The 56,430-nt window shown below is 67.1% G+C and carries 52 protein-coding genes (2 of these 52 cut by a window edge); 28 read left to right on the top strand and 24 right to left on the bottom strand.

Annotation, left to right across the window (positions count from 1 at the left end; all coding sequences use genetic code 11):
• The 6 genes from HMJ39_RS16460 to HMJ39_RS16435 form a co-directional block, all read left to right on the top strand.
• Positions 1–3,638, top strand: partial view of an Hpt domain-containing protein gene (locus tag HMJ39_RS16460; protein WP_194298118.1) — the 3' portion only. It extends 2,992 nt beyond the left edge of the window; 3,638 of the gene's 6,630 nt are visible here — the last part of the coding sequence; its start codon lies off the left edge, out of view; it ends in the stop codon at positions 3,636–3,638.
• Complete coding sequence (locus HMJ39_RS16455) at positions 3,638–4,663, top strand: chemotaxis protein CheB (RefSeq protein ID WP_194298117.1); 1,026 nt, start codon at positions 3,638–3,640, stop codon at positions 4,661–4,663. The genes HMJ39_RS16460 and HMJ39_RS16455 overlap by 1 nt, the downstream gene beginning before the upstream one ends.
• Positions 4,664–4,696: 33 nt before the next feature.
• Positions 4,697–5,152: a chemotaxis protein CheW gene (locus tag HMJ39_RS16450; protein WP_194298116.1), complete on the top strand. Its 456-nt coding sequence runs from the start codon at positions 4,697–4,699 to the stop codon at positions 5,150–5,152.
• The gene (locus tag HMJ39_RS16445) at positions 5,149–6,162 is read left to right on the top strand and encodes an MBL fold metallo-hydrolase (RefSeq protein ID WP_194298115.1); all 1,014 of its coding nucleotides are present in this window, start codon (positions 5,149–5,151) and stop codon (positions 6,160–6,162) included. The genes HMJ39_RS16450 and HMJ39_RS16445 overlap by 4 nt, the downstream gene beginning before the upstream one ends.
• Positions 6,159–7,148: a lysophospholipid acyltransferase family protein gene (locus HMJ39_RS16440; RefSeq protein WP_161382689.1), complete on the top strand. Its 990-nt coding sequence runs from the start codon at positions 6,159–6,161 to the stop codon at positions 7,146–7,148. Before HMJ39_RS16445 ends, HMJ39_RS16440 begins: the two co-directional genes overlap by 4 nt.
• Positions 7,149–7,216: 68 nt before the next feature.
• Positions 7,217–7,762 carry a cytochrome b gene (locus tag HMJ39_RS16435; protein ID WP_194298114.1) on the top strand — a complete coding sequence of 182 codons (546 nt, stop codon included), beginning with the start codon at positions 7,217–7,219 and terminating at the stop codon, positions 7,760–7,762.
• A 9-nt stretch (positions 7,763–7,771) separates the two neighbouring features.
• On the opposite strand, the gene HMJ39_RS16430 is transcribed toward HMJ39_RS16435, so the two are convergent.
• Positions 7,772–8,677, bottom strand: coding sequence for a cation diffusion facilitator family transporter (locus HMJ39_RS16430; protein WP_194298113.1), 906 nt, complete (start codon positions 8,675–8,677; stop codon positions 7,772–7,774).
• 108 nt (positions 8,678–8,785) lie between these two features.
• Between HMJ39_RS16430 and HMJ39_RS16425 the strand changes: the two genes are divergently transcribed.
• From HMJ39_RS16425 to gloA, 4 genes are all read left to right on the top strand, one after another.
• Complete coding sequence (locus tag HMJ39_RS16425) at positions 8,786–9,271, top strand: FKBP-type peptidyl-prolyl cis-trans isomerase (protein ID WP_194298112.1); 486 nt, start codon at positions 8,786–8,788, stop codon at positions 9,269–9,271.
• 77 nt (positions 9,272–9,348) lie between these two features.
• Positions 9,349–9,795 (top strand): NfeD family protein, encoded by a 447-nt coding sequence (locus HMJ39_RS16420; protein WP_194298111.1) that lies wholly within the window; start codon positions 9,349–9,351, stop codon positions 9,793–9,795.
• A gap of 20 nt (positions 9,796–9,815) precedes the next feature.
• Positions 9,816–10,775 carry an SPFH domain-containing protein gene (locus HMJ39_RS16415; RefSeq protein ID WP_194298110.1) on the top strand — a complete coding sequence of 320 codons (960 nt, stop codon included), beginning with the start codon at positions 9,816–9,818 and terminating at the stop codon, positions 10,773–10,775.
• 72 nt (positions 10,776–10,847) lie between these two features.
• Positions 10,848–11,396 (top strand): lactoylglutathione lyase, encoded by a 549-nt coding sequence (gene gloA, locus HMJ39_RS16410; protein WP_194298109.1) that lies wholly within the window; start codon positions 10,848–10,850, stop codon positions 11,394–11,396.
• A gap of 36 nt (positions 11,397–11,432) precedes the next feature.
• Here the strand turns inward: gloA and HMJ39_RS16405 are convergent, their stop codons facing one another.
• Together HMJ39_RS16405 and HMJ39_RS16400 are read right to left on the bottom strand one after the other, a co-directional pair.
• Entirely contained in the window at positions 11,433–13,142 is a 1,710-nt protein-coding gene (locus HMJ39_RS16405) for an amidase (protein ID WP_228462414.1), read from the bottom strand.
• A gap of 188 nt (positions 13,143–13,330) precedes the next feature.
• Positions 13,331–14,053, bottom strand: coding sequence for a 16S rRNA (uracil(1498)-N(3))-methyltransferase (locus tag HMJ39_RS16400; protein ID WP_194298108.1), 723 nt, complete (start codon positions 14,051–14,053; stop codon positions 13,331–13,333).
• A gap of 87 nt (positions 14,054–14,140) precedes the next feature.
• Here HMJ39_RS16400 and HMJ39_RS16395 point away from each other — a divergent pair, with 87 nt between their 5' ends.
• Entirely contained in the window at positions 14,141–15,154 is a 1,014-nt protein-coding gene (locus HMJ39_RS16395; RefSeq protein WP_194298107.1) for a YheT family hydrolase, read from the top strand.
• Here the strand turns inward: HMJ39_RS16395 and HMJ39_RS16390 are convergent.
• Both HMJ39_RS16390 and HMJ39_RS16385 read right to left on the bottom strand, forming a co-directional pair.
• On the bottom strand, positions 15,135–16,466 hold the full coding sequence (locus tag HMJ39_RS16390) for a hypothetical protein (RefSeq protein WP_228462413.1): 1,332 nt from the start codon (positions 16,464–16,466) through the stop codon (positions 15,135–15,137). The genes HMJ39_RS16395 and HMJ39_RS16390 overlap by 20 nt on opposite strands.
• A 5-nt stretch (positions 16,467–16,471) precedes the next feature.
• Positions 16,472–17,164: a TetR/AcrR family transcriptional regulator gene (locus HMJ39_RS16385; RefSeq protein ID WP_194298106.1), complete on the bottom strand. Its 693-nt coding sequence runs from the start codon at positions 17,162–17,164 to the stop codon at positions 16,472–16,474.
• A 121-nt stretch (positions 17,165–17,285) separates the two neighbouring features.
• Here HMJ39_RS16385 and HMJ39_RS16380 point away from each other — a divergent pair, with 121 nt between their 5' ends.
• The 6 genes from HMJ39_RS16380 (at position 17,286) to HMJ39_RS16355 (ending at position 23,816) form a co-directional block, all read left to right on the top strand.
• Positions 17,286–18,728, top strand: a complete 1,443-nt coding sequence (locus tag HMJ39_RS16380; protein WP_194298105.1) for a coniferyl aldehyde dehydrogenase — start codon at positions 17,286–17,288, stop codon at positions 18,726–18,728.
• Between the two features lie 11 nt (positions 18,729–18,739).
• Positions 18,740–19,309 carry a Tat pathway signal protein gene (locus HMJ39_RS16375; protein ID WP_161382701.1) on the top strand — a complete coding sequence of 190 codons (570 nt, stop codon included), beginning with the start codon at positions 18,740–18,742 and terminating at the stop codon, positions 19,307–19,309.
• Between the two features lie 27 nt (positions 19,310–19,336).
• The gene (locus tag HMJ39_RS16370) at positions 19,337–20,944 is read left to right on the top strand and encodes a GMC family oxidoreductase (RefSeq protein ID WP_194298104.1); all 1,608 of its coding nucleotides are present in this window, start codon (positions 19,337–19,339) and stop codon (positions 20,942–20,944) included.
• Between the two features lie 141 nt (positions 20,945–21,085).
• A complete protein-coding gene (gene coaD, locus HMJ39_RS16365) occupies positions 21,086–21,577 on the top strand; it encodes a pantetheine-phosphate adenylyltransferase (RefSeq protein ID WP_161382703.1) in 492 nt (163 codons plus the stop codon).
• Positions 21,578–21,616: 39 nt separating this feature from the next.
• A complete protein-coding gene (gene ggt / locus HMJ39_RS16360) occupies positions 21,617–23,299 on the top strand; it encodes a gamma-glutamyltransferase (RefSeq protein ID WP_323370924.1) in 1,683 nt (560 codons plus the stop codon).
• A 91-nt stretch (positions 23,300–23,390) separates the two neighbouring features.
• Positions 23,391–23,816, top strand: a complete 426-nt coding sequence (locus HMJ39_RS16355; RefSeq protein WP_161382704.1) for an SRPBCC family protein — start codon at positions 23,391–23,393, stop codon at positions 23,814–23,816.
• 95 nt (positions 23,817–23,911) lie between these two features.
• Here the strand turns inward: HMJ39_RS16355 and HMJ39_RS16350 are convergent, their stop codons facing one another.
• From HMJ39_RS16350 to serA, 6 genes are all read right to left on the bottom strand, one after another.
• Positions 23,912–25,690 (bottom strand): monovalent cation:proton antiporter-2 (CPA2) family protein, encoded by a 1,779-nt coding sequence (locus HMJ39_RS16350; RefSeq protein ID WP_161382705.1) that lies wholly within the window; start codon positions 25,688–25,690, stop codon positions 23,912–23,914.
• Positions 25,690–26,982 carry a CsgG/HfaB family protein gene (locus HMJ39_RS16345; RefSeq protein ID WP_194298103.1) on the bottom strand — a complete coding sequence of 431 codons (1,293 nt, stop codon included), beginning with the start codon at positions 26,980–26,982 and terminating at the stop codon, positions 25,690–25,692. The genes HMJ39_RS16350 and HMJ39_RS16345 overlap by 1 nt, the downstream gene beginning before the upstream one ends.
• Positions 26,983–27,012: 30 nt before the next feature.
• A complete protein-coding gene (gene lpoB / locus HMJ39_RS16340) occupies positions 27,013–27,606 on the bottom strand; it encodes a penicillin-binding protein activator LpoB (RefSeq protein WP_161382707.1) in 594 nt (197 codons plus the stop codon).
• 31 nt (positions 27,607–27,637) lie between these two features.
• A complete protein-coding gene (locus HMJ39_RS16335) occupies positions 27,638–28,027 on the bottom strand; it encodes a YcfL family protein (protein ID WP_161382708.1) in 390 nt (129 codons plus the stop codon).
• On the bottom strand, positions 28,024–29,388 hold the full coding sequence (locus tag HMJ39_RS16330) for a COG3014 family protein (RefSeq protein WP_228462412.1): 1,365 nt from the start codon (positions 29,386–29,388) through the stop codon (positions 28,024–28,026). The genes HMJ39_RS16335 and HMJ39_RS16330 overlap by 4 nt, the downstream gene beginning before the upstream one ends.
• 101 nt (positions 29,389–29,489) lie before the next feature.
• Complete coding sequence (serA, locus tag HMJ39_RS16325) at positions 29,490–30,719, bottom strand: phosphoglycerate dehydrogenase (protein ID WP_161382709.1); 1,230 nt, start codon at positions 30,717–30,719, stop codon at positions 29,490–29,492.
• A gap of 115 nt (positions 30,720–30,834) precedes the next feature.
• Between serA and HMJ39_RS16320 the strand changes: the two genes are divergently transcribed.
• Together HMJ39_RS16320 and HMJ39_RS16315 are read left to right on the top strand one after the other, a co-directional pair.
• Entirely contained in the window at positions 30,835–32,229 is a 1,395-nt protein-coding gene (locus tag HMJ39_RS16320) for an FAD-binding oxidoreductase (protein WP_194298102.1), read from the top strand.
• Positions 32,222–32,902, top strand: coding sequence for a fumarylacetoacetate hydrolase family protein (locus HMJ39_RS16315; protein WP_194298101.1), 681 nt, complete (start codon positions 32,222–32,224; stop codon positions 32,900–32,902). The genes HMJ39_RS16320 and HMJ39_RS16315 overlap by 8 nt, the downstream gene beginning before the upstream one ends.
• 44 nt (positions 32,903–32,946) lie before the next feature.
• Here HMJ39_RS16315 and rloA3 read toward each other — a convergent pair whose 3' ends face one another.
• From rloA3 to HMJ39_RS16285, 6 genes are all read right to left on the bottom strand, one after another.
• Positions 32,947–33,501 (bottom strand): retropepsin-like aspartic peptidase RloA3, encoded by a 555-nt coding sequence (rloA3, locus tag HMJ39_RS16310; protein ID WP_194298100.1) that lies wholly within the window; start codon positions 33,499–33,501, stop codon positions 32,947–32,949.
• 45 nt (positions 33,502–33,546) lie between these two features.
• Complete coding sequence (locus tag HMJ39_RS16305) at positions 33,547–35,418, bottom strand: MFS transporter (RefSeq protein ID WP_194298099.1); 1,872 nt, start codon at positions 35,416–35,418, stop codon at positions 33,547–33,549.
• Positions 35,415–36,059, bottom strand: coding sequence for a TetR/AcrR family transcriptional regulator (locus HMJ39_RS16300; RefSeq protein WP_194298098.1), 645 nt, complete (start codon positions 36,057–36,059; stop codon positions 35,415–35,417). The genes HMJ39_RS16305 and HMJ39_RS16300 overlap by 4 nt, the downstream gene beginning before the upstream one ends.
• A gap of 88 nt (positions 36,060–36,147) precedes the next feature.
• On the bottom strand, positions 36,148–36,765 hold the full coding sequence (locus HMJ39_RS16295; protein WP_194298097.1) for an acyltransferase: 618 nt from the start codon (positions 36,763–36,765) through the stop codon (positions 36,148–36,150).
• Positions 36,766–36,815: 50 nt separating this feature from the next.
• Positions 36,816–37,538 carry a glutamine amidotransferase gene (locus tag HMJ39_RS16290; protein WP_194298096.1) on the bottom strand — a complete coding sequence of 241 codons (723 nt, stop codon included), beginning with the start codon at positions 37,536–37,538 and terminating at the stop codon, positions 36,816–36,818.
• A gap of 82 nt (positions 37,539–37,620) precedes the next feature.
• Positions 37,621–38,181 (bottom strand): DNA-3-methyladenine glycosylase I, encoded by a 561-nt coding sequence (locus HMJ39_RS16285; protein ID WP_161382983.1) that lies wholly within the window; start codon positions 38,179–38,181, stop codon positions 37,621–37,623.
• A gap of 93 nt (positions 38,182–38,274) precedes the next feature.
• On the opposite strand from HMJ39_RS16285, the gene glyQ reads away from it, so the two are divergent.
• Both glyQ and glyS read left to right on the top strand, forming a co-directional pair.
• Positions 38,275–39,258, top strand: a complete 984-nt coding sequence (gene glyQ, locus HMJ39_RS16280; protein ID WP_194298095.1) for a glycine--tRNA ligase subunit alpha — start codon at positions 38,275–38,277, stop codon at positions 39,256–39,258.
• Complete coding sequence (gene glyS / locus HMJ39_RS16275) at positions 39,255–41,333, top strand: glycine--tRNA ligase subunit beta (protein ID WP_194298094.1); 2,079 nt, start codon at positions 39,255–39,257, stop codon at positions 41,331–41,333. The genes glyQ and glyS overlap by 4 nt, the downstream gene beginning before the upstream one ends.
• Before the next feature lie 23 nt (positions 41,334–41,356).
• Here the strand turns inward: glyS and HMJ39_RS16270 are convergent, their stop codons facing one another.
• Genes HMJ39_RS16270 through HMJ39_RS16260 form a run of 3 tightly spaced genes read right to left on the bottom strand, consistent with a single transcriptional unit; the run spans position 41,357 to position 45,921 of the window.
• Entirely contained in the window at positions 41,357–43,825 is a 2,469-nt protein-coding gene (locus tag HMJ39_RS16270; protein WP_194298093.1) for a branched-chain amino acid ABC transporter ATP-binding protein/permease, read from the bottom strand.
• Positions 43,822–44,706, bottom strand: coding sequence for a branched-chain amino acid ABC transporter permease (locus tag HMJ39_RS16265; RefSeq protein ID WP_194298092.1), 885 nt, complete (start codon positions 44,704–44,706; stop codon positions 43,822–43,824). The genes HMJ39_RS16270 and HMJ39_RS16265 overlap by 4 nt, the downstream gene beginning before the upstream one ends.
• Before the next feature lie 15 nt (positions 44,707–44,721).
• Complete coding sequence (locus HMJ39_RS16260; RefSeq protein ID WP_194298091.1) at positions 44,722–45,921, bottom strand: ABC transporter substrate-binding protein; 1,200 nt, start codon at positions 45,919–45,921, stop codon at positions 44,722–44,724.
• 262 nt (positions 45,922–46,183) lie between these two features.
• Between HMJ39_RS16260 and HMJ39_RS16255 the strand changes: the two genes are divergently transcribed.
• The 7 genes from HMJ39_RS16255 (at position 46,184) to HMJ39_RS16225 (ending at position 50,893) form a co-directional block, all read left to right on the top strand.
• Positions 46,184–46,618: a nuclear transport factor 2-like protein gene (locus HMJ39_RS16255; RefSeq protein ID WP_194298090.1), complete on the top strand. Its 435-nt coding sequence runs from the start codon at positions 46,184–46,186 to the stop codon at positions 46,616–46,618.
• The gene (locus HMJ39_RS16250; RefSeq protein WP_194298089.1) at positions 46,615–47,508 is read left to right on the top strand and encodes a polysaccharide deacetylase family protein; all 894 of its coding nucleotides are present in this window, start codon (positions 46,615–46,617) and stop codon (positions 47,506–47,508) included. Before HMJ39_RS16255 ends, HMJ39_RS16250 begins: the two co-directional genes overlap by 4 nt.
• Positions 47,505–48,275 (top strand): GntR family transcriptional regulator, encoded by a 771-nt coding sequence (locus HMJ39_RS16245; protein WP_194298088.1) that lies wholly within the window; start codon positions 47,505–47,507, stop codon positions 48,273–48,275. The genes HMJ39_RS16250 and HMJ39_RS16245 overlap by 4 nt, the downstream gene beginning before the upstream one ends.
• A 62-nt stretch (positions 48,276–48,337) precedes the next feature.
• Positions 48,338–49,132: an SDR family NAD(P)-dependent oxidoreductase gene (locus HMJ39_RS16240; RefSeq protein ID WP_194298087.1), complete on the top strand. Its 795-nt coding sequence runs from the start codon at positions 48,338–48,340 to the stop codon at positions 49,130–49,132.
• 13 nt (positions 49,133–49,145) lie between these two features.
• Complete coding sequence (gene gmhB / locus HMJ39_RS16235) at positions 49,146–49,700, top strand: D-glycero-beta-D-manno-heptose 1,7-bisphosphate 7-phosphatase (RefSeq protein ID WP_194298086.1); 555 nt, start codon at positions 49,146–49,148, stop codon at positions 49,698–49,700.
• On the top strand, positions 49,697–50,458 hold the full coding sequence (locus tag HMJ39_RS16230) for a lysophospholipid acyltransferase family protein (protein WP_194298085.1): 762 nt from the start codon (positions 49,697–49,699) through the stop codon (positions 50,456–50,458). The genes gmhB and HMJ39_RS16230 overlap by 4 nt, the downstream gene beginning before the upstream one ends.
• A 72-nt stretch (positions 50,459–50,530) precedes the next feature.
• Entirely contained in the window at positions 50,531–50,893 is a 363-nt protein-coding gene (locus HMJ39_RS16225) for an H-NS histone family protein (protein WP_161382728.1), read from the top strand.
• Positions 50,894–50,959: 66 nt separating this feature from the next.
• On the opposite strand, the gene gyrB is transcribed toward HMJ39_RS16225, so the two are convergent.
• The 4 genes in view from gyrB to dnaA are tightly spaced (at most 60 nt apart) and all read right to left on the bottom strand, a layout consistent with a single transcriptional unit that may run on beyond the window.
• A complete protein-coding gene (gyrB, locus tag HMJ39_RS16220) occupies positions 50,960–53,374 on the bottom strand; it encodes a DNA topoisomerase (ATP-hydrolyzing) subunit B (RefSeq protein ID WP_194298084.1) in 2,415 nt (804 codons plus the stop codon).
• Between the two features lie 9 nt (positions 53,375–53,383).
• The gene (gene recF, locus HMJ39_RS16215; RefSeq protein ID WP_194298083.1) at positions 53,384–54,484 is read right to left on the bottom strand and encodes a DNA replication/repair protein RecF; all 1,101 of its coding nucleotides are present in this window, start codon (positions 54,482–54,484) and stop codon (positions 53,384–53,386) included.
• Between the two features lie 60 nt (positions 54,485–54,544).
• The gene (dnaN, locus tag HMJ39_RS16210; RefSeq protein ID WP_194298082.1) at positions 54,545–55,645 is read right to left on the bottom strand and encodes a DNA polymerase III subunit beta; all 1,101 of its coding nucleotides are present in this window, start codon (positions 55,643–55,645) and stop codon (positions 54,545–54,547) included.
• Positions 55,646–55,674: 29 nt separating this feature from the next.
• Positions 55,675–56,430, bottom strand: the 3' portion of a protein-coding gene (gene dnaA / locus HMJ39_RS16205; protein ID WP_194298081.1) for a chromosomal replication initiator protein DnaA. 639 nt of this gene lie beyond the right edge of the window; the window shows 756 of its 1,395 coding nt (coding positions 640–1,395); its start codon lies off the right edge, out of view — the gene reads right to left on this strand; it ends in the stop codon at positions 55,675–55,677.

Raw genomic sequence — 56,430 nt, 5'->3', positions numbered from 1 at the left:
CCGCGGACCCGGGCCACACCGCCGAGCTGGCCCGCCTGCGCGACGAACTGGAATTGCTCGCCAACAGCGCCAGCACCGCCGGCCTGGACGAAATCCACGGTCTGGCGCGGGCCCTGGCCACGGTCTATTCCGCGGTCAACCAGGGCCGCCTGGGCTTCAGCGACCGGCTCCTGGAGCTGGCCCGGGAAGGCCACGAAGCGCTGATGAACATGATGGACTGCCTGGCCGCCGGCCAGACCGTGCGCGCCGAACTGGGCCTGGTGGACGCCCTCCGCGACCTGGCGGAAACCCCCGGCCCGGGCGGGCCCGGTGGCGGCCCGGCGGCGGCGGACACCTGGCCGGCGAACGGCGAAGGCGACGGCGACGCCCCGGCCCCGCCGTCCGACGGCCCCCGCGCCGACCTGGACCCGGAGCTCACCGCCCTGTTCCTGGAAGAGGCCGAGGACCTGCTGCTGGCCGCCAGCGAGCATCTGGCCGCCTGGGAACAGGGCGAGGCGGACAGCCGCCTGGCCCTGCAGCGGGATCTGCACACCCTCAAGGGCGGCGCCCGCATGGCCGCCGTCACCCCGGTGGCCGATCTCGCCCACGAGCTGGAAAACCTCTACGAAGTGGCCGGCGGACCGGACCGGCCGGCTCCGGCGCCGTCCCTGTTCGACGTACTGCACCGAGGCCACGACCGGCTCGCGGACATGATCGACGCCCTGCGCCAGGGCCGCGCCCCGGCACCGGCGCCGGACGTGGTCGAGGCCCTGTCCCGGGCCGCCCGGAACCCGGCCGCGCCGGCGGCCCCGGAATCGCCGGCGGCGGTCCCGGAAGCGGACTTCGCGGCGGAACCGGCCCCGGAGCGCGACCCGGAGTTGGTGGCGATCTTCCTGGAAGAAGCCAACGACATCCTGGAATCCGCCGGCCAGAGCCTGGAAACCTGGATCGCGGAACCGGGCAACACCCTGGAACTGCAGGCCCTGCAGCGTGACCTGCACACCCTCAAGGGCGGCGCCCGCATGGCCGAGGTCACCGAGCTGGGGGACCTGGGCCATGAGCTGGAAACCCTCTACGAAGCCCTGGGCCTGGAGCGGGTGGCGACGCGGCCGGCGCTGTTCGATCTGCTGCACCGCTGCCACGACCGGCTGGCGGAGATGGTGGAGGCAGTCACCGCCGAGCGGCCGCTGACCCCGGCGGATCACCTGATCCAGGCGGTACACGACTATCTGAACGACCCGGACGGCTTCCAGCTGCCACCGGCGGCGGCCCCCGCCCCGGAGACCGCCGAACCGGCGGCGCCGGAGCCCGTCCCCGCGCCGGCGACGGAGCCGGCCGAGGACGCCCTGCCGGACGAGGTGGACGCCGAGATTCTGGACGTCTTCCTGGAGGAATCCGAGGAGCTGGCGGAGATCATCGACGGCTGCCTCACCGCCTGGCGCGACCATCCGGAAAGCCGCGACTTCAGCGACGACCTCAAACGCGCCCTGCACACTCTCAAGGGCGGCGCGCGCCTGGCCGGTCTCAATGACCTGGGCGAGGAAAGCCACCGCCTGGAAAGCCTGATCACGCGCCTGGAAAGCCAGCGCCGGGATCCGGAGGAAAGCGATTTCGAGGCCATGCTGGCCCACTTCGACGCCATCAACCAGCGCCTGGCCGCCCTGCGCGACGCCATCGCCCGGCGTCCGGCGCCGGCGGGCCCGCCGGCCACCGTGGAAGCGGAGCACCCGGCCGGTGGCCAGCCGCGCCGCGAGGAGCGCCGCCCCCAGGCCCAGCCCCAGGAAATGGTGCGGGTGGGCGCCGACGTGCTCGAAGCCCTGGTGAACCTGGCCGGCGAAACGTCCATCAACCGCAGCCGGGTGGAACAGAGCATCAGTGAGTTCGGCTTCAACGTGGCGGAAATGGGCGCCACCGTGACCCGGCTCTATGAGCAGCTGCGCCGCCTGGACGTGGAAACCGAAGCGCAGATTCTGTCCAACTATCAGAAAGGCGTGGACCGGGGCGAATTCGACGACAAGTTCGACCCCCTGGAAATGGACCAGTACTCCGAGCTGCATCAGATCACCAAGCAGCTGTCGGAATCCGCCTCGGACCTGCTGGACCTGAAGAACACCCTGCTCGACCGCACCCGGGACACGGAAACGCTGCTGCTGCAGCAACAGCGGGTCAACACCGACCTGCAGGAAAAACTGATGCGCACCCGCATGGTGCCGTTCTCCCGGCTGGTGCCGCGCCTGCGCCGCATCGTGCGGCAGATTTCCGGCGAGCTGGGCAAGCGCGTCACCTTCGACGTGCTCAACCCGGAAGGCGAGCTGGACCGCACCCTGATGGAGCGGGTGGTGGCGCCCCTGGAGCACATGCTGCGCAACGCCGTGGACCACGGCATCGAGCTGCCGGAACGGCGCCGCGAAGCGGGCAAGGAAGAGGGCGGCCACATCAGCCTGGAACTGGCCCGGGAGGGCGGCGAGGTGGTGCTCACCCTGGCCGACGACGGTCGCGGCATCGACACCGAGGCGGTGCGCCGCAAGGCCATCGAGCGCGGCCTGATGACCGAGGACGCCCAGCTCCCCGACCACGAAATCCAGCAGTTCATCTTCCACGCCGGTTTCTCCACCGCCAGCCAGGTCACCCAGGTGTCCGGCCGGGGCGTGGGCATGGACGTGGTGGCCAGCGAGATCAAGCAGCTGGGCGGTTCGGTGATCATCGACTCCCAGCCCGGCAAGGGCACCCGCTTCCTGGTGCGTCTGCCGTTCACCCTGGCCATGAACCGGGCCTTGATGGTGCGCGTCGGCGAGGACGCCTACGCCATCCCGCTCAGCCAGATCGAGGGCATCGTGCGCGCCAGCCCCTACGAGCTGAGCGATTATCTGGAACACGCCGGCGACGGCGAGGCACCGGCCTACCACTACGCCGGCCAGGCCTACGATCTGAGCTACCTGGGCCGCTTCGTTCACGACACCCGCGCCCCCAACCTGGAAAACCAGACCCAGCCCCTGCCGGTGCTGCTGATCCGCAGCGCCGACCACAGCGTGGCCCTGGTGGTGGACACCCTGATCGGTTCCCGGGAAGTGGTGGTGAAATCCGTGGGCCCGCAGCTGGCCAGCGTGGCCGGCATCAGTGGCGCCACCATTCTCGGCGACGGCGCCGTGGTGATCATTCTCGACATCCACTCGCTGATCCGCGCCGCCCAGGCCCAGCAGAAAGCGCTGCCGGAGCGGGCGCCGGAGCCGGCGGCGGAGGTGCCGGTCCTGGAAGACGAGGACGAAAGCCGCGCGGCACCACTGATCATGGTGGTGGACGACTCGGTGACGGTGCGCAAGGTCACCGGCCGCCTGCTGGAGCGCAGCGGCTTCGAGGTGGTCACCGCGAAGGACGGCATCGACGCCATCGCCACCCTGGAAGAGAAAACCCCGGACGCCATGCTGCTGGACATCGAAATGCCGCGCATGGACGGCTTCGAGGTGGCCACCCACATGCGCCACGACGACCGCCTGCGCGCGGTGCCGATCATCATGATCACCTCGCGCACCGGCGAGAAGCACCGCGAGCGCGCCTTCGACATCGGCGTGAACGCCTACATGGGCAAACCGTTCCAGGAAAACGAGCTGCTCTCCACCCTCCGTGAGCTGCTCGGCGAGACCGGGGAGATCCGCGCCTGATGGCGGCCGCGTCCGGCAGGGTGGGCGTGATCGCCGACGATACCCTGCAGGGTCACCTGCTGGCCGGCGCCATCAAGGGCCAGGGTTACCGGGTGGTGGTGAACACCGACCCGGAGCATCTGGAAGCCCGCTGGCTGGCCGAGGACGCCCTGGACCTGTGGGTGGTGGACCTGTCCCGGGAGGACCGCTGGCAGCCGTTCCTGGACCACCTGCTGGAGCGCGCCGCCGCGCCGCTGCTGTTCTGCGACGGCCAGGCCCCGGCGCGCACCGCCGAGCATTACCCGCGCTGGGAGCGCCGCCTGGTCACCAAACTGGTGGATTACATCGGCGCCCCGGCCGTGGAGGAGCGCCTGGAAACCCTGCCCCGGGCACCGGCGCCGGCGCCGATTCCCGAGCCCCGGGAGTTCCAGGCGCTGCCCGACGGGGAACGGACCGACGCCGCGCGGGTCTGGGTATTGGGGGCCAGCCTGGGCGGCCCGGCGGCGGTGAAACAGTTTCTCGACTGCCTGCCGCCCCATCTGCCGGTGGCGTTCATACTCGCGCAACACATCGACGGCGGCTTTCTCGATACACTCTGCCAGGTGCTGTGCCGCGACAGCCAGGTGAGCTGCCGGGTGGCCGGCGACGGCAGCCGGCTGGCCCACGGCCACCTGCTGGTGGCGCCGGTGGATCAGAGCATCGAGTTCACCGCCGACGGCACCGTGCGCCGCAGTGGCCAGGGCTGGGAAGGCCCCTATGCCCCGTGCATCGACCAGGTGCTGCATAATGTGGCCGACGGCTTCGGCCACTGCGATGGCGCCATCCTGTTCTCCGGGATGGGCAACGACGGCGCCATCGCCGCGCCCCGGCTGGCCGCCGGCGGCACCCAGGTGTGGGCGCAAACCGCCGACAGCTGCGCGGTGAGCAGCCAGCCGGACGCGGTGCGCGAAACCGGCTGCGTGGCCTTCAACGGCACGCCGGAACAACTGGCCCGGCAGCTGGTGGACCGGGTGCGCCGGCAGGTGGCGGCCGGCCCCGCCGCCTGACCGGCCCGACAAAAACCGAGGATAAGAGTCACCATGTCCGACGCGCAGATTCCCGACGACATTCCGAGCTTGCTGATTCCCATGAAGGGGCGCCCCTGGTTGATCCCCAACATCGTGGTGGCGGAGGTGATTCCCCTGCGCCAGCCCGACCGCCCCGGCCACGGCCCGGAATGGCTGCTCGGCTGGCTCAACTGGCGCGAGCAGGAACTGCCGCTGGTGTCCTTCGAGAAGCTCAATGAATCCGGCCAGGTGGCCATCGGCGCGGAGGCGCGCATCGCGGTGATCAACACCGTGGCCGGCCACGCCCGTTTCTACGCCGTGGTGGTGCAGGGCATTCCGCGCCTGCTGCGCGTCGACAAGGGCGACCCGGTGGAAGAACCCGGCGACACCGGGCCGGCGGAATCCATGTACGTCCAGGTGGGCGGCGATCTGGCGGTGATTCCGGACCTGGACGCGGTGGAACGGGCGGTGGCCGGCCTGCGTTCATGATCGACTGGGCCCGCCTGGAACGACTGGCGGCGGAGCGCCTCCACGACGGGCGGCGCTTCCTCAACCGCCACCCCACCCCCCACCACGGCCTGCGCGAATTCCTGCGCTGGCAGCGGCAAACCCGAGGCCGCTTCCCGGCCCGGCTCGACTTCCCGGTACGCCGTCCGGACCCGGCGCTGCTGCGGGCGCCGGCGGACGCGCCGCGCTTCACCTGGATCGGCCACGCCACCTACCTGGTGCAGTACCAGGGCTGGAACCTGCTCACCGACCCGGTGTTCTCGGAGCGCTGCTCGCCGCTGTCCTTCGCCGGCCCCAAACGCACCGTGCCGCCGGCCCTGAGCATCGACGAACTGCCCGAAATCCACGCCGTGCTGGTGTCCCACAACCATTACGATCACCTGGACCGGGACTCGGTACGCGCCCTGAACCGGCGCTTCGGCGACCGGCTGCGCTGGTTCGCGCCCACCGGCGTGGGCGCCTGGCTGCGCCGCCGGGGCATCAAACAGGTGGTGGAGCTGGGCTGGTGGCAGCACCACCGGGACCCGGCGTTCCACGCCTTCTGTGTGCCGGCCCAGCATTTCAGCGGCCGGGCGGCCGGTGACCGCAACCGCACCCTGTGGTGCGGCTGGCGCCTGGACTGGCCCGATTTCCGTTTGTTCTTCGCCGGGGATACCGGCTATGCGCCGGTGTTCCAGGAAATCCGCCAGGTGCTCGGCCCGGTGGACGTGGCCCTGCTGCCGATCGGCGCCTACCAGCCGCGCTGGTTCATGTCGCCGGTGCACATCAATCCGGACGAGGCCGTGCGCATCCACCGGGATCTGCAGGCGCACCGCTCCCTGGCCATGCACTGGGGCACCTTCGTGCTCACCGACGAGCCCCTGGACGAGCCGCCCCGGGCCCTGGCCGAGGCCCGCCGGCGCCACGGCGTGGCCGACAAGGCTTTTCGCGTACCCGGCCACGGCGATACCCTGGCGCTCCACGACGGGGAACTGGAGGACGCCACCGGATGAGCGCCCATACGCGCGGACAACGGCTACGCTGGCTGATGCGTTTCGTCGCCTGGCTGCCGCTGCCCATCGCGGCCGGGCTGGGCGCCTTGCTGGGCGACCTGATCACGCGGGTGCCGCTGCGCTACGCCAGCGCGTACCGCACCGTGCTGATCAATCTGCTCGCCACCCAGCCGACGCTGAGCCTGCCGGAGGCGCGCCGCATCGGTCGCCAGAGCCTGCGGGAACTGGGCCGCTCGTTTTGCGAGTTCGCCCATGTCTGGCAACGCCCGGTGGAGCAGACCCTGGCGCGGATCACCGAAATTCACGGCGAACGGGCCTATCTGGATGCCTGCGCCGAGGAACGGCCGGTGCTGCTGCTGTCCCTGCACCAGGGCAGCTGGGAAACCATCAACCTGTATCTGGGCCGCCAGGGCAACACCACGGTGATGTACCAGCCGCACCCGGCCACCCTGGTGGACGCCCTGGTCAAGAAAGCCCGCGAGCGCACCGGCTGCCGGCTGGTGCCCACCAACAGCCAGGGCGTCAAGGAAGGCCTGGCCACCCTGCGCGGCAACGGCACCCTAGCGCTGCTGGCGGACCACAACCCGGGCAACCGCAGCAATCCCTTCATTCCCTTCTTCGGCCACCCGGTGCCCACCCCGGCCCTGGTGGACAAGCTGGTGCGCCGCTACCGACCGCGCATCTTCATCGTCTCCTGCTACCGGGGGGAAGGCGGCGTACGCGACGTGCGCGTGCACTTCGAACCGGCCACGGAACTGGAAAACGCCGAGGGCGAAACCTGCGTGCTCACCACCCTCAACCGCTCCCTGGAAACCTGCATCCGCCGCAACCTGCCGCAGTACCAGTGGACCTACAAGCGGTTCAAATGGGAACCCGGCGGCCGCCGTACCTGGTACCGCCACTCCCTGTCCCTGCTGCGCCGGGCGGCGCGCGGCGAAAGCCGCGAGGCCCTGGGCCTGGCGCCGAAAAATCCCCCGCGCCCCTGATCCCGCTCAGCTTCCGTTAAGCCTGGCCGGCGATACTGGCCGGGAACCAACAACGGGAGCGGGGAACCATGGACACAACGAATACCTGGACCAGCACGGCCAAGACGCTGCACTGGCTGATCGCCTTTCTACTGCTGGCGGTCTGGGCCAGCGTGGAGCTGCACGAGCAGGTACCCCGGGGCAACCCCTGGCGGGATTACTGGATCATCGCCCACTTCACCCTGGGCGCCTCGGCCCTGGCGGTGATGGTCATCCGCCTGGTGTGGCGGGCCAGCCACCGCCCGCCGGCGCCCCTGGGCGGCCGCCTGCAACAACGGCTGGCCACGGCGGTGCATGGCCTGCTGTATATGGCGGTGCTGGCGATGCCGGTCACCGGCCTGCTGATGCGCCAGCTGGACGGCAAGAGCACGCCGCTGCCCGCCGGCCTGGCGATCCCGGCCTGGCTGCCCGCCAACACGGCCCTGGCCGAGCGCCTGGAAGACCTGCACAAGGAATGGCTCTGGAACGCCCTGCTGGCGCTGATCGTGCTGCACGTGGCCGGCGCCCTCTGGCATCACTGGGTGGACCGGGACGCCACCCTCAAGCGCATGCTGCCGGGCCGCCGCTCACGGTGACCCGGCGGCTCAGGACGCCGGCGATTCCGCCTCCACGAACACCCGCTTGATGCGCGGGTCCTGGGCTTTCAGGGTGCGGTCCAGTTCGGCGATGACGGTTTCCAGGCGGCGCGTGCCCAGGGACGGCGAGAAGGTGACGCTGATGTTGACCAGAATGAAATCCGGGCCCATGTGCATGGTCAGCACTTCGTTGACCGCGTCCACGCTGGGCATGGACAGCGCCGCCCGGCGAATGCCGGCCACCACCCGGGGGTTGGCCGCCTCGCCGATCAGCAGGCCCTTGGTCTCGTAGGCCAGCCAGCAGGCGGTGCCGGCCAGGATCAGGCCGATCAGGATCGACGCCAGGCCGTCGAACCAGAGCGCGCCGGTGAGCTGGCTGAGCAGCACGCCCAGCAGCGCCACCACCAGGCCCAGCATGGCGGCGGAATCCTCGAACAGCACCACGAAGGTGGTCGGGTCCTTGCCCCGGCTGATCGCCTCCACGTAGCTCCGGTCGCCCTTGGTGCGGCGAAACTCCTTCAGGGCGATGCTCCAGGCGGTGCCTTCGAACACCATGGCCAGCCCCAATACCACGTAGTTGATGATCGGATTGCTGATCGGCTCCGGGCGCATCAGGTGCACCACGCCTTCGTAGAGGGAAATGCCGGCGCCCAGGGCGAAAATCAGGATCGCCACGGCGAACGCCCAGAAATACACCTCCTTGCCGTGGCCGAAGGGGAACCGCTCGTTGGCCGGCGTTTTCGCCCGCTTCATGCCGTGCAGCAACAACGCGCCGTTGCCGGTGTCCACCAGTGAGTGGATGCCTTCGGAGAGCATGGCGGAACTGCCGGTGATCACCGCCGCGACGAACTTGGTGACGGCGATCAGCATGTTGCCGGCCATCGCCGCGATCACCACCTTCCTGGACCCGGACATGGGCGCCTCCCGATATTCATGACATGGCGCAGCATGCCCGCGTCGGCGCCACCTTGCCAGCCCCGCGCCGGCGAAGCAGAATCACCGCTCCCCGTGGAGAAAGACATTATGCCGATCGAGAAAGACAAGGTGGTCAGCCTGCATTACACCCTGTTCGACGCCGACCACGACCTGGAGCTGGAACACAGCCCGGCGGACCAACCGCTTTCCTACCTGCATGGCCATGGCAATATCCTGCGTGGCCTGGAGGATGCCCTGGACGGCAAGGACGCCGGCGACGCGGTGAGCGTGACGCTGCCACCGGAGCGGGCCTACGGGCACCGCGACGAGTCCCTGCGCCAGCGGTTGTCCGCCAAGTACCTCAAGCACGCCGGCAAACTGCGCCCGGGCAAGGTGGTGGAGGTGCGCACCGAGCAGGGCCCGCGCCGGGTCACGGTGCTCAAGGTGGGCCTGAAAACCGTGGACGTGGACGCCAACCACCCGCTCGCCGGTCTGCGCCTGCGCTTCGAAATGCGGGTCATGGAGGTGCGCGACGCCAGCGACGAGGAAAAAGCCCACGGCCATGCCCACGGGCCCGGCGGCCACGAGCACTGAAATCGCCGACCATGAACCGTGGCACGGACCGCAACCGGCCACGGTGATAACCTATCGCCACCAGGAGGGAGGGGCGCATGCCGGAGTACAGTTACTGGATCATTCTGGGGTTGGTATTGGTGATCGCGGAGTTCGCCATTTCCGGCCTGGTGACCATTTTTCTCGGCCTGGCCGCGTTGCTGGTGGGAACGCTGGTCTGGCTGGGTCTGATCGACAGCCTGGTCTGGGAGACCACCCTGTTCGCGGTGCTCAGCCTGGTGCTGCTGGTGGTGGCGCGCCGTTACCTGCGCGAGCGGCTGTTCGGCCGCGAGACCCAGGGCGCCACCAGCGAGGACAGCGCCGGCCTGGTGGGCGCCCGGGCCACCGTGCAGGGTGGCTTCGAGAACGGCGTCGGCACGGTGCGCTATCGCGGCGCCCTGTGGCAGGCGCAATCCTCCCACCCCCTGAACGACGGCCAGATGGTGCGCATTCTTCGCCACGAGGGTTTGTGGCTGACCGTGGCCCCCTGGTCCTCCGAGGACTGACTTTCTAAGGAACCGATATCATGATGGGACTCATCATTCCCGCTCTGCTCGCCCTGGGCGTGATCATTCTGCTGTTCATGACCGTGCGCATCGTGCCCCAGCGGCAGGTGTTCGTGGTGGAGCGGCTGGGCAAGTACCGCACCTCCCTGGAAGCCGGCATGCACGTGCTGGTGCCGTTCATCGACCGGGTCGCCTACAAGCACTCGCTCAAGGAAATCGTCCGCGACGTGCCGCGCCAGAGCTGCATCACCAAGGACAACATCGAGGTCTCCATCGACGGCGTCATGTACCTGCAGGTGATCGACGCCAAGGCCGCCAGCTACGGCGTCGACGACTATGTGCTGGCCGCCCAGCAACTGGCCCAGACCACCCTGCGTTCGGTGATCGGCAAGATCGACCTGGACAAGACCTTCGAGGAACGCGCCGAGATCAACATGGAAGTGGTGCGCGCCGTGGACGAGGCGGCCCAGCCCTGGGGCGTGAAGGTGCTGCGCTACGAGGTGGCGGACATCAACCTGCCGGCCTCGATCAAGGACGCCATGGAGAAACAGGTGCGCGCCGAACGGGAACGCCGCGCCGTGGTGGCGGAATCCGAAGGCGACCGCCAGGCCGCCATCAACCGCTCCGAAGGGGACCGTCAGGCGGCGATCAACCGGTCCGAGGGCGAGAAGCAGGAGATGATCAATATCTCCGAGGGTGAAAAGCTCAAGCAGATCAACGAGGCCCAGGGCCGCGCCGAGCAGATCCAGCTGATCGCCAACGCCACCGCCGAGGGCCTGCGCCACGTGGCCGGCGCGGTGAAGGCGGAAGGCGGCGAGGAAGCGGTGAGCCTGCGCATCGCCGAACAGTATGTTTCGGCCTTCGAGAAACTGGCCAAGGAATCCACCACCCTGCTGCTGCCGTCCAACCTCAGCGACGTGGGCGGCACCGTGGCCGGCCTGCAGAAAGTGCTCAAGAAGATCGACGCTACCCAGCCTTGAGTGGGCGGACCTTGAAATCAGCGCCCGGGGTGCCATTCTTTCGGTTCCCCTAGCGCTGACAGGACCTCGATCATGCCCCGCCATTTCGAAACCGCGCCCGGCCTGTGCGACAAGCCGGACCGCGAGACCCAGTCCTACCTGTTCAACCAGACCATGTTGCGCATCAAGGATCCGGCGGCCAGCCTGGATTTCTACACCCGGGTGCTGGGCATGCGGCTGATCCGCAAGCTCGATTTTCCGGAAGCGGAATTCACGCTCTACTTCCTCACCTATCTCAACGACACCGAAGCCACCGAGGTGCCCGGTGACGACGCCAAGCGTCTTACCTATACCTTCAGCCGCGAGGCGATGCTGGAGCTGACCCACAACTGGGGCACCGAGAACGACCCGGCTTTCCGTTATCACAACGGCAATGACGAACCCCAGGGCTTCGGCCACATCGGCATCACCGTGCCGGACGTCTACGCCGCCGCCGAGCGGTTCGAAAAACTGGACGTGGAATTCGTGAAAAAACCGGACGATGGCCGCATGAAGGGCCTGGCCTTCATCAAGGACCCGGACGGCTACTGGATCGAGATCCTCCAGGCCGACATGCTGGAAAAACAGGGCGGCGCCGGCTGAACGCCGACACCGCCCCAAAACGATCCACCGACGGGATCAGTCGATCAGCGCCACCGGCGCCGGTTGTTCCTCGAGTTCCGGCGTGAAGGTGGGCGCCTGGCGGGGTTCCGCCAGCTCCTGATAGGCGTAGGCCAGCTTGATCAGGGTGCCCTCGTCGAATTCCCGGGCGAGCATTTCCATGCCCACCGGCAGCGCCGGGTCGGTGTCCGCCATGCCCGCCGGCATGGTCAGCGCCGGGAAGCCGGAGAACGGGCTGAGCCGGTTGTTGCTGCCGGCGCTCGGCGAACCGCCCACATCCGGGGCCAGACTCAGCACCGACGGGTACAGCAGCACGTCAAAGGGTTCACCGGCGGGGCGGCCACTGGCGTCGATGTTCTCCAGGGCGGCCAGGAAACGCTGGCGCACATAGTCGGGACGCTCGTTGATGTTCTTCAGATAGTCCGCGTTGTTTTCCAGGTCCGTGCCGGCGCTGTCGTAGAAGGCGAAGGTGCCGGCGTTGCGGCTCTCGTAGCCACCGCTCTGATAGACCTCCTCGAAGGAGCGCGGGTGACCGTCGGTGGTGGACGGCCAGGACGCCAGGTACTCGGTGAGGTTGGTTTTGAACTCATAGCGGGACACGCTGCGATAGTCACTGAGAATGGTGGACAGATCGGGGATGGTCACGTCCTCCACGGTGGCGCCGGCGGCGCGCATGCGCTCCAGGGCCGCCTCGATGACCCGCTGCACCTCCGCGTTCTCGCCCTGGCCGTCACCGAACAGATCCCGCACCACGCCAATGCGCGCGCCGCTCAGGGCGTCGCCGTCCAGGTACTTGGTGTAGCTGGACGGCGCCAGGGTGGCGAGCTGGTACTCGAACGGGCTGGTCATCAGATCCGCGTCGTGATCGAAGCGGAAGCGCTGGCCGGAAAACGCCCCCGGGTCGTAGCCGACCATGGCGCTCAGGGTCAGGGCGCAGTCCTCCACGGTACGGCACATGGGGCCGCCGGTATCCTGCCAGTGCGCCAGCGGCACGATGCCGTCCTGGCTGATCAGCCGCAGACTCGGGCGGATACCCACCAGGCCGTGCAGGCTGGACGGCACGCGGATCGAGCCGCCGGTGTCGGAGCCGGTGCCGACCATGGCGAAACTGGCGGCGATGGAAGAACCGGTGCCGGACGAGGAACCGCCCGGGCCCTTGGTGGGATCATAGGCGTTGCGCGCCTGGCCGCCCACGGAGCTGCTGCCGCGGAACCCGAACGCGTACTCGTCCAGGTTGGCCTTGCCGATGATGATGGCGCCGGCGTCGCGCAGTCGGGCAACACTGAAGGCATCATCCGGCGGCTGGCTGGTTTCCAGCGCCAGGCCACCGGCGGTGGTGGGCATGTCGACGGTATCGAAGTTGTCCTTGAGCAGCACCGTGACGCAATGCAGCGGCCCCTGGAAACCCTCCGCCGCGTAGCGGCTGTCCAGATCCCGCGCCTCGTCCAGGGCGCTGGGGTTCACCGCGATCACGCTCTGCAGGCTCGGGCCCTGGCGGTCGTACGCCTCGATCCGGTCCAGGTAGCCCTGGACCATGTCCTCGCAGGTCAGGTCACCGGCCTGCAGGGCCGCGCGGGCCTGGGCGATGGTGCCTTCCACATAGTTAAAGGATTCGGCCTCGCCGACCGGGTCTCCGGTGCTGTCGTCGTCGTCACTGTCGGAGCCCCCACAGCCCGCCAGCATCACCCCCAACAGCGCCGGGGCAAGCCAAACTTTCGCATTCAACATTGGAATTTCTCCAGCATTAAGAAAAACGCGACCAAGTGCGCGCGCCGGAGAAGGGATCAAAAAACGTGCCACCGGGGAAAAGCCCTGATGGGCCAAGCGGTTATACAAACAGGATAGGATTATCTACCTATCGATGGGTAGGTGGGGCGGTCTCAAGATGGCGCGCGATGCGCACCAGCAACAAGCACTCAGAGCAACAACCGTCCCGCCCACAGAGACGCCAACAGAGCCACGGGCGCGGTTTCCGCGCGCAGAACCCGCTCGCCCAACGCAAAGGGCAGGAAACCCGCGGCCCGGGCGGCGGCCAGCTCGGGGTCGGAAAAGCCCCCTTCCGGCCCGGTCAGCAGCGTCACCGCCGTGGCATCGCGGAGGGCGGCGGCGCCCAGGGGCGCTTCCCCGGGATGGGCGATCAGAGCCAGGCCGCCGGCGTCGGCGAGAAAGTCCTTCAAGGGCAGCGGCCCGTCCAGCGCCGGCGGCCGGTTCAGACCGCATTGCTCGCAGGCGCTGATCACCACCTGCCACCAGTGGTCGGCTTTCTTCACCGCCCGCTCGCCCTTGAGTCGCACCTCGGTGCGCTCGGTGTCCAGCACCCGGATCGCCGCCACCCCCAGCTCGGTGGCTTTTTGCAGGGCATAGTCCATGCGGTCGCCCTTGATCAGCGGCAGGCCCAGGGTCACCGGCACGGGGGCGGTTCGGTCCCGTTCGTGGAAGGCCAGCGGCCGGGCGGTCACGCTTTTCTTGCCGACGCTCTCCAGCACCGCCGACCACTCACCGCCCTGGCCGTTGAACAGGGTCAGCTCATCCCCCGGGTTCATGCGCAGCACCTTGGCGATGTGATGGCTGGGGCCGACCCCCAGCGCCACGGGCTGGTCCTGGGTGAACGGCTGATCGTCGAAGAAACGGCGGCTCATGGGATTCCTCTGTTCCGGGGCGGACGATGTCGGCGCTAAAGGCTACCATAGCCGGCCTGGATTCCATGCTCCGGGGGAGAGCCGTCGATGGCCGAAATCGTGGAGGCGCCGTTCCGCGCGCCTTGGTGGCTGCGTTCGCCGCATTTGCAGACGCTGTGGGGGCCGCTGTGGCGGCACGCCGATGAATTGCCCCGACGGCGCGAAACCCTGCCCCTGGCGGACGGGGACCACCTGCTGCTGGACTGGGCCGGCCCGGCGCCGGCCCCCGGCGCCCTGCGCGTGGCGCTGCTGCATGGCCTGTCCGGCAGCAGCGATTCCCATTATGTGCGCGGCACCCAGGCGCGGCTGGCGGCGGCAGGCATCGCCTCGGTGGCGATCAATTCCCGGGGCGCGGCGGCGCCCAACGACACGGCGCTGTCCTACCACGCCGGCGAGATCGACGACCTGGACGCGGTGTTCCGCCACCTGCGCGCCGCCGATTCCCGCGGGCCGCTGGTGGCCATGGGCGTGTCCCTGGGCGGCAGCCGTCTGCTTAACTGGCTGGCGCGGGCGGACAGTGGCGCCCTCAGCGCCGCCGTGGCGGTCTGCTCGCCGCTCGGCCTGGCCACCTGCGCGGACCGCATGGACCAGGGCCTGTCGCGGATCTACCGGCGCCACCTGATCGGCGAGCTGCTCGCCGGACTGCGCCGCCAGCAACGTCACCTGGAAACCGTGGCCCCGGACCAGGCCCGCCGGCTGGCGGCGCTGAATCTGAACGGCATTCGTTCATTCTGGCAATTCGACGGCCAGGTGATCGCGCCCCTGTATGGCTTCCGCGACGCCGCCCACTACTACGCGGAATGCTCCGCCGGCCCGCGTCTGCCGGCGATCCGCACCCCCACGCTGATGATCCAGGCCGAGGACGACCCCTTCATGACGCCGTCGATTCTGCCCGGCCAGGGCGACCTGGGCCCCGGCGTGACCCTGGAGCTGAGCGGCCAGGGCGGCCATGTGGGATTCGTGGCCGGCACGCCGGCGCACCCGGACTACTGGCTGGAGAAGCGGCTGGCCGCTTTCGCCGCCGGCTTCGCCGGGGTGCCGCTCACGTCAGCAGCAGGGTAAGCAGCGCCGCCAGCAGGCCGCCGGCCATCATCACCGTGATCGCCAGTACCCGGTTCCAGAGCACCGCGGTGCGCCACGCCGGGTAGCCGGTGAACCGCTCCAGCAGCAGCACATTGGCGGCGTAGGGCGTGCCCACCCCGGTCATCGCCCAGCCGCACACCATGGACAGGCCCAGCGCCTGAATCGCCGACGACGGCCAGATCGGGCCGAGCAGGGCGCCCACCAGGGTACCGGTGAGAATCGGATTGAAGCCCATCATGCCGGCGGCGTAGAACACCCAGGGCACCAGCAGGGCCGCCAGCGGGTAGCCCCAGCCGGGCAGGGCGAGGCCGGCGCCGAGATGATGCTCCGCCAGGGCGCTGACCAGGGCGCCGAGGAACGCGGAAGCGCCGACGATGACCAGCTCGTTGGAGGCCGGCGCCAGCGACGGTGGGGCGGGCCGTTCGCCGCGCCAGGCCCCCCAGGCCAGGCCCAGCCCCACCACCGACAGACAGCTCAGGGTCACCGCTCGGGGGTAACTCAAGCCAGCGCCGGCGCTCAACGCCAGGGTGCCGGCGCAGATCACTCCGATCAGCCCGGTGAACCGCAACCAGGGCCCGACCCCGGCGGTGCGCGCTTCCAACACCTCGGACTCGTCGCTTTCCGGTTCCCGGAACAGCGCCCCGGCAAGCAGGAACAGCACCGCCACCGGCAGACCCATGCCGATCAGCTGCCAACCTTCCAGACCGGGCAGAAAAGTCAGCACCACCGCCACCGAGATGGACAGCGGCGAGCACAGCGGCGCCGCCGCGAAGCCGCGCAGGGTGGCGCGGGCGGCGTTGCGGGTGCCCGCCGAATGGCCCCGCCCGTTGATGCGATCGGCGACCAGGGCGGCGACCACGCCCACGGCGCCGAAGTTGAGCGGGATCGACAGAAAGGCGGTGCCGAACGTGAGGCTGTAGTAGCGGGTCAGGGAGCGGCCCGCGAACAAACTGGAGGACAGGCTGGCCAGATCACGCGAGCGGCTCAGCACCGCCGACAGCAGGATCACCGAGATGATCAGCGCGGTGAGGATCGCCATGTTGCGCACCCCCTCGCGCAGGGCCTGGGGCTCCAGCACCGCGGCGGCCAGGGCCGCCAGCAGCATCAGTACCAGCAGCATGCGCGCCACCGGCCGCAGGTCCCGCCAGCCCAGCAGCATGGCGGTGGTCACCGCCAGCGCCGCCACCGCGTCGGCGCCGGGCAGCGGCAGCATCACGCCGGCCACCAGCGCCAGCCAGGCGAACAGCGAACGCAGCACCCATACCGGCGAATCCGGTCCGCTTTCGCCCACGGCGCTCACTCCGGGTGCACCAGCCCGTCGGCCCCGAACAGGCGGTCCAGGGCGTTCTCGTCGATGCGGTATTCCCGTTTCATGGCGTCCAGGTGGCGCAGGGCCTCGCCGCGCAGAAACGGCGCCTCCAGACAGATGATCTGATAGATGCCCTGGCGCAGCAGACGGCGATCCAGGGTTTCATCGTCGGCGATGTCCGGATTCAGGCCATGGGTAAAGCCGGACCAGGACGCCGCCAGCACCCAGGTATTGACCAGCAACGCCCGCAGTTCCTCGTCGCTGGCCTCGATCAGGCCGCTGTCGCGCAGGCGGCGATAAATCTCCAGCCCGCGCGCCAGGCTGTCCTCCACGAACCGCTTGTAGCGCTCGCGCAGGGCCGGATCCTGATGGAGGAAATGGGCCAGGTCGCGGTGCAGGAAACGCCCTTCCCACATGGATTCCAGGATGCCCTCGAAATAGCGCATCTTGTCTTCCCAGGTGAGCGGCCCCGCCGGCACCGTGAGCAAGGTCAGCAGGTGCGCCTGATAGCGGTCGAACAGGGCGGACACGATGGCCGCCTTGTTGCGGTAATGGTAGTAGAGATTGCCCGGGCTGATGCCCAGCTCCCCGGCGATGTGGTTGGTGGTGACGTTGCGCTCCCCGAACCGGTTGAACAGGGCCAGGGCGGTATCCAGGATACGGGTTTTCGTGTCGGTCATAACGGGCCAATCAGGGGCATGGAGCGGGGCGGCGGACCGGATTTCGGAAACACCATGTTGACCTCTAGAGTAATTACTCTAAAAATCAATCCAGGTCCATCACCGTCCAGGGAGACGCATTATGGTCGCCGAAATCAAAGAATTCCAAACTGGCCAGGCACAAATCGACCGCATGAAGCGGATCTTCGAGGCGCAGAAAGCCGCCTTCCGCCACCACCCTTATCCCGACGCCGATCAGCGCGCGGCCTTCATCCAGCAACTCAAGCCCATGCTGCTGGACAACATGGACGCCTGGATCGAGGCGCTCAACGCGGACTTCGGCAACCGCGCCGCCGACGAAACCAAGCTGGCGGAAATGCTCACCAGCGTGGAAGGCATCAAGTACCACGCCAAGCATCTGCGCAAGTGGATGAAACCCTCCAAGCGCAAGGTGGGCGCCGCCCAGTGGCCCGGCAAAGTGTGGGTGGAATACCAGCCCCTGGGCGTGGTGGGCATTATCGTGCCCTGGAACTACCCGCTGTACCTGGCCATCGGCCCGCTGCTGGCGGCGCTGGCCGCCGGCAACCGGGTGATGATCAAGATGAGCGAGTCCACGCCGCGCACCGGCGCCCTGCTGGAAGAACTGATCGGCAAGACCTTCGACGAGGACCACGTGGCCGTGGTCAACGGCGAGGTGGAAGTGGGCGCCGCCTTTTCCGCGCTGCCCTTCGATCATCTGCTGTTCACCGGCTCCACCTCGGTGGGCCGCCACATCATGCGCGCCGCCGCCGAGAACCTGACCCCGGTGACCCTGGAGCTGGGCGGCAAGAGCCCCTGCATCATCGGCCAGGACTTCCCGATGAAGGACGCGGTGGAGCGCATCGCCTTCGGCAAGTGCCTGAACAGCGGCCAGACCTGCGTGGCGCCGGACTACATCCTCTGCCCGGAGAACCGGGTGGACGAGTTCGTGGACGCCTGGAAGGCCCAGGTCACCCAGCTCTACCCGACCCTGCGCGACAACCCGGACTTCACCAGCATCATCAATGACCGCCAGTACCAGCGCCTCACCGGTTATCTGGACGACGCCCGCGAGAAAGGCGCCCGCGTCATCGAGATCAACCCGGACAACGAGGACCTGGCCGGCAGCCGCAAGATCCCCCACACCCTGGTGCTCGACGTCAACGACGACATGAAGATTGCCGGCGACGAGATCTTCGGCCCGTTGATGCTGGTGGTGCCCTACAAGACCCTGGACGACGCCATCGACTACGTGAACGACCGGCCCCGTCCGCTGGCGCTGTACTACTTCGACTGGAACGCCGACAACGGCCAGCACGTCCTGCACCACACCCACTCCGGCGGCGTCTGTCTGAACGACACCATCACCCAGGTGGGCGTGGACGACATGCCATTCGGCGGCGTCGGCCCCTCGGGCATGGGGCACTACCACGGCCCGGAGGGTTTCCTGACCTTCTCCAAGGCCAAGGGCGTGTACAAGAAGGGCAAGATGAACGCCACCAAGCACATCCTGCCGCCCTACGGCCGGGGCATGCACAAGCTGATCTACAAGTTCATGCTCAAATAGGAGGGCGCGCCATGAACCGGGATTCGTCCTCCCCCCGGGACGGCGTCAGCCGTCGCGGCTTCCTCAAGCTGGGGTTCTGGGGCGCCACCGCCCTGACTCTGGGTGCCGGCGGCGCCACCCTGCTCACCGGCTGCAGCGGCGACCCCGGGCCGGCGTCCGGTTACCAGCATCTGCGCGAACGGGATCTGGAGCTGCTGCGCCCGCTGATGGCGCCGCTGCTCGCCGGCGGCCTGGACGCCGTGGCCGGTGCCGGCCCCGACGATGCTCTGAAGGCCTTCGACCGATTGCTGGCCGGCGGCTCCGAAGGGGCCCGCGGGCAGCTGTTCCAGCTTCTCGACCTGCTGCAGCTGGGCGCCGCCCGCTGGTGGGTCACCGGCACCTGGGCGCACTTCGCCGACCAGGACGAGGCGCAACTCCAGCGCACCCTGGCGGAATGGTCCGGCAGCGACAACGGCTTCGCCCAGCTCGCCTTCAAGGGCCTCACCCAACCGCTGATGATGGCCTGGTACGTGACCCCGGACGCGGGCCTCGGCACCGGCTATCCGGGCCCGCCCCTGAACCTGGCCGCCCGGCCGGAATGACCCCATAACAACAACAGGAAGCCGGTCATGCAGGACCTCTCCAAGCTCAAGATCGAGAACATCGACGACCCCTGGGCGAACGCCGGGGACAAATGGGACGTCATTGACGGCGCCCGCCAGACCGACGACCGCACCCTGGAGGCGGACGTGGCCATCATCGGCACCGGCGCCGGTGGCGCGGTGAGCGCCGAGATCCTCAGCCGGCGCGGCCTCAAGGTGATCCTTATCGAGGCCGGGCGGCTGCGCAGCTCCCGGGATTTCAACCTGAACGAAGGCGACGCCTACCGGCACCTCTACCAGGAGGGCACCCTGCGCGCCACCCAGGACGGCGCCATCACCATCCTGCAGGGGCGCACCGTGGGCGGCACCACCGTGGTCAACTGGACCTCCAGCTTCCGCACCCCGGAGGAAACCCTGAACCACTGGCACCGGCGCTTCGGCGTGGCCGGCACCGGGCGCGCCGACCTGGACCCGTTTTTTCAGCAAATGGAGCGACGCCTGGGCGTGGAACCCTGGGCCATGCCACCCAACGCCAACAACGACGTGATCAAACGCGGCTGCGAAAAACTGGGCTGGGACTGGTCGGTGATTCCGCGCAACGTGCGCGGCTGCTGGAACCTCGGTTACTGCGGCATGGGCTGCCCCACCAACGCCAAGCAATCCATGCTGGTCACCACCCTGCCGGCGGCCATGGACGCCGGCGCCACCCTGATTCACGGCGCCCGCGCCCAGCGCCTGATCCACGACGGCACCCGGGTGAGCGCCGTGGAAGTGCGTCCCCTGGACCACGACAAACGCCCCACCGGCGCCGTGATCACCGTCAAAGCGCCCACCGTGATCGCCGCCGGCGGCGGCATCCAGACGCCGGCCCTGCTGCAACGCTCGGAGGTGCCGGACCCGGACGGCCGGGTGGGCAAGCGCACCTTCCTGCACGTCACCAGCTTCGCCTTCGGCCGCTACGACGAGGAAATGGCGCCCTACTACGGCGCGCCCCAGTCCCTGCACTCCGACCAGTTCACCTTCGCCGGCGGCGTGGACGGACCGATCGGCTACAAGCTGGAAATGATGCCCCTGCACCCGGGCCTCACCGCCGCCCTGATGGGCGGCTTCGGCGAGGAAGCCCGCCGCCACATCCGCGAGCTGCCCAACCTGGCCGCCTCCATCGCCCTGCTGCGCGACGGCTTCCACGAGGACAGCCCCGGCGGCACCGTGAGCCTGCGCGACAACGGCGAGCCCCAGCTGGACTATCCGCTCAACGACTACCTGCTGGACGGCGCCCGCCGCAGCCTGCTCACCCAGGTGGAAATGCAATTCGCCGCCGGCGCCCGGGCGGTGCGGCCCGGGCATATTCGCGCGCCGTTCTACCGGTCCTGGGCGGAGGCCCGGGAAGGCCTCGAAACCCTGCCTTTCAAGCCCCTGGAAGTGGCCCTGGGCAGCGCCCACGTGATGGGCGGCTGCCCGCTGGGCGACGAGCAGCGCGGACTGGTGAACAGCCAGGGCCGCTACCATCACCTGGACAACCTCTACGTGTTCGACGGCTCGGTGTTTCCCACCAGCCTGGGGGTCAATCCACAGCTCACCATCTATGGCCTCAGCGCCCGCAACGCCACCGCCCTGGCGGACCGACTCGCCTGACCGGGAACAGGTCCGGGGGGACCCTGCACCTGGGCAGTGGCTTGGGGTATGCTTGCGGGCATTGTGGGTGCCGGGGACATAGCGCGGTCGCGATCGACGCTGCCCGGACACCGTTTCCGCAGCGAAAAAGGCGAGCCGAGCATGACCAACCGTGTGATCTACCCGGGCACCTTCGATCCCATCACCAATGGCCACAAGGACCTGATCGAGCGGGCCTCGTCCATGTTCGACGAGGTGGTGGTGGCGATCGCCGCCAGCGAGAAGAAGGGCCCCCTGTTTTCCCTGAACGAGCGGGTCAAGCTGGTGGAGGACAGCATCAGCCACCTGAACAACGTGGAAGTGGTGGGCTTCTCCAAGCTCCTGGCGCATTTTTGTCGCGAACAGAACGCCAACATCCTGCTGCGCGGCCTGCGCGCGGTGAGCGACTTCGAATACGAATTCCAGCTGGCCAACATGAACCGACAGCTGGCTCCGGAGCTGGAAACCGTGTTTCTGACGCCGGCGGAGCATCTTTCCTTTATTTCCAGTTCCCTGGTGCGCGAGATCGCCCTGCTGGACGGCGACGTGCGCAATTTCGTGCCGCCCCATGTGGTGGAGGCACTGGAACTGAAAAAACAGCAGCGGGGCGGTTGATCCCGATCGCCCGATAACAGCCGGATACGGAGAAAGACCATGATGCGCGGGTTGGTTCTCGCTCTGACGTTGTTGTGCGCGGTCGCCCAGGCCGCGACGCCGGGCCGGGCGGCCATCGCCAGTGCCCATCCGCTGGCCACCGAGGCCGGTTTCGAGATTCTCGACCAGGGCGGCAACGCCTTCGACGCGGCGGTGGCGGTGGCCGCGGCCCTGGCGGTGGTGGAGCCCTATTCGGCGGGCATGGGCGGCGGCGGTTTCTGGCTGCTGCACCGCCAGGACGACGGCAAGCAGACCATGGTGGACGCCCGGGAAACCGCCCCGGCGGCGGCCACCGAGGACATGTACCAGGACGAGGACGGCAAGGTGGTGCGCGACCGCGCCATCAACGGCCCCCTGGCCGCCGGCATCCCCGGCCAGGCCGCCGCCTTTGATTACCTGGCCGGGCACTACGGCGAGCTGCCGCTCTCGAAGACCCTGGCGCCGGCGATCCGCCTGGCCCGGGAGGGCTTCCCGGTGGAGGACCACTACCGGGCCCTGGCCGGCTACCGCCGCGAGGTGCTCAACCGCTATCCCCACGCCGCCGCCGTGTTCCTGGACGGCGGCCGCCTGCCGGCGGTGGGCACCGTGATCCGGCAGCCGGATCTGGCCCGGGTGCTGGAAGCCATCGCCGAACACGGCCGGGACGGCTTCTACCGGGGGCCGGTGGCGGACAAACTGGTGAAAGGGGTCCGCGAGGCCGGCGGCATCTGGACCAAAAAGGATCTGGAAAACTATCGGGTGAAGGAACGCGATCCCATCGTCGGGCACTTCCGCGGTGGCCGGGTGATCAGCGCGCCGCCGCCTTCCGCCGGCGGCATCGTCATGATGGAGGCGTTGAACATTCTCAGCCAATTCAATGGCGGCGAGATTAGTGAGGACTTACTTCCTCATCTTACCGTGGAGGCCTGGCGGCGCGCCTACCAGGATCGCGGCCGCTATCTGGGCGATCCGGATTTCGTCCAAATGCCTGTGGATAACCTGTTGAGCAATTCCTATGCCGAGCAGCGGGCGGCCTCCATCAAGCTGGACCGCGCCACCCCCAGCAGCGAGCTGGGCGAGCCGGTGGCCACCGAGGAGGGCTTCCACACTACCCATCTGTCGGTGCTCGACGCGGACGGCAACCGGGTGGCCGCCACCCTGAGCATCAACCTGCCGTTCGGTTCCGGCTTCATGCCCAAGGACACCGGCGTGATCCTCAACAACGAGATGGACGACTTCTCCTCCAAGCCGGGCAGCCCCAACGCCTATGGGCTGGTGGGTTCCAAGGCCAACGCCATCGCCCCGGGCAAGCGGCCGCTGTCGTCCATGACGCCCACCTTCGTGGAATTCGACGACCGGGTGGCGATCCTCGGCACCCCCGGCGGCAGCCGCATCATCACCATGGTGATGCTCGGCGTAATGGAGGCCGCCGCCGGCAAGCCGGTGGAGGACTGGGTCACGCGCCAGCGTTTCCACCATCAGTTCCTGCCCGACCGGGTGCAGGCCGAGCCCGCCTTCCTGGACACCCCGGAAGCCAAGAGCCTGCGCCTGCGCGGCCACGACGTGGTGTCCGTGGAGCGTGAGTACGGCAACATGCAGGCGATTCTGTGGGACCGGAAGGCGGGCCGGGTCAGCGCCGCCGCCGACCCCCGCGCCATCGGCGACGCCGAGGTGCGCGCCCCGGCCCCCGCCGGCGCCGATTGACCGACCGGCACCGGCGTCTGGCCCGTTGGAACCTGGGCAGGGCGCCGGTGGCCGGGCAGACTCCGGGTTTCGCCTGTCAACGGGGGAGCCCATGGGCCTGCAACGCATCGAGATCGACAAGACCTTTCCGTTTCCGGTGGACGCTCTGTTCCACCATCTCAGTGAGCACGAGAACCTGTCCGCCCTGTTCGCTCCGGCCAAGGTGCGTCGGGTGAAGGCCGGCGACGTGGAAGCCAACGGCGTCGGCTCCATGCGGCGGCTGTCCTTGCCGCTGACGCCACCGTTCGAGGAAACCGTCACCGAATTCGAACCGGACCGGCGCATCGCCTACCGCATCACCAAGGGCAGCCCCTTGCGCGATCATTTCGGGGAAATGGTGTTTTCCGAGCACGGTGACGGTGGTTCCCGGCTTCAGTACACCATCGTCTTTCGCGGCAAGGTGCCGCTGCTCGGGGCATTGGTGAAGCCGGCCCTGGAGAATTCGATCCGTCGGGGTCTGAACAATCTCCGGCTCTAACGCCGGTGCATCGCGACTGAAGTTGCTCCTACAACCGTGTCGATAGCAGCGTAGGAGCGACCGGGCGGCGTTCCGCTTCAGTCGCGATGGCACCTTCATTCGTCCTTGCCCTTGCCGTCGGCGCTGGCGGCGAGCAGGGATTCCAGCTCCTCGCGCCCGCGGGCGGAAATCTCGATCAGCTTGTCGAGCTGGTCGCGGTGCTGGAACTGCTCGCGCAGCAGTCGCTCGTCCACGTCGCGGAAGGTGCGCACCACGTCGATGGCGGTGCTTTCCGGGACGCCCAGCTGCACCAGGGCGGTCTGGGCGGTGCGCAGGCTGGAATCCAGGGTCTCGCGCATGACGTGCTCGACGCCCTCCGCCATCAGCGAGTAGGCGTGGTAGCGGTCCCGGGCCCGGGCGATCAGGGTAATGTTGGGAAAGTGCTCGCGAATCAGCCGCGCCGCGCGCAGGGACGCCCGCACATCGTCGATGGCCAGCACCATCACCCGAGCGTGGTTCAGGCCGGCGGAGTGCAGCAGATCCAGCCGCGTCACGTCGCCGAAGTAGACCTGGTTGCCGAAGCGCCGCACCGTGTCGATGTGCTCCGGATTGGAATCCAGCGCGGTGAAGGGAATGCGCCGGCTCACCAGAATCCGGCCGATGATCTGCCCGAAACGGCCGAAACCGGCCACGATCACCGGCGGCTGGCCATGGGGCGCCGGCTCGTCGTCGACGCTGCGCGAGGTCCGGCCCGGCGCCGGCCACAGCCGCGCCACCAGCTTCAGCAGCAACGGCGTGGCCGCCATGGACAGGGCCACCACCAGGTTGAGCCGGGCGATCATGTCCACGGACAGCAGGTTCAGGGCACCGGCCTGGGTGAACAGCACGAAGGCGAATTCACCGCCCTGGCTGAGCAGCAGCCCGAACCGCAGGGCATCCCGCCAGGCCACCTTCATGGCCCGGGCGATCACCACCAGCACCAGGGTCTTGATCGCCAGCAGAGCCGCGCCCATGGCCAGGATGCGCAGCGGCGCGCTGACCAGCAGCTTCAGGTCCATGGTCATGCCGATGGCGATGAAGAACAGCCCCAGCAACAAACCCTTGAAGGGCTGAATGTCCGCGTCCAGCTGCTCCCGGAACGGTGAGTTGGCCAGCAGCATGCCGGCCACGAACGCGCCCAGGCCCATGGACAGGTGCAGGGTTTCCATCAATTCGGCGGCGCCCAGCACCAGCAGCAGGGCCGTGGCGGTCATCAATTCCCGGTTGTGCAGCCGCGCCAGCCAGGCCAGCCAGGGGTTGAGCAAGTAGCGGCCGGCCAGCCACATGAGGATCAGCGCGCCCAGGCCGATCAGCAGTTGCGGCTGCTCTCCATCACCGCCTCCGCCGCCGGCCAGCACCGGCATCAACAGCAGCAGCGGAATCACCGCCAGGTCCTGGAACAGCAGAATGGAGAAGGCGTTGCGGCCCTGGGGCGTGCCCAGCTGGTTGGTTTCCACCAGCATCTGCACCGCGAAGGCGGTGGAGGACAACGCCAGGGTGGCGCCGATGGCCACCGCCGCCGGGCCGCTCTGGCCCCAGGCCAGGAAGAAGGCGGTGAGCAGGGCGCCGCTGAACAGCATCTGGCTGACGCCCAGGCCCAGCAGCCGTTTGCGCTGGGCCCAGAGTTGATCCGGCGCCAGCTCCAGGCCCACCAGGAACAGCATCAGCACCACGCCCAGCTCGGCGAAATGCAGCACCGCCTCCGCGTCCGGGATCAGGCCGAAGCCCAGGGGGCCGATCAGGATGCCCGCCGCCAGATAACCAAGAATGCTGCCCAGGCCCAGGCGCTGGAACAGCGGCAACAGCAGAACCGCCGCCGCCAGTAGCACCAGCGCCTGGTTGAAGTAACCGCTCACTAATCCCAGCTCAGCGGCAACTCGGAAGAACCGGGACTTTCCGGCTGGCCGGCGGGCGCCTCGGCGGGGTCCGCGTCCGGGGCCGGCGGGCGCACCCGGTCACCGGGCTGGAGCGCCTCGCGGCGCTGGGTGATCCGCGCCACGGCGTAGTCCGGGCGCACCTCGGTGACGCGCAGGCTGGCCAGGGCATCGCTTTCCATGCGAATCGGCAGGCCGGTTTGCGGGTCTTCCAGGGTTTCCACCGGCCGGTAGGCGTTGAGCACCGTGTCCGCCTCCAGGCGGCCCTGGCCCTGGCTCAGGTAGACCCGGTCGCCGTCCGCCTTGAGCACGATCACCGGATAGAGGGTGTCCGTGGCGGCGCCGGCCAGATCCCGGGCGATGCGCGGGTAGACCAGGTCCGCCAGCCGTTCCGGGTGGCGCCAGTTATCCAGGTTTTGCCGCCGCGCCAGCTGGCGGACGCTGCCCTCGGACTGCTGCCAGTCGAACAGGCCGGCGGCCAGGATCTCGCCGCCGGCGGCGTCGATCAGCCGGTAGCGCACCCGCACGTAGGGCTCATAGCCCTGGAAGCTGGCGCCGTAGAAGGCGCGTTCCTGATCGCCAATGTCGAACGCCTCGATGTGCCCCACCAGCAGCAGGTCGGCGCCCTTGGCCTTGCCCAGGCGCAGCAGTTCCGAGGGCTCGGCGCTGCCGTTGCGCAGGATCGCCCGTTCCGCGTCGCGCTCGGCCAGGTGAGCGCGGTCGAGCACCCGGAAACGGCCGGACTGGGTGAAGGCGTCCACCAGATTGGCGCGCAGGCGGGCGCGCACCTCGGCGGCGGGCAGGCTGGTTTCGCCCAGGGTGTAGCGGTCGTCGTCGCTGGTGAAGGGGGCCACCACGATGGCCGGCAGATGGGACCGGTCCGGCCCCGGGGCGCGATGGCGCAGGATCACCGCCTCCACGTCGGCCCGCCACAGGGCGTTGTCCTCCTGGGCCACGCCGGTGACCCGGTAGCTTTCCAGGCTGCCCAGGGTGGGCAGTTGGGGCTCGGCCACCGAGGTGCGGGTGCCGGTCCAGGTGGTCACGTCACCCTGGCGCTGGATCACCCACTGGCTCACCTGGCGCCGGAACGACGGGTCCACCGCCAGGGTCACGCCGCCGGCCTGGCGCACCGCCGCCACCAGGGCGTTGGTGACCGCCTGCTCCGGGTCCTCGCCGTAGCCCCGGGCGGTCACCGTCTCGGTGTCCGCGGCCCGGGCCAGGCCGGACGCCACCAGCGCCAGCAGCAGGAACAGTGTGGAAAGCCGTTTCAACATGGGTACCTCCCTGGCGCCGGCCGGTCTGGATTACAGGCCGAACAGACTGCGTTTGCGGGTCTTGCGGATTTCCTTCTCGCCGGACCACTCGATGATGCCGCTCTGGATGTTGAGCAGCTTCAGGGTGAACTTGTAGTACACGTCCTTGGTGCTGTCGTCGCGCTTCACGATGGACGACAGATTGCCGTAAAGCATGAACTCGGCGCCGATCTGACGGCCCATCTGGGCGGCGGTGGCCTGATCCACCATGCCGGAGTCCTGCTGGTATTCCAGCTGTTCGCGGACCCGGTTCACCACGGACATGTCCACGAACCGGAACTTGCCGGAATTGATCAGCTTGGTCTGGATGGTGTCGGTGATCGATTCGGTGTCGATGTGCTCGCTGGTCTTGTTCTTGACCCGGTCGACGAACAGCACCGGGCGCCGCTCGCGGGTCATGTCCACGATCGGCGGGAACACCATCATGTCGTCCACCATCTTGGCGGCGATCATCTGCAGGTCGGTGGAGCCGAAGTCCGTGGTCACGGTTTCCCGTGCCTGGGCATCGCCGTAATCCACCTTGGAGGCGCAGCCGGTGAGCAGCAGCGCCATCGCCAGCGCCGCCAGGGACAGTACGCGAACCATTACCTTCTCCTTATTCAATGGGGCGGGGCGTTTATTCACGCACCCAGATTTCATAGCGCACGGCGCTGGGGTTGGGGGCCACCGCCTGGACGTTGCTCTGGCTGCGACCGGCCATCACCAGTTGCCGCCAGGGCTGGGATTCCGGCGCCACCTCGAAGCCGTCCCGGTCGAACCATTTGATCTTGTACTGGAAGTCCAGTTCAAACTTCCAGCCGTTTTCCAGGGTGGCCTGCACGTAGAGCAGGTCGCCCACGGTTTTTTCCCGCAGGGCTTCCACCGCCAGGCGGTTGGCCAGCAGGGAATTGTTGGAGTGCAGCGCCACCTCGCCCTCGTCGCCGGGGCGGGCCAGGTTGGACGCCGAGCAACCGGCCAGGAAGGCCGCCAGCAACAGGGCGCACAGCGGGTGAAGAATGGCTTTCATAGGGATCCCTCCTGAACGGGTAATACGCGGGTAACAAGACCGTCGGGCAGCGCCACCACATGAATCACGGTGAGTCCGCGTTCCACCACGGGCACCGTCAAACTAGCACCGCCCCCGGGCGTGCTCAACTGGAGACGGTGCTCACCGGGCGGCAACATCAGACGGGCGGCCTGACCGTAGGCCGGCAGGCTCAGCCAGCCGCGCAGATCGGCACGCTCGCTGACCAGATTGAACAGCTGCGTGAGAAAGGCGCCCAGCGGGCCGAAGTCGTCGTTGGCCTTCTTCTGCAGATTGTACTTGCCGGTGGCGCGCAGGGTCTGGCGCACCAGCATGCCGGGCACCTGTTCGCGCAGATGGCGGGCGGCCAGCCCGCCCACGTCGGTGAGCACGCCGGTGGCGGCCTGCTGGCCGTCCTCGGCGCGCACCGTGAGCGGCCGGGGCAGCGGCTTGTCGCCGGCGGAGTAAGTGGGGAAGGCCACCGCGAAAATGCCATGGGGAGTGGGAATCGGCAGGCTGACTTCCCGGCGCGGCGGCACATAGCCCTGCTCGTAGAGCACCGCCACCAGGCCCCGGTCACGGGGGTAGCGGCCATCCAGGGCCCGGGACACCCGCGCCACGTCCTCCTTGATCCAGTCCGCGTCCGGATGGATTTCCAGGGCTTTCTTGTAGTCCACCAGGGCGTCGTTGTACTCGCCGTGGGCTTCCCAGAACAGGGCGGAGAGATAGAAGGTCCAGGCGTTCTGGAAGCTCGCCTTGACCTCGCCGGCGGCGGCGTTGAGCCCGGCGAAATAACCGTCGAACTGGCCGGGATCAATGCTCTGCTGGTCCGCTTCCCGCTCCGCCTCGGCGATTTCCCGCTGGCGGCGGTTGGCCGCCACCCGCTGCTCCTCGGCGGCGGCGCGCAGTTCCACGGCGGCGCCGGTGACGTCGTTGTCGCGCCAGTAATTCAAGGCCTGGTAGGCGTGGGCGTAGATGCGTTCGTAGTCCGGCGCCACGTAGGGGCGGGCGTTGTCGTTGACCATCAGGGCGCCGGCGGTGGTGACCAGGCCGGTGGCGCGCAGCCGCGCCGCCTCGTCGGTTTCCCGGTAGTGGTCGAAGGCGCGGCGGAAGGCGGTCAGGCTGGAGTCGGTGTCGCCGTCCAGCTGCGTCACCCGGCCCAGTTCCTGGAGATAGAGCACGCCGTCGGCGCCGGCGGCGCCCTTGTCGAGCACCGAGGGCGGCGGCGCCCCGGCGGCCAGGCCGCTTTTCCACTGGCGCGCCTGGTCCGGGTAGGGCTGGAACAGCGAGCGGGTGGCGCAGCCGGACAGCAGCGCCGCGCCCAGCAGGCAAAGCAGCGTGTTGCGAGTGAACAACCAGATCAAGGGCGAAACATCCTCTATCCCCCGGGCGACATCCAGACATAAAAAAACCGGAGTGGGCAAAGTAGCCCGACTCCGGTTTTGTGTCGAGACGAGGCCGACTCCTAGAACAGCACGCGGGTGCGAATGGTGCCGTCGATGGTGCGCAGCTTGTCCAGGGCCAGCTGGCTGTACTCCTTGTTCACGTCGATCACCACGTAGCCGATGTCCTCGTTGGTCTGCAGGTACTGGCCACAGATGTTGATGCCGTTCTCGGAGAAGATGGTGTTGATCTGGGTAAGGATGCCCGGGATGTTGCGGTGGATGTGCAGCAGCCGGTGCATGTCCGGGTGGGCGGGCAGGGCCACCTCCGGGAAGTTCACCGCGCCCAGGGTGGCGCCGTTGTCGGAGTAGCGCACCAGCTTGTCGGACACCTCGGTGCCGATGTTCTGCTGCGCCTCGTGGGTGGAACCGCCGATGTGCGGGGTCAGCACCACGTTGTCGAACTCGCGCAGCGGGCTGACGAACTCGTCGTTGTTGCCCTTGGGCTCCTCCGGGAACACGTCGATGGCGGCGCCCAGCAGATGGCCGTCCTTGAGGGCGGCGGCCAGGGCGTCGATGTCCACCACCTTGCCGCGGGCGTAGTTGATCAGGTAGCTCTTGGGCTTCATGGCCCGGATCTGCTCTTCCTTCATCATCCAGCGGGTGGCGGCGGTGTCCGGCACGTGCAGGCTGACCACGTCGGCCAGGCCGAGCAGGTCGTTGAGGCTGCCCACCTGTTCCGCGTTGCCCATCGGCAGCTTGGGCACCACGTCGTAGAAGTACACCTTCATGCCCATGGCCTCGGCGAGCACCGACACCTGGGCGCCGATGTTGCCGTAGCCGACGATGCCCAGCTTCTTGCCACGGATCTCGTAGCTGTCCTTGGCGGACTTGAGCCAGCCACCCCGGTGGGCCACGGCGTTCTTCTCGGGAATGCCGCGCATCAGGTTCACGGTGTGGGCGATCACCAGCTCCGCCACCGAGCGGGTGTTGGAGTAGGGCGCGTTGAACACCGGAATGCCGCGCTTGAGGGCGGCCTTCAGATCCACCTGGTTGGTCCCGATACAGAAGCAGCCCACGCCGATCAGCTTCTCGGCGGCGGCGAACACCTCCTCGGTAAGCTGGGTACGCGAGCGGATACCGATGAAGTGGGCGTCCTTCACGGCCTCCTTGAGGTCATCGCCGGTCAGCGCGGTCGGCAGCAACTCCACGTTGTCGTAGCCGTGCGCATGCAGATTATCCACCGCGTTCTGGTGGATGCCCTCGAGCAGGAGGATGCGGATCTTGTCCTTCTCAAGAGAAGTATTGGCCATGGGTGCTCTCGGTAGCGGGTAAAAGGGGCGCGTATGGTACCATAGCGCGCCCCGGATGAGACCCATCCCGACCGTCGTTGTGCTCAAGTTGACTTGAACAAGCCTGGAGTTGCCTATGACCGCCCTGGCCCATGCCGCCCTGGACCAATTGAGCGAGCTGCTCGGAGCCCGCTGCCTCACCGACACCGACAGCGCCGAGCGCTACGGGGTCGACTGGACCAAGGTCTGGGCGCCGGCGCCCAGCGCCGTGGTGCTGCCGGAAACCGCCGAGGAGGTCCAGCAGATCGTGGAGATCGCCAACGAGCATGGCCTGCACCTGGTGCCCTCGGGCGGACGCACCGGGCTGTCGGCGGCGGCGGTGGCGGCCAACGGCGAGGTGGTGGTGGCCTTCGACCGCATGAACCGGGTGCTGGACTTCAACGAGTACGACCGGGCCGTTACCGTGCAACCCGGGGTGGTCACCCAGCAGCTCCAGGAGTTCGCCGAGCAGCAGGGCCTGTTCTACCCGGTGGATTTCGCCTCCGCCGGCTCCAGCCAGATCGGCGGCAACATCAACACCAACGCCGGTGGCATCAAGGTGATTCGCTACGGCATGACCCGGGACTGGATCACCGGCCTGAAGGTGGTCACCGGCCGGGGCGAGCTGCTGGACCTGAACAAGGGGCTGATCAAGAACGCCACCGGCTACGACCTGCGGCACCTGTTCATCGGCTCCGAGGGCACCCTGGGCTTCGTGGTGGAGGCCACCGTGAAGCTGGCCCGCCAGCCCCGGGACCTGACCGCCCTGGTGCTGGGCGCGCCGGGTTTCCGCGAGGTGATGAAGGTGCTGCACGCCTTCCAGAAGGACATCGACCTGACCGCCTTCGAGTTCTTTTCCGACAAGGCCATGGCCCATGTGCTCGAGCACGGCGTGGCGCGGCCCTTCGACACCGACTGCCCGTTCTACTGCCTGCTGGAGTTCGAGCAACTTTCCGAGCAGGTGGGCGAGCGCGCCATGGAGATCTTCGAGCACTGCGTGGAACAGGGCTGGGTACTGGACGGCGTGATGAGCCAGTCCCTGGGCCAGCTGGAGCAACTGTGGCAGCTGCGCGAGCGGATCTCCGAATCCATCGCCCCGCACACGCCCTACAAGAACGATATCTCCGTGACCATTTCCAAGGTGCCGGACTTCGTCGAGGACGTGGACAAGGTGGTGCAGGACGCCTACCCGGATTTCGAGATTGTCTGGTTCGGTCACATCGGCGACGGCAACATGCACCTGAACATTCTCAAGCCCGCGGACCTGGCCAAGGAAGAGTTCTTCCAGCGCTGCGGCGAGGTGTCCCGCTGGGTGTTCGACATCGTCGCCAAATACAACGGCTCGATCTCCGCCGAACACGGCGTGGGCATGACCAAGAAACCCTACCTGGGTTACTCCCGGAGCGAGGAGGAGATCGCCTGCATGAAGGCCATCAAGGCGGTGTTCGATCCCAACAACATCATGAATCCGGGGAAACTGTTCGATGTCTGAGGCGTACCTGCACCGCTGGATCGACGGCTCGGCCATGGACCGGCCGGTGGGCAAGATCGTGTGCGTGGGCCGCAACTACGCCGACCACGCCCGGGAGCTGGGCAACGAGGTACCGTCCCAGCCGCTGCTGTTCATGAAGGGCGCCAACGCGCTGTGCAGCCTGCACGAGCCCCTGGTGCTGCCCGAAGGGCAGGGCGAGGTGCATCACGAGGTGGAAATGGTGGTGATGATCGGCAAGCGCCTGCGCGGCGAAACCGATCTGGAAACGATCCGTTATTCCATCGCCGCCTATGGCATCGGCCTGGATCTGACCCTGCGCGACGTGCAGGCACGGCTCAAGGAAAAAGGGCAGCCCTGGGAGCGCGCCAAGGCGTTCGACGGCGCCGCGCCGGTGTCCGGTTTCGTGGATGCGCGCGGTATTTCCGTGCGCCAGAATCTGGAAGTGTCCCTGGAGATCAACGGCGAAACGCGCCAGCACGGCCACACCGGCCAGATGCTGTTTCCCACCTTCGAGCTGCTCGCCGACATCAACCGGGTGTTCACCCTGGAGCCCGGCGACCTGGTGTTCACCGGCACCCCCGCCGGGGTGGGTCCGCTGAACGACGGCGATGCCTTCACCGCGCGGCTCGGTAATATCCTGCAGGTGTTCGGCTCCGTCCAGAGCTCACCGTAGGAGCGGCTTCAGCCGCTCCTACGGGTGCCGTTTGGAGAACGGTCTCAGGCGCCGATGTCCTCGTCGGTGTTGTCTTCGTCGAATTCCTGCACCGGGCTGTTCTCGTCGCAGTCCGGCTCATGGAGGAAGGTGCTGGTCACGTCCACCACGCCCAGGTGCTGAATGGTGCGGCGACCGATCAGTACCGGATAGAGCATGTCGCTGCGGTTATCCAGACCGAACTGTTCCTCATAGACGGTGTCGCCGAAGCAAATCTTCATCAGCACCACCGGCCGGCTGTCCCGACCGCCGGCGCCACGCACGGTCAGGTCGCGATAGATCGGCCGCTCGAAGGTTTCGCTGACCATTTCGTCGTCCTTCTGGTCCTCCACCTTGACCTTGAAGCGGACCCATTCCTCGCCGTCCTTTTCGAAACGCTCCACGTTCAACGCATGCAAGGACGAGGTCAGTGCCCCGGTGTCCAGCTTGGCTTTCACGCGCGCGCCCATGGGTTCCAGGGTGGCGTTTTCCACCCAGCCGAACACGTGCTGGATTTCGGTGGTGGCCGCGGTGGCGGTCACGCTGAACAACAAGCCAAACACAATCAGAATCCGTCGCATGATCTTCCTCTATGTTTCCCGTGGTTGAGTAAGGACCGGCGCGCTTCAGGGTCGTTCCCGAAGCGCCGTCACCCGTTGCCGCAGGTCCTCGGCGTTCACCGCTTCCGGCGCCACCGGCGGGCCGGCGTTCAGGGTAATCCGCGACCAGAAACGACGCGGCAGCCGGGTCAGGGCCGGCCCGCCTTTGTGGCTGAAGAAGCTACCCCATAGACCGGAAAGTGCCATAGGAATCACCGGCACCGGCGTTTCCTTTACAATTTTTTCCACACCGCTTTTGAATTCTCCCAACTCGCCATCCCCGGTGAGGCGGCCTTCCGGGAAGATGCACACCACCTGGCCGTCCTCCAGTTCCTCGCGGATGCGGCGGAAGGCATTCTCGTATACCACCGGGTTGCGCTCCTTGCCGTCGATGGGAATGGTCTTGCCGGTACGGAAGATGTAATTCATCAGCGGCAGGTCATAGATCGGCTTGAACATGACGAACCGCACCGGCCGGCGCACCGCGCCGCCAAGCAGCAGGGCGTCCACGTAGCTGACGTGATTGCACACCAGCAGGCACGGCCCCTGGTCGGGAATATTGTCCAGGCCACGGGTCTTGATGCGATAGAGCACGTTGGTGAGCATCCACACCAGCAGCCGGATCAGGAACTCCGGCACCACCGTGTAGATGTAGGCCGCCACCAACACGTTGAGCAACGCCAGCACCAGGAAGAACTGCGGCACGGTCAGATCGAGCAGGCCCACCAGCACGATGCCGGCGGCGGCGGACGCCACCATCAGCAAGGCGTTGAGAATATTGTTGGCGGCGATGATGCGCGCCAGGTGGCGCGGGTCGGAGCGCTGCTGGATAAAGGCGAACAGCGGCACGATGTAGAAGCCACCGAACACGCCGATGCCAGCCAGATCCACCAGCACCCGCCAGCCGGACGGCTCGGCGGTGAAGGCGGCGATGCTCATTTCCACGCCCTTGGGCAGGCCCGCGTAGGAAAAGAACAGGTCGATGCCGAACAGGCTCAGCCCGATGGAGCCCAGCGGCACCAGCCCCAGTTCCACGCGGTGGCCGGACAACTTCTCGCACAGCCAGGAGCCGAAGCCGATGCCCACGGAGAACGTGCCCAGCAGCAGCGCATAGAGGCCGTCGGTACCGAGCAGGTAATCGTCCACATAGACCTTGAGCTGGGTGGTGTAGGCGGCGCCCAGGAACCAGAACCAGGAGATCCCCAGTACACTGATCCACACCGATTTCACCTCCCGGGCGTAGCCGACGATGCGCCAGGTTTCCTTCCACAGATTCCACTCCAGGCGGGTACCCGGGTCCGCCGCCGGCGCCGCCGGAATGCCCCGGGCGGCCAGATAGCCCAGCGCCGCCAGCCCCACCACCGCCACCGAGACGATCAGCGGATCGGCGGCGTCCATTTTCAGCAACACCCCGGAAATCGACCCCAGCAGAATGGCCAGGAAGGTGCCCATCTCCACCAGGGCGTTGCCGGACACCAGCTCCCGGGGGCCCAGATGCTGGGGAATGATGGAGTACTTGATGGGCCCGAAGAAGGTGGACTGCAGCCCCATCAGGAACAGCACCGCCAGCAGGAAGTAAACGCTGCTGAAGAAGAAACCGGCGGCGGCGCAGGCCATGATGGCCACCTCGGCGAGCTTGATGCGCCGCACCAGCATGGCCCGGTCGTATTTGTCCGCCACCTGGCCGGCCAGGGCGGAGAACAGGAAATAGGGCAGGATGAACAGGGCCAGGGCCACGTTGTTGAGGGTGTTCACCCCGGTGCCGGCCACCACCCCGGTGGCGATCAGCAGAATCAGCGCCTGGCGGAATACGTTGTCATTGAACGCGCCCAGGAACTGGGTAAAGAAAAACGGCCCGAAGCGCCGTTTGGTGAGCAGCGAGAAAACCCCTTCCTTCATGCCCCGTCTCCGTGCGGTGAAGCCTCGTCGGGGGACCGGTTGGTGGTCGCCGACCAGTCCGCCAGGTAATGACGCAGCAGGGAATCCACCATGGCGCGCGGATCCGCGTCGCCGGCCACGTCCAGTTTGTTGTTCGCCTGCAGCACGCAGACGCCGTGCAGGCCGCCCCACAGGGTGCGCGCGCCCAACCGCCGCTCTTCCTCCGTGGCCCAGGGCGCCAGCCGTTGAAGCTGGCGCTCCACCATCAGGAACAGGGCCCGGGTACGGCGCGCGTACCAGGCCGGCACCTCCGCGCCGTTGGCCATGCGGTGCTCGAACACCAGTTGCCAAAGCGGCGTGTGGGCCCGGGAAAGGTCGAGATAATAATGGGCCATGGCGGTCAATGCCGCCTCCGGGTTCTCCATTCCGGAGGCCGCGTCCATGCGATCAAGCAAGCCATCCAGGGTGTCCGCGTTCACATGCAGGATCAGATCGTCCAGGTTGGCGAACAGGTGGTAGAGCATGGCCGGGGCATAGCCCAGGCGGCGCGCCACCTGGCGCACGCTCAGTTTATCCAGGCCCTGCTCGGCCACCAGGGTGCGGACCGTGCCGATGGCCAGGGCCCGCAATTCCGGCTTGCTGTGTTCGTTACGGCGTGCCATGGCGCCCTCCTTGTCCAGCGGCGGGAAACGCGGCCATTATAGCCATGGTTTCTGAACACTGTTCAACAGGGTCCTGTTTCCGGATGTGTCAGGGCGGCGGGGCGCCGGGCCGGCGGCCGATGGGGCGGGCCGGGTTGCCGGCGACGATGGTCCAGGGCGGCACGTCCCGGGTCACCACCGCTCCCATGCCGACCACCGCATGGTCGCCGATGGTGACGCCGTCCACCACGCCGGCCCGCGCGCCCAGCCAGACATCCCGGCCAATACGGATGCCCCGGGAGCGCACCGGCTGCTCGCGCACCAGGGCGCCGGCGTCCAGGCCGTGGTCGAAGGCGTACAGAGTGGCGTAGGCGGCAATGCGGGTGTGGTCGCCGATCTCGATACCGGCGGCGCCCCCTTCCAGAGTGGCATGGTGGTTGATGCTGACGTGGTCGCCCAGGGTCAAAGGGCCATGGAGCACGCAGTCGGCGGCCAGCTGGGTGTGGTCGCCGATGCGGATGTCACGCCCCGGTTCGGCGAACAGGCGTGCCTGGGGTGCGACAAAACAGTGCACCCCGAAGTGCACCGTTTCCAACCTGGACCACTCCGCCTGCAGCGCCGCCTGCCAGGGCTCCGCCCAGGCCCGGTGGCGGGGCTTGAGGCGCGGGTACAGCCAGGGCATATAAGCCAGGCGCTGCTTGTGCTGGTCGCGGTAGGGGTCGGTCATGGGCATCCGGGGTCGTCTTTGACCCCGCATGCTACACCAATCGATCCGGCTCAGGCCGCCGCCGGCACCGCCCGCTCGGCGAAATGCATCAGGATCGAGGACGCCTGATGGCACTCACGCACCTTGGGCAGGGCGTCGTCCACGCGCTGGTCGGTGAGGGCGTGGCCACGCTGGGCCTGCAGGTAGGCACGGGTAACATCGGCGCTGAATTCCGGATGGAACTGGCAGCCCCAGACCCGGCTGCCGTAGCGAAACGCCTGGCAGCTGTCGTGGCCGTTGCTGGCCAGCACCTCCACGCCGGGTGGCGCCACCAGCACCGACTGGCGGTGCATCATCTGCGCCCAGGGCTGGTCCCACAGGCCGCCCAGCAGGGCGTCCGCCCGCGCCCGCGGCGACAGCCGCAGGGCCACGGTGCCCACCTCCATGCCCAGCGGATGATCATCCACCTCGCCGCCCAGGGTGCGCGCCAACAGCTGGTGGCCGAAACAAATGCCCAGCATGGGCGGCGCCTCGGCCTGGCCCAGGGCGTCCTCCAGCCAGCGCATCAGTCGCCGCATCCAGGGGGCTTCATCGGTAAGCATGGCGTGGGAACCGCTGATCACCACGCCGGCGGCCTCCGAGGGGTGCGGCAGGGGATCGCCGTCCAGGGCGTCCACCACGCGCACCGGAGTGCGCTCGCCCAGCCCCCGACCGATCCAGTCCTCGAAGTCACCATAGTGCTGGCGAAGGATCGGATAGGTGGAGCCGGTTTTCAGAATCAGTACAGGTTTCATGGGTGCCTCCATTCAACCGGTCCCCAGCAAGGGCCGTACCAGCTTCGGTGAAGGCGGCGTAAAAGCTGTTACGCAATGTGACTCAGGCCAACTCCCGGTGGCGCGGACAGCTCACCAGATGGTCGTTGACCAGGCCGGCGGCCTGCATGAAGGCATACATGATGGTGGGGCCGACGAAACGGAAGCCCCGTTTCTTCAGGTCCTTGCTCATGGCCTCGGCGGCGGGGGTGGTGACGGGCACCTCGGAGAGCGTCCGGAAGCGGTTGACCCGGGGTTCGCCGTCGACGAAGCCCCAGATCAGGGCAACCGGGTCGATGCCGGCGTCGCGCAGGTCCAGCCAGGCGCGGGCGTTGCCCACGGCGGCGCGCATCTTCAGGCGGTTGCGGATCAGGCCGGTGTCCTGGAGCAGGGCGGCCACCCGGGCGTCGTCGTAGCGGGCGATGCGCTCCGGGTCGAAGCCGTCCAGGGCACGCCGGTAATTCTCGCGCTTGCGCAGCACGGTGATCCAGCTCAGGCCCGCCTGGGCGCCTTCCAGCAACAGGAATTCGAACAGGCGGCGTTGGTCGTATTCGGGCACGCCCCATTCCTCGTCGTGGTAGGCCACATAGAGCGGGTCGGTGCCACACCAGGGGCAGCGTTCCATGGGAAGCACGGTATCACCGGCCCTTGGGGGACGCTATACTTGCCCCCCTTCAATTCAATGACTCGGCGATCGGAACGAACAACGGGATCAACCATGGCGGACCAACCGCAAGCGGACGTAAGCACATTCCAGGGCCTGATTCTGGCCCTGCAGCAATATTGGGCGGAGCAGGGCTGCGTGGTGGTGCAGCCCCTGGACATGGAAGTGGGCGCGGGGACCTTTCACCCCAGCACCTTCCTGCGCGCCATCGGCCCGGAGAACTGGAACAGCGCCTATGTGCAGCCCTCCCGGCGGCCCACCGACGGCCGCTACGGCGAGAACCCCAACCGGCTGCAGCACTATTACCAGTTCCAGGTGGTGCTCAAGCCCTCCCCGGACGACATCCAGGAGCTGTACCTGGATTCCCTGCGCCGGCTGGGCTTCGATCCGCTCACCCACGACATCCGCTTCGTCGAGGACAACTGGGAATCCCCCACCCTGGGCGCCTGGGGCCTGGGCTGGGAAATCTGGCTGGACGGCATGGAGGTGACCCAGTTCACCTACTTCCAGCAAGTCGGCGGCATCGACTGCTACCCGGTCACCGGCGAGCTGACCTACGGCCTGGAACGCCTGGCCATGTATCTGCAGGGCGTGGATTCGGTCTACGACCTGGTGTGGTCCAAGGGCCCGTCCGGCACCGTGACCTACGGTGACGTCTTCCTGCAGAACGAGGTGGAGATGTCCACCTTCAACTTTGAACACGCCAACGTGGAAGCGCTGTTCCAGCAGTTCGATCTGTTCGAAAGCGAGTCCACCAAGCTGATCGAGGCGGGGCTGCCCCTGCCGGCCTACGAATACGTGCTCAAGGCCTCCCACACCTTCAACCTGCTGGACGCGCGCAAGGCGATCTCGGTCACCGAGCGCCAGCGCTTCATCCTGCGCGTGCGCACCCTGGCCCGGGCAGTGGCCCAGGCCTACTTCGACGCGCGCCGCAAGCTGGGCTTCCCGATGGCCGACGACGACATCCGCGAGGAGGTGGAAGCACAGCTTCAACAGCAAGAGCGGAAAGCGGCCAAGAAGAAAGGGGGCAAGGCATGAGCGAACAACGGGATCTGCTGATCGAGCTGGGCACCGAGGAACTGCCGCCCAAGGCACTGCCCACCCTGAGCGCCGCCCTCACCGAGGAGCTGGTGCGTCAGCTGGACGACGCCGGCCTGGGCCATGGCGCCGTGGAAAGCTTCGCCGCGCCGCGCCGCCTGGCGGTGCTGGTCCGCGACCTGGACGCCAAACAGCCGGACCGCCAGGTGGAGCGCCTGGGCCCGGCGGTGAAGGCCGCCTTCGACGGCGACGGCAACCCCACCAAGGCCGCCGAGGGCTTCGCCGCGTCCGTGGGCCTGACCGTGGACCAGCTCGACCGCCAGCAAACCGACAAGGGCGAGCGCCTGTTCGCGCGCCTGGAGGAAACCGGCCGCGCCGCCGCCGAGCTGGTGCCGGAATTCGTCGCCCAGGCGGTGAACAAGCTGCCGATTCCCAAGCGCATGCGCTGGGGCCGCCGCAAGGTGCAGTTCGTGCGCCCGGCGCACTGGCTGGTGGCGCTGTTTGGCAAGGAAGTCATCGACTTCGAACTGCTCGACCAGCAGTCCGGTCGCGCCACCCACGGCCACCGTTTCCACGCACCCCAGGCCATCGAGCTGGCCGAGGCCGGCGACTACGCCACCCGCCTGGAACAGGACGGCAAGGTGATCGCCGACTTCGGGCGCCGCCGCGAGATGATCCGCCAGCAGGCGGAGCAAGCCGGCCGCGACGCCGGCGGCGAAGCGCGCATCGACGACGATCTGCTCGACGAGGTCACCGCCCTGGTGGAATGGCCGGTGGCCCTGGCCGGGCGCTTCGACGACGACTTCCTGCGCGTGCCCCAGGAGGCGCTGATCAGCGCCATGGAAGAGCACCAGAAATACTTCTCCGTGCTCGACGCCGACGGCAAGCTGATGCCGCGCTTCATCACCATCAGCAACATCGAATCCCGGGACCCGGCCAAGGTGGCCGCCGGCAACGAGAAAGTGATCCGCCCGCGTCTGGCGGACGCCGCTTTCTTCTACGACAACGATTGCAAGAAACCGCTGGAGCAGCACGCCCAGGGCCTGGCCCAGGTGGTGTTCCAACAACAGCTCGGCACCCTGGCGGACAAGTGCGAGCGCATCGGCGCCCTGGCCGGCGTGATCGCCAACCACATCGGCGGCGACGAACAACTGGCGCGCCGCGCCGGTGCCCTCAGCAAGGCCGACCTCAACAGCGAGATGGTCTACGAGTTCGACACCATGCAGGGCGTCATGGGCTATTACCTGGCCCGCAACGAAGGGCTGCCGGAGGAGCTGGCCGAGGCCCTGCACGAGCAGTACCTGCCGCGCTTCGCCGGCGACACCCTGCCACGAACCAAAACCGGCCAGGCGGTGTCCCTGGCGGACAAGATCGACACCCTGGTGGGCATCTTCGGCATCGGCCAGACACCCACCGGCACCAAGGACCCCTACGCGCTGCGCCGGGCCACCCTGGGCATTCTGCGCATCATCATCGAGAACGGCCTGGCCCTGGATCTGCGCGAACTGCTGGAACAGGCCGCCGCCCGGTTGGAAGGGCGCATCGACGCCGCCCGGGTGGACGAGGCCTTCGATTTCGTGAAGGGCCGCTACCGGGCCATGTACCAGGAGCAGGGCATCGCCACGCCGGTGATCCAGTCGGTGCTGGCCCTCGACGACGCCTGCCGCAAGCCACTGGACTTCGACCGCCGGGTGAAAGCGGTGGCCGCCTTCCAGCAGCGCGAGGAAGCCGCCGCCCTGGCCGCCGCCAACAAGCGGGTCTCCAATATTCTCGCCAAGCTGGAGGAAGCGCCGCCGGAGGAAATCGACGGTGCTCTGCTGGAAGATGAAGCGGAACAGACCCTCACCGATCTGGTGGTGAACGCCTACGAACGCAGCGAGCCGCTGCTGGAGGAAGGCAACTACGAGGCGGTGCTGGCGCTGCTGGCCGAGCTGCGCGAACCGGTGGACGCCTTCTTCGACACCGTCATGGTGATGGCCGAGGACCCGGCGGTGCGCGGCAACCGCCTGGCCCTGCTCAGCTTCCTGCGCGATCTGTTCCTGAACGTGGCCGATATCAGCCTGCTGCAGGAGTAGCGGCGCCCGGGCGGCGCTCCGCTTCAGCCGGCGCCCAGGTAGGCGTCGGCCAGTTCCGGGCTGTCGGCGATTTCCTTGGCGGTGCCCTCCGCCATGACCCGGCCGCCTTCGATGACGTAGGCGCGGTCCGCCAGGGACAGCGCCAACGCCGCCATCTGATCCACCAGCACAATGGTCATGTCCTCCCGGCGCAGCCGATCCAACGCCGTGAACAGCTCGTCGATGATCTTCGGCGCCAGGCCCAGGGAGGGCTCATCCAGCAGCAGCACCCGGGGCCGGCTCATCAGGCCGCGGGCCACCGCCAGCATTTGCTGCTCGCCGCCGGACAGCAAACCAGCACGCTGATGACGCCGCTCGCGCAGACGCGGGAAGCGCTCGAACATTTCCTCCAGACGCGTCTCCCGATCGCCGGGGCAAAGAAACGCCCCCAGGCGGATGTTGTCCTGCACCGACAGCTCCGGAAACACCTGCCGGCCCTCCGGCACCAGCACCAGACCCTGGCGCACGATGGCCTCGGCGGGCATTTTTTCCAGCGCCCGACCGTCCAGGTGCACGCCGCCAGCCTGCACCGGATGGAGGCCGGCCAGGGCGCGCATCAGCGTGGACTTGCCGGCGCCGTTGGCGCCCAGCAGCGCCACCATTTCCCCTTGCCGCACCTTCAGGCTCACCTCGTGGAGCACCGGCTCGGCGCCATAGCCGGCCACCAGCCGGTTGACGCCCAGCCATTCCGAACCCCGCCGCGCGGGGCGCTCCGCCACCGGCCGCGCCTGATCCAGGTCCTCGCCCAGATAGGCGCGGCGCACCGCCGGATCGGCGCGCACCGTTTCCGGCTCGCCGGCGGCCAGCAGGCGGCCGGTGTCCAGCACCACCACCTGGTCGGACACCTTCATCACCAGGTCCATGTCGTGCTCCACCACCATCACCGCCACGCCGGCGTCGGCGATGGCGCGCAGCAGGTCGGCGAGGCGGTCGGTGTCCTCCCGGGACAGGCCCGCCGCCGGCTCGTCCAGCAGCAGGGCATCCGGATCCGTGGCCAGGGCCCGGGCGATTTCCACCAGCCGCCGGTCCACGTGGGGCAACTGGCTGGCGGGAGTATCCAGGGCGCCCCGGTAGCCACAGAACGCCAGCAACGCCGCCGCCCGGTCCCGGGCCGCCCGGGACAGAAAGCGGCGCGCGCCGAGCAGGCCGCCCAACTTGCCCCGGCAGGCGGCCAGGGCCACGTTGTCCGCCACCGTCAGGGTGTCGAACAGCTGCGAGGTCTGGTAGGTGCGCGCCACCCCGTGGCGGGCGATGCGGAAAGCGCGGCCCGCCGCCAGGGTCCGTTCGCCCAGGGCGAAGCGGCCTTCGGTGGGCGGATAGAAGCCGCTGACCATGTTCAGCACCGTGGTCTTGCCGGCGCCGTTGGGGCCGATCAGGCTGGTGACCGCCCCCGGCGGCACCGACATTGAGAGGTCATCCACCGCGCGCACGCCACCGAAGCGCATGGTCAGCCGGTCCAGCCCGAGGCCCTGGCGGGCGCGGGCCGTCAGGGCCTCGCCGGCGCCAACGGGCACCGCGCCCGCCGTGGACCGGGGCCGGCGCAGGCTCGCCACCAGTCCCATCAGGCCGTTGGGGGCCACCAGCAGCACCACCAGCAACAGGCCGCCGAAGAACAGCAGCCGGTAGGCTTCCAGGGTGGCCAGCAGTTCCGGCAGCAGGCCCAGGATCACCGCGCCCAGCACCGGGCCGATCACCGAGCCGGCGCCGCCGACCACCACCACCAGCACGAACAGAATCGACTGCATGAAACTGAAGGTATCCGGAGTGACGAAGCCGGACAGGGGCGCGAACAGGCCACCCGCCAGACCGGCCAGGCCCGCCGACACCATGAAAGCCACGGTCTTGATCACCAGGGGGCCCAGACCCACGGATTCGGCGGCGGTTTCGCTGTCCTTCACCGCGCGCATGGCCGCGCCCCAGGTCCCCCGGGCCAGCAGCGCGTAGCCCACCAGGGTCACCGCCAGCGTCAGCAGGGCGATCACCGCCACGGTCTGCTCGATGCTCCAGTTCGCCGCCAGGGTGGGCGCGGCGATGCCCATGATGCCGTTTTGCCCGCCGGTGAGCGCTTCCATCTCGATCACCGCGTGCTGAACGATAAAGCTGAAGGCGATGGTGATCATCGCCAGATAGGGGCCTTTCACCCGCAGCGCCGGCAGCGCCAGCAGCAGCCCGGCCAGGGTGGCGACCAGGGCGCCGGCCAGCCACGCCGGCCAGAACGACCAGCCCGCCTGACTGGTGAGAATGGCCACGGTGTAGGCGCCGATGGCGTAGAAGCCCACGTGGCCGAAGGAAATCTGGCCGGTGAGACCGATCAGCACGTTCAGGCCCACCCCGACGATGGCGATCAAGGCCACGTTGGCGAGCACATAGACGTAGTAGCTGTTGAGGGTAAAGACCATGACCAGGGCGGCGGCCAGCACCGCCAGGCCGGCCGGAATCGACAGGCGCCTCATACTTTCTTCACCTCCGCGCGGCCGAACAGGCCGTTGGGACGCAGGGCCAGGGCCACGATCACCAGGGCGAAGGTAATGATGTGGGTATAGCCGGAGCCCAGGGCCACGGTGATGCCGCTTTCCGCCAGGCCGAACAGCAGGCCGGCGATCATCACGCCCCAGGCGCTGGTGATGCCGCCCAGGATAGCCACGGAAAAGGCTTTCAAGCCGAACAGGGTGCCCATGTCCGCGTTCACGTTGGCGAGCGGCGCGATCAGCATGCCGGCGACGCCGGCCAGCACCGTGGACAGGGCGAAAGCACCGGCCACCGCGCGGCCGATGGGAATGCCCATCAAACGCGCCGCGTCCCGGTTCTGGCTGGTGGCCAGCAGCGCCGTGCCCCAACGGGTGCGCCGCGCCACCAGATGCAGGGCGGCGGCCAGCGCCAGCCCCACCAGTGGAATGATCAATTGCAGGGGATACACGCCCAGGCCCTGGCCGCTCACTTCCACCGGCGACACCGCCAGGGAAGAGGGCAGGCTGCGCGGCTCCTTGCCGAAGGTGTGCATCACCAGGTTATCCAGGACGATCCCCAGGGCCACCGTGGACATCAGCCAGGCGTCGGAACCGCGCCGCACGAAGGGCCGCACCGCCAGCCGTTCCACCAGCAGGCCGTACAGCCCGCACAGCGCCAGCGCCGCCGGCACCGCCAGCCACAGTGACCAGTCCAGGGTCTGGGCGAAGGTGAAGCAGAGCACCGCGCCCAGCATCATGGAGCTGCCCTGGGCGAAGTTCACCGTTCCCGACACCGCGAAGGTGATGTAGAAGCCCAGTGCCATGAGGCCGTACATGCTGCCCATGCCGAGACCACTGATCAGCGCCGAAATCAGCTGAGTGTCCATGGATAACCCGTTCCGTCAGTCGTTCAGTTCAACCGGCACGATGCGGTTGTCGATGAATTGCGCCCACACGTAATCGTCCGGCCCCAGAGCGTCGTGCTGTTGCGGGGAGAACGGCGTCTCATAGGTCTTGATCAGGCCCGGGTAACTGTCGATGGCGAAGAAGCCTTCGCGGATCGCCGGGCCGTCGGTGGAACCGGCGTTCTCGATCGCCAAGGCGGTGAGGTGCATGGCGTCATAGGCGTTGGCCACGCCCACCGCCGGGGTGATGTCCTCGGGGCCGTCCACGTCGTCGTATTTGGCCTTGAGCGCGGCGATCAGCTTTTCGCCCACCGGCGACTGCTCGCCGAAGAAGCTGTAGGTCTGCACGAAGTGGACTTTTTCCGCGCCGGGACCGGCCAGCTCGGTGAAGCGACCGCCGGCGGGGCCCCAGTGGGACACGATGGGCACGCCCCAGCCCATGCGGCGCAGGGATTTCACCACCTGGGCGGAGGGGCCCACGTTGCCGACCATGGCGATGGTGTCGGCGCCGGCGTCACGCAGCCGGGTGAGCTGGGGCACCACGTCGATGGCGTCGCCGTCGAATTTCTCGCTGGCCACCGGCGCCATGCCTTTCTCGTCCAGGGCCACCACCAGCCCTTTCTGGTTGGATTCGCCCCAGGGGTTGTTGATCATCATCAGGCCGAATTTCTCGGAGCCGAAGTTCTCTTGGGCGTAGGCCACCATGGCCTTGTCCACCAGCTCATCCATGGCGGAAACCCGGAACACGAAGTTGGGATCGGCGCCGTTCTTGGTGATCGGCGTGCCCGCCGCCCAGGGCCCCACGAAGGGCACCCTGGCCTGGTTGGCCAGCGGCACGATGGCCAGGGACACCGGCGTGTCCAGGCCGCCGAACAGCACCGCCACCTTCTCCTTGTGGATCAGTTCCCGGGCCGCCACCACGCCCTTGGCCGGGTTGGCCTCGTCGTCGCGGCGCACCAGCACCAGCTCCCGACCGTCGAGCAGGCCGCCGTCGGCGTTGATTTCGTCAATGGCGGTTTGCAGACCGCGGGTAATAGCCTCGCCGGCCAGAGCGGATTGGCCGGACAAGGCGGTGATCAGGCCGATCTTGATCGGCTCCGCCGCCATGGCGCGCCAGGGCAGCGTGGCCAGCAGCGCGGTGAGCACGGCGGCCAGCAAACCTTTGTGAATACGTAACCCTTTGTCGGTACACAACATGGGATTCCCCCTTTCGTGAATGGGATGGATCGGGCGTTCGCCCCGAATCCCATAACGCAAGGCGCGTGCCATCTTGCCGCCATCACCGGCCGGGCACGTAAATTGCTTTAATTTCTGACGTCACATAAACCATTAATTGTCGACAAAAAATCCGGTGTTCGTGGGCATTCAAAGCCCGCTTCGCCGACCCGGCGCGCGGCTTTTTCCGACCATTCCGGAGCTTCGCCGGCGCACAGACAAGGGGCAGAACGGAGACCCGATCATGGACAACGCACCAGACTGGAACAGCGACCAGCCGATTCTCGACCCGGCCACCCTGGTGGATACCTACCTGGTTATTCTGATGAAACCGGACCCGGAAACCGCTCGCCGGTTCGTGGCCGGCGACCTCGAAATCCGCTTCACCGGCAACCGCGAAATGGGCGACCCGGCGGACTGCACCGCGTTCAACCGGCAGCGCTATGCCTGGGTCAAGAAACGCTTCCAGGCCACCGAGGTGGTGGAAGGCGGCACCCTGGACAGCGCCGTGGTCTACAACATCGGCACCCTGTATGGGGAATGGCCGGACGGCACGCCTTTTGAAGGCAACCGCTACGTGGATCGCTATGTGATCCGCGACGGTTTGATCACGGAGATGGATGTGTGGAACGACAGCGCCGAATGGCTGCTGGTGCGGGCCGGGCTGGCGCGACAATGACGGCGCCCTTCGGCCCGCTGCCGGATCCGGGCCGCTTCGCCTACTCGGCGATTCACCGGCGCCCGGATTATCACTGGCCCGGCGGCAAGCGGCTGGCGGTGTACCTGGGCTTCAACCTGGAGCATTTCGCCTTCGGCGGGGGGATGGGCGCCAAACTGGGCGCCGCCTTCGCGGAGCCGGACGTGCTCAACTACGCCTGGCGGGAATACGGCAACCGGGTGGGCGCCTGGCGCTGCCTGGAATTGTTCGACGCCCTGGGCCTGCCCGCCGGCACCATCGCCAACACCGCCCTCTATGACCATTGCCCGGAACTCCTGGAGGCCTGCCTGGCCCGGGGCGACGAGCTGATCGCCCACGGTCACAGCAACGCCGATTACCCCGGCACGCTGGAGGAAGCGGACGAACGGGCCCTGCTGCTGCACTGCCGCGAACGCATGGCGGCCCATGCCGGCCGGCCTCCCGCCGGCTGGCTGTCGCCGTGGATCGGCGAGTCGCGCCTCACCCCGGACCTGCTCGCCGAGACCGGCTACCGCTATACACTGAACTGGAGCCACGACGACCAGCCGGTGCCCATGGCCACCCGGGACGGCCGTGGCCTGTGGGCGATTCCCTATCCCCAGGAGATCAACGACATCCCAATGATCATCGCCCGCAAGCTGGACGCCCGGGCATTCGCCGATATGATCGTGGATCAGTTCGATGAAATGCTGGAACAATCCGAGCGGCAACCCCTGGTAATGGGCATCGCCCTGCATCCGTACCTGGTGGGCCAGCCCTACCGGCTGCGCCATCTGCGCCGGGCCCTGAGCCACATCGCCGCCCACCGCGAGGCCCTCTGGCTGACCACGCCGGGGGCGATCTGCGACCACATGGACAGCCTGTTTTCATGAGTCAGAGCACACCGGGAACCAAGAATCGCGGCCGGCCCAAGGTGCGGCCCCAGGCCCTCGCCGGCCAGGCTCCGGCGGCCCGGGAAAAGCCGGCGGAAAAGGAAAACCGCATCCATCGCGCCATTGTCGACGGCGTCATGGAGCAGCGGCTCAAACCCGGCACCAAGCTCCCCGAGGCGGCCCTGTGCGAACTGTTCGGGGTAGGCCGCTCCCTGGTGCAGAAGGTGCTGCAACGGCTCGCCCACGATCACATCGTGGAGCTCCGCCCCAACCGCAGCGCCATTGTCGCCATGCCCAGCCGGGAAGAAGTGGGCAAACTGTTCGAAGCCCGCCGCGCCCTGGAAGCGGCGGTGCTGCCGCTGGTGGCGGAACACGCCACCCGGGCGGACTATGCCTCCCTGCGCCGGCAATTGCGCAAGGAGCACGCCGCCATGCACCGCTACGCCCAGACCGAATGGGCGGGGCTGGCCAGCGCCTTTCACATCCGGCTCGGCGAGCTGTCCCGCAACCCCATGCTGCGGCGCTATCTCTCCGAGCTGATTTCCCGCTGCTCCCTGGTGGTGGCCCTGTTCCAGCCACCGGGCAACGCCACCTGTGAGCACGACGAGCACGAGCGCGTGGTGGACTGCCTGGAAAAAGGCGACGTGCGCGGCGCCCGGCGCGAGATGGACCGGCACCTGCGCGACCTGGAGGCGCACATCCAGCTGGTGGAGGAAGACACCGACCTGAGCCTGGCGGACATGCTGGGCCTGGCCGCCGACCCTTGAGATCGGCGGTGGCCATCGCCACCTACCCGGGTATTCCCTTGGTTTCTTCTTGGAGTGGCATCATGCGTATCGATCTATCCGGCAAGAAAGCGGTGGTCTCCGGTTCCACCGCCGGCATCGGCTTCGGCATCGCCGAAGGGCTGGCGCGGGCCGGCGCCGATGTGGTGATCACCGGGCGCACGGCGGAACGGGTCAATGACGCCACCGCCCGCCTTCAGAAGGCGGTGCCCGAGGCGTCGGTGGCCGGCGTGGCCGCGGACCTGGGCACCGCCGACGGGTGTCGAACGCTGATCGACGCCCACCCGGAGGCGGATGTCCTGGTAAATAATGTGGGTATTTTCCAGCCCACGCCGTTTTTCGAGATCCTGGACGAGGACTGGGAAAACTTCTTTCAGGTCAATGTGATGAGCGCGGTGCGCCTGTCCCGCCATTACGCCCGGGGCATGAAGGAACGCGACTGGGGCCGGGTGCTGTTTCTGTCCAGTGAATCGGCCCTGAATATTCCCACGGAGATGGTCCATTACGGCATGACCAAGACCGCGGTGCAGTCCATTTCCCGGGGGCTGGCCAAGGTGCTGTCCGGCACCCGGGTGACGGTGAACGCCATTCTGCCGGGCCCCACCCGGTCCGAAGGCGTGGGCAAAATGCTCAAGCAAATGGCCGAGGAGCAGGGCGTTTCCGAGCAGGAAGTGGAAAAACGCTTCGTCCAGGAAAACCGGCCCAGCTCCATCATCCAACGGGTGGCGGACGTGGAGGAAGTGGCCAACATGGCCGTCTATCTGGCATCGCCCCAGGCTTCCGCCACCACCGGCGCCGCCCTGCGCGTGGAAGGAGGCATCGTCGATACCATGGCCTGATATACTCGCCGCCATGAGTATCAACAAGCTGGTTATTCTCGACCGCGACGGGGTCATCAACGAGGACTCCGACGACTACATTAAAACCCCCTCGGAATGGCATCCGCTGCCCGGCAGCGCGGATGCCATCGCCCGCCTCAACCACGCCGGTTACCGGGTGGTGGTGGCCACCAATCAATCCGGGCTGGCGCGCGGTTATTTCGATGCCGCCACCCTGGCGGCCATCCACGAGCGCATGCGCGCCCACCTGGGCGACGCCGGCGCTCACCTGGACGGCATCTACGTGTGTCCCCACGGCCCCAACGATGGCTGCGACTGCCGCAAGCCCAGGCCGGGCCTGGTGGACCAAATTGTTGCCGATTATGGCGAGGTGGCCGGCGTGCCCCTGGTTGGTGATAGTCTGAGGGACCTTCAGGCCGGCCAGGCGCGCGGCTGCCGACCGGTGCTGGTGCGCACCGGCAAGGGCCGGCGCACCCTGGACAAGGGCCTGCCCGAGGATCTGGGGCCGGTGGCGGTATACGATTCCCTGGCCCGCTTTGTCGATGCGTTTCTCAAGGACCCTTCATGAACCCTCCCGCCGACCGCCGTCGGGTTACTCCCGGTATTGTCGTTCGCAGTGCCCTGTTTTTCATTCTCTATAATCTCGCCGGCATTCTTCACAGTATTTTCTGTGTGATCATCGGCCCGTTTTTACCGTTCGAACGGCGTTACCGTTTCGTGAATCTCTGGACAGTTTTCGCGATGGGGTTGTTGAGGCGCTTGAACGGGGTTCGCGTTCACGTGGAAGGACGTGAGAATCTGCCCGCCGGCGGCGCCGTGGTACTGTCCAACCACCAAAGCAGTTGGGAAACCTTCTTTCTGCAGATTCTGATTTCTCCCCAGGCCACGGTGTTGAAGCGGGAATTGCTGTGGCTGCCGTTCTTCGGCTGGGGACTGGCGCTTTTGAATCCGATCCGCATCGACCGGGGCAAGGGCAGGGCGGCGCTGAAGGCGGTGCTGTCCCAGGGCGCCGATCGGCTCGGCCGCGGTATCCCGGTGGTGATCTATCCGGAAGGGTCCCGACAATCGCCGGGCACGCTCGGGCATTTTAATCACGGCGGTGCCTTGCTGGCGTGCCGTAATCGGGTTCCCGTGGTGGCTATGGTTCACAATAGCGGCGATTGCTGGCCGGCCCGTTCCTGGCTGCGCTTTCCCGGCGATATCGTTCTGCGCGTGAGCCCGCCCATTAATACCACAGACAAGGACGCCAAAACCGTTACCCGGCTGGCCGAGGAGTGGATTACTTATCATTATCCGGGACATTTAAACAAAAATACAAAGCCGTAATTGCCTTTTGTCCGGATAAAAATTACAGTCAGCGGCGTTGACGTCCGTTATAACCCTTAAGGAAAACGTGAAATGACTATTAACCTGGACGATTATTCCGTCGCCGAACTGGAAAAACTGATCAAGCAAGCGGAGCGCAAGCTCGAGAAGAAACGCATGGAAGCCGTGAAGAGCGCTCAGGCCGAGATCAACAAGATCGCCAAGGACCTGGGCGTATCCGTGGACGATCTGCTGGAAGAGAAAAGCAAGAGCCGCAAGAAAACCACCGCGCGCAAGGCGACCCGCAAGAAAAAGGCCGCCGTGCGCAAGCCGGCCAAGATCAAATACCGCAATCCCCAGGACAGCTCTCAAACCTGGACCGGTCGTGGCAAACGTCCGGTGTGGCTGCGCGACGCCCTGGAAAAAGGCGCCAAGCTGGAAGACTTCGAAGTTTAAGTCCCAGGGAGCTCCGGCGGTCGCGACCGGTCAAGGTTGCGCCGCCGCCGTCTCTCTTTCCCCGCCTCAAATATCCAGATTGGATACCTGAAGCGCGTTGGATTCGATGAACTGACGCCGGGGATCCACGTCATCGCCCATCAGGGTGGTGAAGATCTGATCCGCCGCGATGGCATCCTCCACGGTCACCTGCAGCATGCGCCGGGATTCCGGATCCATGGTGGTTTCCCACAGCTGTTCCGCGTTCATCTCGCCCAACCCCTTGTAGCGTTGCACGCTGGTGCCGCGACGGGCCTGTTGCATCAACCAGGAGAGGGCGTCCGCGAAATGCCGGATGGGCCGGCGGGTCTCGCCGCGTTCCACCGCCGCGTCGTCCGCCAGCAGGCCTTCCAGCTTCTCGCCCAAGCGCTTAATGCGCTCATAGTCCGGTGATTGCAGGAATTCCAGCGTTACGCGGTATTCGCGGGGCACACCGTGAGCGAGCACTTGCACACGCGGCAGGAACAGCCCGCGTTCCTGATCCGCCTCGGCGGTCACGGTAAAGCGCTGGGTACCATCGGTGAGGGAGTCCACGCGGGCGCCCAGGCGCTGGCACCAGTCCTCCATGGCCGCCTGGTCACCGAGGCGTTCCTCGTCCAGGGAGCCCATGTAGATCATCTGCTCGAGCACCAGAGCCGGAAACACCCGGGACTGGCGGTCGACGATGCGCATCACCTGGCGGTATTCGCCGATCAGGTTGGCCAGGGGTTCGCCGCTGATCGGCGGCGCGTCGTTGCCCGGATAGAGCGCCGCCTTGTCCAGCGCCAGAGTGGTGAGGTAATCCTCCAGGGCCGGATCGTCCTTGATGTAGGTCTCCTGCTTACCCTTTTTCACCTTGTACAGCGGCGGCTGGGCAATGTAGACGTGGCCGCGCTCGATCATTTCCGGCATCTGACGGAAGAAGAAGGTAAGCAGCAAGGTGCGGATGTGGGAGCCGTCCACGTCCGCGTCGGTCATGATGATGATCCGGTGGTAGCGCAGCTTGTCCGCGTCGTATTCATCGCGGCCAATGCCGCAGCCCAGGGCGGTGATCAGGGTCGCCACTTCCTGGGAGGAAAGCATCTTGTCGAAACGCGCCTTCTCCACATTCAGGATCTTGCCCTTGAGCGGTAGGATCGCCTGGTACTTGCGATCCCGACCCTGTTTGGCGGAGCCGCCCGCGGAATCACCCTCCACGATATACAGCTCGGAGAACGCCGGGTCCTTCTCCTGGCAGTCCGCCAGCTTGCCGGGCAGGCCGGCGATGTCCAGGGCGCCCTTGCGCCGGGTCATCTCCCGGGCCTTGCGCGCGGCGTCCCGGGCCCGGGCAGCGTCGATGATCTTCTGCACGATCACCTTGGCCTCGGTGGGATGCTCCAGGAGGTAGTCCTGGAAGCGCTCGGACATGGTCTGCTCCACCGCGGTCTTCACCTCGGAGGACACCAGCTTGTCCTTGGTCTGGCTGGAGAACTTGGGATCCGGCACCTTCACCGAAATCACGGCGGTGAGACCTTCCCGGGCGTCGTCACCGGTGGGGTTGGCCTTTTCCTTCTTCAGGTAGCCTTCCCGATCCATGTAGTTGTTCAAACTGCGGGTCAGGGCGGCGCGGAAGCCGGCCAGGTGGGCGCCGCCGTCCCTCTGGGGAATGTTGTTGGTAAAGCAGAAGATGTTTTCCTGGTAAGAGTCATTCCACTGCATGGCCACTTCCACGGCGATGCCGTCGTCGCGCTCGGTCTGGAAGTGGAACACCTCGTTGAGGGCGCTCTTGCTGCGGTTCAGGTAGGTGACGAAGGCGCTCAGCCCGCCGTCATACTGGAATACGTCCTCGTCGCCGCTGCGCTCGTCGCTCAAGTGGATGCGCACTCCGGAATTCAGGAAGCTCAGCTCGCGCAGGCGCTTGGCCAGGATATCGTAGTGGAACAGGATGTTGGTGAAAGTCTCCGCGGACGGTCGGAAATGGATCGCCGTGCCGGTGCTGTCGGTGGAGCCCACGACCTCCAGTTCCTTCTCCGGCACCCCGTGCCGGTAGGTCTGCTCATAAACGTTGCCATGGCGGCGGATAGTCAGTTTCAGATTCTCGGAGAGGGCGTTCACCACGGAGACGCCCACGCCGTGCAGCCCGCCGGAGACCTTGTAGGAGTTATCGTCGAACTTACCCCCGGCATGGAGAACGGTCATGATCACCTGGGCGGCGCTGACGCCTTCCTCCGGGTGCATGTCCACGGGAATGCCACGGCCATTGTCCGAGACGGAGACGGATTCGTCCGCGTGGATGGTCACCCTGATTTCCGAGCAATGGCCGGCGAGGGCCTCGTCGATGGAGTTATCCACGATCTCGAAAACCATATGGTGCAAACCGGTGCCGTCGTCGGTGTCGCCGATGTACATACCGGGGCGTTTACGAACGGCATCCAGGCCCTTGAGCACCTTGATACTGGATGAATCGTAGTCTTTCTCCGCCATGTCTCTATCCTATGGATCGTCCGATATCCGCTGAACGCGGCCATGTTCCACGTGGAACAATCGGGCCGCTGCGCCCGTTTTTTCGTCCGCGGCGGGAGCCAACTGGGCCCGGTCCACCGCGGTGATCAGTGTCTGGTGAGTTCCCGCCGCCAAGAAGCGGAGCAGGGTCATCCTGTGCTCGTGGTCCAGCTCCGAGCCCAGATCGTCCACCAACAAGGTACAGATTTTCCCCGCTTCCTCGATCAGGGGAAGCTGGGCCAGCACCAGGCCATAGGCCAGGATTTTTGCCTGCCCCCGGGATACCCGATCCCGGGCCAGGGTGCCGCCGACGGTCATCTTCAATTCCGAGCGATGAAACCCGGTATGGGTGAAGCCACGGCGCAAATCCTCGTCGCGGGTGCGGGCCAGAGCATCCAGATAGGATTCCCCATCGCGCAAGCCTGTTTGCAGGATGAGGCCGCCTTTCAACTCCGGCGCCAGCATGGCCAGAACGCTTTGCCAGCGGGCTTTCAGACGTGCCAAATACCCGCTGCGTAACTGTTCGATACTACCAGAACTGGCGGCTAATTTCTGGTCCCAGTAACGTAATTCCCGGGGGGTGACGCGGCCGGATCGCAACAGAGCGTTCCGCTGTTTCAGGGCCGCGTTGGCCTCCTTCCAGGTGGCCAGGAAAGAATGTTCCACGTGGAACATTCCCCAATCCAGGAATCGCCGGCGCAGAGCCGAAGGGCCGAATATCAGATCCACCGATTGTGGATGCAGAGCCAGCACCGGAAGCAGGGCGGCCACATCGCTCAACGCTCCAGGGGTGGCGCCATTGAGCTTGAGGGATTCAATGCCCGAAGACGCCCTCCGGATACCCAACCGATGCTGATGCTCGCCGTGATCCACCCGAGCGAATAGCGTGGCCGCCTCGGCGCCATCGCGAACCAGACGGGACAGGCGCCCGCCCCGGAAGGAGCGGCCACCGCTGCCAATGAAATAGATCGCCTCCAGCAGGCTGGTCTTTCCGCTGCCGTTATCGCCCAGAATGATATTGAGGCCGGAGGAGGGCGCGATTTCCGCCTCCCGGTAATTGCGGAAGTCCGTGAGTCTCAGATCAGCGAGCATGCGGAGGACGGGGAGGGAAGGGGCCCGGCGGAGGAACCGCCGGGCCAGGCAGAGAGGCAATCAGAGACGCATGGGCATGACCACATACAGGGCCGCCTCATGCTCCGGATCGGTGATCAGTGCGCTGCTGTTGCTATCGCCCAGTTCCAGACGGGCCTGGGTACCGTCTATGGTGTTAAGCACATCCAGCAAGTAGCTCACGTTGAAGCCGATCTCCAGGGGACCGCCGCCGAAATCAACGGATACCTCTTCCTCCGCTTCTTCCTGCTCCGGGTTGTTGGCGATGATGCGCAGGCTGCCCTCGGAGAGCTGCACGCGCACGCCCCGGTACTTCTCGTTGGAGAGAATCGCCACCCGGGCCAGCGCCTGGCGCAGGGTTTCGCGATCGGCCATGACGATCCGGGAACCGTCCTTGGGGATCACCCGCTCGTATTCCGGGAATTTGCCGTCCACCAATTTGGAGGTAAAGGTAATCGAGCCCGCTACGATCCGCACATGGTTGCGGCCCAGGGTCAGCCGGGCCGATTCACCGGCGTCGGCGAGAATCCGCGACAGCTCCATGACGCCCTTGCGGGGCAGGATCACCGAGGCCTCCTCGCTCTGGCCCTCCATGGGCGCGTCGCACAGCGCCAGGCGGTGGCCATCGGTCGACACCGCCCGCAGCATGCCCGGGCGCAGCTCGAACAGCATACCGTTCAGATAGTAGCGCACGTCCTGCTGGGCCATGGAAAAGGCGGTGTGGTCGATCAGGCCACGCAGGGCGGTGGGGGCGATGTCCAGCACCGAGCCCGCGTTGTCCTCTTCCTGGTTGGGGAATTCCGACGCCGGCAGGGTGGTCAGGGAAAAGCGGCTGCGCCCGGAGCGCACCAGCATGCGCTCGCCGTCGATCTCGAACCGAATGTCCGCCTCCGCCGGCAGGCTCTTGGCGATGTCCACCAGCTTGCGCGCCGGCACCGTGGTCTCCCCGGCCTGGTGTTCCCCCTCCAGCGGCAACCGCGCCACCAGCTCCAGCTCCAGATCGGTGCCGGTCAGGGAAAGCTGACCGTCCCCCACCTCCATGAGCACATTGGACAGAACCGGCAGCGTTTGGCGTTTTTCGACCACCGCGGCCACCTGCTGCAGCGGCTTGAGCAGTTGTTCACGGTTGATGGAGAATTTCATGAGTCGCTTTCCCGTTGTCTGTTGATCCGTCAGGACGTCAGCGTCCGCAGGAGGTTCTGGTAATCTTCTTCTATTTCCGGGTTGGATTCCCGCAGTTCCGCCACCTTGCGACAGGCATGCAGCACGGTGGTGTGGTCCCGGCCGCCGAAGCTTTCCCCGATCTCCGGCAGGCTGTGGCTGGTCAGTTCCTTGGACAGGGCCATCGCCACCTGGCGGGGCCGGGCCACGGAACGGGTGCGCCGCGGTGAATGCAAATCCGGCACCTTGATCTTGTAGTATTCCGCCACGGTGCGCTGGATGTTGTCGATACTGATCTGTCGTGCCTGCAGGGCGATCAGGTCCTTCAGCGCTTCCTTGATCAGGCCGATGTCGATCTGCGCCCCGGTGAAGCGCACATGGGCGATCACCCGGCGCAGGGCCCCCTCCAGCTCGCGCACGTTGGAACGAATGCGCTGGGCGATGAAGAAGGCGGCGTCATCCGGCAGCTCCACCCGCGCCTCCTCGGCCTTCTTCTTGAGAATCGCCACCCGGGTTTCCAGTTCCGGCGGTTCCAAGGGTTGGGACAGGCCCCAGCCGAACCGGCTCTTGAGCCGCTCCTCCAGCCCGTCCACCTCCTTGGGGAATTTATCGCAGGTCAGGATGATTTGCTGACCATTTTCCAGCAAGGCGTTGAAGGTGTGGAAGAACTCCTCCTGGGACTGCTCTTTACCAGCAAAAAATTGAATATCATCAATGAGCAAGGCGTCCACCGAGCGGTAGAAGCGCTTGAACTCGTTGATGGTCTT

The sequence above is a fragment of the Alloalcanivorax profundimaris genome (assembly GCF_015265435.1).
Classification (GTDB): domain Bacteria; phylum Pseudomonadota; class Gammaproteobacteria; order Pseudomonadales; family Alcanivoracaceae; genus Alloalcanivorax; species Alloalcanivorax profundimaris.
Note: the sequence above shows the minus strand (reverse complement) of the source record. Positions and strands in the feature narration are given on the sequence as shown.

Bases quoted from the DNA above. Each gene is read 5' to 3' on its own strand.
- HMJ39_RS16455 (WP_194298117.1), top strand. From the start codon at position 3,638: ATGGCGGCCGCGTCCGGCAGGGTGGGCGTGATCGCCGACGATACCCTG.
- HMJ39_RS16450 (WP_194298116.1), top strand. From the start codon at position 4,697: ATGTCCGACGCGCAGATTCCCGACGACATTCCGAGCTTGCTGATTCCC.
- HMJ39_RS16445 (WP_194298115.1), top strand. From the start codon at position 5,149: ATGATCGACTGGGCCCGCCTGGAACGACTGGCGGCGGAGCGCCTCCAC.
- HMJ39_RS16440 (WP_161382689.1), top strand. From the start codon at position 6,159: ATGAGCGCCCATACGCGCGGACAACGGCTACGCTGGCTGATGCGTTTC.
- HMJ39_RS16435 (WP_194298114.1), top strand. From the start codon at position 7,217: ATGGACACAACGAATACCTGGACCAGCACGGCCAAGACGCTGCACTGG.
- HMJ39_RS16430 (WP_194298113.1), bottom strand. From the start codon at position 8,677: ATGTCCGGGTCCAGGAAGGTGGTGATCGCGGCGATGGCCGGCAACATG.
- HMJ39_RS16425 (WP_194298112.1), top strand. From the start codon at position 8,786: ATGCCGATCGAGAAAGACAAGGTGGTCAGCCTGCATTACACCCTGTTC.
- HMJ39_RS16420 (WP_194298111.1), top strand. From the start codon at position 9,349: ATGCCGGAGTACAGTTACTGGATCATTCTGGGGTTGGTATTGGTGATC.
- HMJ39_RS16415 (WP_194298110.1), top strand. From the start codon at position 9,816: ATGATGGGACTCATCATTCCCGCTCTGCTCGCCCTGGGCGTGATCATT.
- gloA (WP_194298109.1), top strand. From the start codon at position 10,848: ATGCCCCGCCATTTCGAAACCGCGCCCGGCCTGTGCGACAAGCCGGAC.
- HMJ39_RS16405 (WP_228462414.1), bottom strand. From the start codon at position 13,142: ATGTTGAATGCGAAAGTTTGGCTTGCCCCGGCGCTGTTGGGGGTGATG.
- HMJ39_RS16400 (WP_194298108.1), bottom strand. From the start codon at position 14,053: ATGAGCCGCCGTTTCTTCGACGATCAGCCGTTCACCCAGGACCAGCCC.
- HMJ39_RS16395 (WP_194298107.1), top strand. From the start codon at position 14,141: ATGGCCGAAATCGTGGAGGCGCCGTTCCGCGCGCCTTGGTGGCTGCGT.
- HMJ39_RS16385 (WP_194298106.1), bottom strand. From the start codon at position 17,164: ATGACCGACACGAAAACCCGTATCCTGGATACCGCCCTGGCCCTGTTC.
- HMJ39_RS16380 (WP_194298105.1), top strand. From the start codon at position 17,286: ATGGTCGCCGAAATCAAAGAATTCCAAACTGGCCAGGCACAAATCGAC.
- HMJ39_RS16375 (WP_161382701.1), top strand. From the start codon at position 18,740: ATGAACCGGGATTCGTCCTCCCCCCGGGACGGCGTCAGCCGTCGCGGC.
- HMJ39_RS16370 (WP_194298104.1), top strand. From the start codon at position 19,337: ATGCAGGACCTCTCCAAGCTCAAGATCGAGAACATCGACGACCCCTGG.
- coaD (WP_161382703.1), top strand. From the start codon at position 21,086: ATGACCAACCGTGTGATCTACCCGGGCACCTTCGATCCCATCACCAAT.
- ggt (WP_323370924.1), top strand. From the start codon at position 21,617: ATGATGCGCGGGTTGGTTCTCGCTCTGACGTTGTTGTGCGCGGTCGCC.
- HMJ39_RS16355 (WP_161382704.1), top strand. From the start codon at position 23,391: ATGGGCCTGCAACGCATCGAGATCGACAAGACCTTTCCGTTTCCGGTG.
- HMJ39_RS16345 (WP_194298103.1), bottom strand. From the start codon at position 26,982: ATGTTGAAACGGCTTTCCACACTGTTCCTGCTGCTGGCGCTGGTGGCG.
- lpoB (WP_161382707.1), bottom strand. From the start codon at position 27,606: ATGGTTCGCGTACTGTCCCTGGCGGCGCTGGCGATGGCGCTGCTGCTC.
- HMJ39_RS16335 (WP_161382708.1), bottom strand. From the start codon at position 28,027: ATGAAAGCCATTCTTCACCCGCTGTGCGCCCTGTTGCTGGCGGCCTTC.
- serA (WP_161382709.1), bottom strand. From the start codon at position 30,719: ATGGCCAATACTTCTCTTGAGAAGGACAAGATCCGCATCCTCCTGCTC.
- HMJ39_RS16320 (WP_194298102.1), top strand. From the start codon at position 30,835: ATGACCGCCCTGGCCCATGCCGCCCTGGACCAATTGAGCGAGCTGCTC.
- HMJ39_RS16315 (WP_194298101.1), top strand. From the start codon at position 32,222: ATGTCTGAGGCGTACCTGCACCGCTGGATCGACGGCTCGGCCATGGAC.
- rloA3 (WP_194298100.1), bottom strand. From the start codon at position 33,501: ATGCGACGGATTCTGATTGTGTTTGGCTTGTTGTTCAGCGTGACCGCC.
- HMJ39_RS16305 (WP_194298099.1), bottom strand. From the start codon at position 35,418: ATGAAGGAAGGGGTTTTCTCGCTGCTCACCAAACGGCGCTTCGGGCCG.
- HMJ39_RS16300 (WP_194298098.1), bottom strand. From the start codon at position 36,059: ATGGCACGCCGTAACGAACACAGCAAGCCGGAATTGCGGGCCCTGGCC.
- HMJ39_RS16295 (WP_194298097.1), bottom strand. From the start codon at position 36,765: ATGACCGACCCCTACCGCGACCAGCACAAGCAGCGCCTGGCTTATATG.
- HMJ39_RS16290 (WP_194298096.1), bottom strand. From the start codon at position 37,538: ATGAAACCTGTACTGATTCTGAAAACCGGCTCCACCTATCCGATCCTT.
- HMJ39_RS16285 (WP_161382983.1), bottom strand. From the start codon at position 38,181: ATGGAACGCTGCCCCTGGTGTGGCACCGACCCGCTCTATGTGGCCTAC.
- glyQ (WP_194298095.1), top strand. From the start codon at position 38,275: ATGGCGGACCAACCGCAAGCGGACGTAAGCACATTCCAGGGCCTGATT.
- glyS (WP_194298094.1), top strand. From the start codon at position 39,255: ATGAGCGAACAACGGGATCTGCTGATCGAGCTGGGCACCGAGGAACTG.
- HMJ39_RS16270 (WP_194298093.1), bottom strand. From the start codon at position 43,825: ATGAGGCGCCTGTCGATTCCGGCCGGCCTGGCGGTGCTGGCCGCCGCC.
- HMJ39_RS16265 (WP_194298092.1), bottom strand. From the start codon at position 44,706: ATGGACACTCAGCTGATTTCGGCGCTGATCAGTGGTCTCGGCATGGGC.
- HMJ39_RS16260 (WP_194298091.1), bottom strand. From the start codon at position 45,921: ATGTTGTGTACCGACAAAGGGTTACGTATTCACAAAGGTTTGCTGGCC.
- HMJ39_RS16255 (WP_194298090.1), top strand. From the start codon at position 46,184: ATGGACAACGCACCAGACTGGAACAGCGACCAGCCGATTCTCGACCCG.
- HMJ39_RS16250 (WP_194298089.1), top strand. From the start codon at position 46,615: ATGACGGCGCCCTTCGGCCCGCTGCCGGATCCGGGCCGCTTCGCCTAC.
- HMJ39_RS16245 (WP_194298088.1), top strand. From the start codon at position 47,505: ATGAGTCAGAGCACACCGGGAACCAAGAATCGCGGCCGGCCCAAGGTG.
- HMJ39_RS16240 (WP_194298087.1), top strand. From the start codon at position 48,338: ATGCGTATCGATCTATCCGGCAAGAAAGCGGTGGTCTCCGGTTCCACC.
- gmhB (WP_194298086.1), top strand. From the start codon at position 49,146: ATGAGTATCAACAAGCTGGTTATTCTCGACCGCGACGGGGTCATCAAC.
- HMJ39_RS16230 (WP_194298085.1), top strand. From the start codon at position 49,697: ATGAACCCTCCCGCCGACCGCCGTCGGGTTACTCCCGGTATTGTCGTT.
- HMJ39_RS16225 (WP_161382728.1), top strand. From the start codon at position 50,531: ATGACTATTAACCTGGACGATTATTCCGTCGCCGAACTGGAAAAACTG.
- gyrB (WP_194298084.1), bottom strand. From the start codon at position 53,374: ATGGCGGAGAAAGACTACGATTCATCCAGTATCAAGGTGCTCAAGGGC.
- recF (WP_194298083.1), bottom strand. From the start codon at position 54,484: ATGCTCGCTGATCTGAGACTCACGGACTTCCGCAATTACCGGGAGGCG.
- dnaN (WP_194298082.1), bottom strand. From the start codon at position 55,645: ATGAAATTCTCCATCAACCGTGAACAACTGCTCAAGCCGCTGCAGCAG.